Genomic DNA, 50,097 nt, shown 5'->3' with positions numbered 1-50,097 from the left:
CGGTTCGGCCACGCGATGATTCAGTTTGCCGAACGGTTGCGGCGAGCTGCCGGAGCCGCCGGACGCGCGGCACGACGCCGCGAATTCGTCGGCGTGTCGCCGCTGCGGGCGTGTCCGCCCGCGCCCGCGGGCTTGCGGGTCCGCGACTCACCGGCCGGGCGCTCCCGGCGCGGTGCGCCCGCGCCACGGCTGTGGCCCTGGGCGGCCTCGGAAGCAGGTGCGCCACCGGACCTTCCACGCCTCGGGCGGCCGCCGTTCGCCGACTTCGGCGCGTTGACCTGCGCCGGGGCCGGGGCGGCCAGCGCGATCCCACTGGGCTTGCGGGCGCCGGTGATCTCCACCAGCTTCCGGTCGCCGGGGCGGACCTCGACACCGTCGGTCTGCACGCCGGCCTTGCGGGTCATCGCGGCGACGTCCTTGCGCTCCTCGTCAGTGACCAGGGTGACGACGACACCGTCCTCACCGGCGCGCGCGGTGCGGCCCGCGCGGTGCAGGTAGGCCTTGTGCTCGGCGGGCGGGTCGAAGTGCACGACCAGCGAGACACCGTCGATGTGGATACCGCGCGCGGCGACATCGGTGGTGACCAGCACCGGCACCGACCCGTCGGCGAAGGCGGCCAGGGTGCGCACGCGGTTGTTCTGCGCCTTGCCGCCGTGCAGCGAACCGGCGTCGACCCCGGCACCGCGCAGCTGCTTGGCGAGGCGGTCGGCGCCGTGCTTGGTGCGCACGAACATGATGGTCAGGCCGTCGCGGGCGGCGATCTCGGTGGCCACGGTGCGCTTGATGTTCTTGTCGCGCACGTAGAGCAGGTGGTGGGTCATCGTGGTCACCGAGGCCTCGGCGGGCGCCGTCGAGTGGGTGACCGGGTTGTTCAGGTAGCGCTTGACCAGCTTGTCGACGTCACCGTCGAGGGTGGCCGAGAAGAGCAGGCGCTGGCCGTCCTTCGGGGTCCGGTCCAGCAGACGGGTGACCTGGGGCAGGAAGCCCATGTCGGCCATGTGGTCGGCCTCGTCGAGCGCGGTGATCGTCACGTCGGACAGATCGGCGGCCCGCTGCTTGATCAGGTCGTCGAGGCGGCCGGGGGTGGCGATGAGCAGGTCGACGCCGCGCGCGAGCCGGTCGGCCTGGCGCTTGATCGGCGCACCGCCGACGACGGAGGCCACGCGCAGGCCCAGCGAGAGCGCGGCCTCGTCGAGGGCGCGTTCGATCTGGGTCGCGAGTTCACGGGTGGGGACGAGCACCAGGCCACGCGGGCGGCCGGGCTTGGCGGACGCGCCGGTGAGGCGGGCCAGCATCGGCAGGCCGAAGGCCAGGGTCTTACCCGAGCCGGTCGGGCCGCGGCCGAGCACGTCACGCCCGGCGAGCGCGTCGCCGATGGTGGCGGCCTGGATGGGGAAGGGCTTCTCGATGCCGGCGTTGCGCAGGGTCTGCACCAGGGCGACGGGCAGACCGAGTTCTGCGAAGGTGGCGTCGGGACGCGGAGAGGTAGACAAAATGGCCTTTCGTTGGGCTGCGCATCGCGCTGGAAGATGTCCGGCGCCGATGACCCGGATACGCGCGGGGCGTGCACGGGGTGCGGCCCAGCAGGAAGGACCGAGCTCCCAGGATAGGCGGGATTGCGGTCGCGTGGGTAAACACGCTGGTCAGACGACCGTTTGTAGCGGTGATTGTTCGGCGGGCGAACTCGGGCGCGTCCGTGCTGCCGGAGACGGCATACTCGGCGGGAAAAGAGGAGGCGAATCGCCAGGTCAGCCGCGGAAGAGCCGGTTCAGCTCCTGCAGCCACGGCACCGCGACGGCCAGTGTCGGCACGACCAGGATCGCGGCCGAGCCGAGGTAGGCGGCGGTGGCGACTCTCACGTCGCCGGAGTGCCCCGCGAGCCGCTGGATGCGGATCAGCGTGCTCGGTCCGCCCGCGGCGAGCGCGCCCTGCGGCGCGGTCGACTTCGCGCAGGCGACCAAGGCGCGGGCCAGCGGCTTGGGGCCGGTGACCTTCACCGCGGAGTCGTCGGCGAGCAGTTCGATGAGCAGCTTCACCGACCCGAGCGCGGCCTTGCTGCGGACCACCCGGGGGAACGCCTCGTGCACGGCGGTGAACGCCTCGAGCACCAGGTCGTGGCGGGCCCGCAGATGCGACCGCTCGTGGCTGACGATCGCGGTGACCTCGGCATCGTCGAGGCTGGTCAGCGTGCCTTCGCTGAGGACGACCCGCTGGCGTAGCCCGGGTAGGCAGTAGGCGATGGGCTCGGTCGAGGCGAGCACGCGGATGTCGGCGGCGCGGCGGACCGGGCCGCTCTGATCGAGCAGATCGACCAGCATGCGATGCCGGGACCTGCGGCGGCGGGTGTGCACGCCGACGCGCACGATGGAGAACATGAGCCGCGCGCCGATCATCAGGGTCAGCGCGAACACGGTGACATACACCGTCCACAGCGGCAGACCGAGCGCGTCGATCTCCTTGGTGGGGGAGGTGGTCGGCCTACCGTCGGGGCCGGGGACGAGCAGCAGGCTGGCGATGGCCAGCCCGGATCCGAAGGCGCTGAGCACGGCGGCCAGCGCGATCGCCTGCCACAGCACGAGTGCCGCGCGCGGGGACCGATGCACCCAGGTCGCGCGACTGAGCAACGCTGGTACCGGCCCTGCGAGAAGCAAGGCGAGACCGGCGAAGACTGCCGCGGTTGCGTTCATCGACTCTGCTCACTGCGTTGTGGGACCAGGGGCGCTCACGTCGTTGTGAGAGCCGCCAGGGAGTCTAGCTGCTCTTCTCGTCGGATTCGAGCTTGGCGAGTGCCTCCCGCAGCGCATCGGCCTCGTCCTTGCCCACCTGTTCGACGAAGTGCACCAGGGCGGCGGCGCGGCTGCCCGCCGCGTCGGCCTGCTGCAATGCGTCGAACATCAGGCTCGCGACCAGTTCGTCGCGGCTGTGCACCGGTGCGTATCGGTGCGCGCGATCGTCGCGCCGCTGCACCACCAGATCCTTCTTCGCCAGCCGCTGCAGCACCGTCATCACTGTCGTGTACGCGAGCTCACGCCGCGCGGCCAGTGCTTCGTGGACCTGCCGCACCGTCTGCGGTTCGTCGGCCGACCACAACTGGTCCATGACCGCTTTTTCGAGTTCGCCGAGTCCTGCCATCCCACAATTTTACGGACTCAACGACAAAGATGCGTACTACAGATTGTCGTAACGGGGGGTTTGCTGGTGTGTTATTCGTCATACCCGTCGGCGCCGCGCACGTGCCTGGTGCCGATCGGGACGATCATCGGGCGTCCCGAGACCGGATCGGTGAGCACGGTGGCCTCGAGCCCGAACACCTCGGCGAGCAGCTCGGCGGTGACGATCTCGGCCGGCTTGCCCTGCGCCACGATCCGGCCCGCGGACATCACGACGAGCTCGTCGCTGTAGCGGATGGCGAGGTTGAGATCGTGCAGGACCATCACCACGGTGCGCCCGTATTCGGCGTGCAGGCGGTCGACGAGATCGAGGACCTCGAGCGAGTGCGCGAGGTCGAGGTAGGTGGTCGGCTCGTCGAGCAGCAGGATGTCGGTGCCCTGGGCCAGGGCCATGGAGATCCAGGCGCGCTGGCGCTGGCCGCCGGAGAGTTCGTCGAGGGTGCGCTCGGCCAGGTCGGCGATGCCGGTCTGGGCCAGGGCGGCGGCGACCTCGGTCTCGTCGTCGGCCGACCACTGCCGCAGCCAGGACTGGTGTGGGTGCCGTCCGCGGGCGACGAGGTCGGCGACGGTGAGGCCCTCGGGCGCGACCGGGGTCTGCGGCAGCATGCCGATCACCCTGGCGACGTCCTTGGTCTTCATCGACGAGATCGCCTTGCCGTCGAGTACCACCTGCCCGTCGCGCGGGCGCAGCAGCCTGCCCAGCGATTTGAGCAGCGTCGACTTGCCGCACCCGTTGGGCCCGATGACGGTGGTGACAACGCCGGGGGCGATGTCGAGGCTCAGCCCGTCGACGATCACCCGTTCGCCGTAGCCGAGGGAGACGCCGTCGGCGGCGAGGCGATGGGCGGGGCTGGTCATGAGAGCGTGGCCTTCCGATTCATGCGGACGAGCAGGTAGAGCAGGAACGGTCCGCCGAGCGCGGCGGTCACGATGCCGACGGGCAGTTCGACGGGAAGCAGTGTGCGCGAGATGATATCGGCTCCGGCGACCAGCCCGGCGCCGGTGAGTGCGGAGGCGATGAGCGGTTCACCGGGTGTGCGCAGCGCCATCCTGGCGATCTGCGGCGCCGCGAGCGCGACGAAGCCGACCGGTCCGACGGCCGCGGTCGCCACCGACGCCGCTACCACCGAAGCCCCGATGAGCAGCGCCTGCTGCGCCTGGATGCGCACGCCGAGCACCCGCGTCGACTCCTCGCCCAGCCGTAGTGCGGCCAGCGTGCGCGCCGAGACCAGCGATACCACCGTCACCACGGCCAGCGCGATCGCGGCGGAGGCGACCCTGGCCATGTCGGCGCCGTTGAGTGATCCGGTCAGCCAGATCTGGGCCCTGGCGGCGTCGGTCAGGCTGGCACGGGTGAGCAGCCAGCTGATCACCGACATCAGCACCGCGTTGACGCCGATGCCGATGAGTACGAGCCGGAACCCGGTGACCCCGCGTTCTCCGGCCCTGCCGCGTCCCCAGGCGAGCAGATAGATGACGACAGCGGTGAGCAGGCCGCCCGTGAGCGCGGCCAGTGGCGCACCGATCGTGGCGATCAGGCCGGTGGTCGCGCCACCGCTGCCGACCAGCACCGCGACCGCGCCGACACTGGCACCCGTGGTGATGCCGAGCACATCCGGCCCGGCCAGTGGATTGTGCAGAATCGACTGCATCAGGGCACCGGAGAGCCCGAGCGCGCCGCCGACCACCACGGCCGTGAGTGCCCGCGGAAGGCGCGATTCGATGATGATGAATCGCTGCGACCTGGTGCCGCCGCCACCGAGAACGTCGAGCACCCGGCCCAGCGGGATGGTGGTGTCGCCGACCGCGATGTCGAGGCAGAAGAGCCCGAACACCAGCACACCGAGCGCGATGACGACGCCGAGCATCACCGGTCGCAGCACCAGCGACACCGGCCCGACGCGCAGCGCGGGACGAACCTTCCGCAGCTCGGCGCCCGCCTGCTCGTCCTGCTTGTCGGTCTCGATCGTGCTCACAGCGTCACCAGCTTCTTACGGCGCACCAGCGCGATGAAGAACGGGGCGCCGATCGCCGCCAGCATCACCCCGACCTGGAGTTCTCCCGGCCGGGCGACCACCCTTCCGGCGATGTCGGCGACGAGAAGCAGCAGGCCGCCGAGCAGTCCGGAGTAGGGGATCAGCCAGCGGTTGTCCGGTCCGGTGATGGTGCGCGCGATGTGCGGCACCACCAGCCCGAGGAACGCGATCGGCCCGACCGCCGCGGTGGCCGCGCCGCTGAGCAGCACCACCGCGAACAACCCGAACGCCCGCGCCCGGCCGACATCGACGCCGAGTCCGCGGGCGACGTCGTCGCCGAGGCTCAGCAGATTCAGCCCGGGCGCCGCCGCGACCGCCATCGCCATGCCGACGACAAGGAACGGCAGCACCTGCCAGAACACCCCGGCCTCGCGCCCGGTCACGCTGCCGACCACCCAGAACCGGTAGGTGTCGAGCGCCGCGTTGTCCACCACGATGACCGCATTGGTCATCGCCTGCAGGAACGCGGTGACGGCCGCACCGGCGAGGACCAGGCTCAACGGACTCGCCTTGCCACCGCCGATCGAGGACACCCCGAACACGACCACGCCCGCGATCGCCGAGCCGGCGAACGCGAACCAGATGTACTGACTCGGCGCGGTGAAGCCGAACAGGAAGATACTCAGCGCGGACAGAAACCCCGCTCCCGCATTGAGTCCCAACAAACCGGCATCAGCGAGCGGATTCCGGGTATACCCCTGGATGAGCGCGCCCGCGATCCCCAGCGCCATCCCGGCGATCAGGGCCAACGCGGTGCGCGGCAGACGCAGCTCACGCACGATTTCCTCGGCGGTGGAGCGGGCCGGGCATCGGAACGGGCCGCCGTCGCAGCCGAGAGCGTGTGTGACGGCGTCGAACACCGTGGCCGGTGCGAGCGAGCGGGTGCCGATGGCAATGCTCGCCACCACCGCGACGGTGAGCAGCAAGACGAGCAGCAGAAGCCCGGTCAGACGACGACGTCTGACGGTGCCAGGGTGGATCACGGCGACGAACTTCTCCTGCCTCGAAACCGGACACAACTTGTGAAGTCTGGTAAGCCTAACCTATGTTCCGAGACATCATCGTCACGGGAACCAACGTTCGAGGAGGTTCGATGCCCGAGCCCGTCACCACCGCCCTGTCCCGCACCACCGCCGCGTTCGACCGCGCGTGCGCCCGGTTGCAATCGCTGCAACCCGAACATTCGCGGGTCTACGCCGTGGCGGCGATGGCCGGTCAGGGCAAACGGCGATGGTGGCACGTGCCGAACGGGCTGTCCGAGGGTCGCGTCGAGCTGATGTACCGCCGCCACGCGGCCGAGATGATCAACGACGACATCGCCGCCGAGGTGGTGGCGACCGCCCTCATCCACGCCGTGGTCGGCCGGGTCACGGCGCTGTTCGTGATGTCGGCCCAGGCCTGGGACCCGGGCCGGGACAACCTGTGGATCCATCATGACAACGATGGTGGCATCGACTGGGCAGGCTTGTCCGACACCACGATTCGCGTCGTCGACGGTGATCCCGAGGCCGACGAGCGCGACGCGGTCGCGCTACCGTGTGAGGCCGCGATGGCGGTCTGGCTGGCCCAGCGCTGCGCGTCCTCGCTGATTCCGCTGCAGTCGGTCCTCATCCGCTGCTCCGGCCTGCCCGCACGCCGATTCTGGTCCCTGGTCGGCGAATCCGTCGTCGGCGCCGCCACCTACGTGCCCGATCTGGCCCGCGCCGACAGCACCGCGGGTGCGCGCCGTGGTCAGCTGCTGCTCGGTGCGCTCGAGGATCGTGGCCTGCCGGTGCGGCGCACCAGCTGCCTGCAGCGTTAGTGTTCAGCCGGAACATCCTGGGCGAGTAGCGCGGTGGCGAGTTCGCGGAACGAGCGCAGCAGCAGCTCGCCGTAGCGCTCGGGGTCCGGCATCATCGCGGCGTTCGTCGTGACCGCGATGACGATCTCGTCACCCTGCGAGGTGATCAGATGGCGCAGACCGTCGCCGTCGAGGATCGGCAGCGAGCCGACGGCGCGGCGAATCGGCCTGCCGCAGAAGGCGAGTGAGTCGGAGACCGGCGGCACGTTGCTGATCGTGGTGTTGCACAACGGCACCGTCGCCGAGTCGTCGAAACGTCGTTGCGCGCGTGCCCATCCCGCCGCGCGCAACAGCAGCGCGGGCGCGGTCTCCACTCTGCGGTCGCTGCGTAGCACCGCCGGGTCGGCGGTGTGCTGTTTGGCGCGGCTCGCCGAGAGCTTGACCGCGGCCAGCCGGTCGAGCGGATCGGCGATGTCGGTGTGCAGGTCGACGATCATCTGGGTGAGCTGGTTCGCCGAATTCCATTCGGCGACACCGCGCATCGACATCGGCACCATCGCGGCGAGTGCTCCCGCCGGCACCTCGTCGTGCTCGGCGAGGTAGGCGGCCAGCGCACCGGAAATCGTGGTCAGCATCAGATCGTTGATCGTGACCCGCTGTGGCGCGGCGGCTTTGGCCGCGAGGACCTCCGGCAGCGGAATCGGCAGCAGGTGAAAGGTCAGCTCCGCGTGGATGTCCCGATTGAATCGGGTCGCCGGGCGCAGTGCGACAGGTTCGTGCACCGTGCCCGCGTCGACGAGGGCACGCAGCTCCTCCTGCGCCGCGCGGGACCGCAGCAGTCCGGTGGCGAAGCGCACGGGCTGGGCGACCAGCGCGGCCGCGGTGCGTACCGCGGCCGGAAGCGTCCGAGGCTCGTCGAGCCGGACGGCCGGCGCGGGTGCGTCGCCGAACAGCCGGTGCTCCAGCGCACGAGTCGCGACGCCGTCGCCGACGCTGTGGTGGAACTTCAGCACCACGATCGTGGTTTCGCCGTCCATCGCGGGAACGCCCGCGACGCGATCCAGCACGTGGATCTCCCACGGCGGCCGGGTCAGATCCATCCGGGTGGAGGTGATCTCGGCGATGCGCGCGCGGGCGTCGTTCCACGTCCCCGCGCGGTCCAGCACCACGTGCTCACGCACCGACAGTGCCGGATCGGGCACCCAGTACGGCAGGTCGAGGTCCATCGGCACGCGCTGCAGCCGCCGGTGGAACAGCGCCGCGTGCCCGATGCCCGCCCGCACCCAGTTCAGCACCTCCTCGAAGGTGAGCGGCGGGTGCCCCGACGCGTCGGCGAAATACACCGCGACGATGTTCGACAGGTGCCGGTCGGTCTCGTCGTAGACGAAGACCGCGTCGCGCGGGCTCAGCTGTTCGGTGCCCACCCGGAGTTCGGCGCTCACAGGCCGAGCGCCGTCGCCATCATCGGCCAGGACGCGTGCAGGTCGTCTTCCCAGTAGCCCCAGGAGTGGGTGCCGGTCGGCCGGACGTTGACGGTGACATTCGTGCGGCCCAGTTCGCGTGCGCGCTGTCCCATGCGCACCGTGCAGTACGCGGCCGCGGCTTCGATGCCGCCACCGATGAGCATCTGATTCACCAGGATCGACTGGGGGTTCTTGCCGTTGATGTGCACCCGCGGATTGGTGAGAGTGTCGTGCGCGCCGGGCAATCCGGTTCCGCTGGAGATGTAGATGGGGATGTCGGGCAGCCGGTGCGCCTGCACATACGGGTCGTGCTCGCGCCAGGCCGCGTCGGTGGCCGGGCCCCACATGTTCTCGACGTCGCCGCCGCCCATCCGCACGACGAGCGAGACGAACGCGCGCCCGATCGGGTCGCTGGTCATCGCGCAGCCGCTGTAGGAGGCGACGCTGCGGTACAGCTGCGGTGCCTGGATGGCCAGATCGAGCACCGAGGTCCCCGCCATCGAGATGCCGGCCAGCGCGTTGACCCCGGTCGTGGCGAACGCCGTGTCGATCACCGGCGGGAGCTCCTCGGTGAGGAATGTCGTCCACATGTTGTGGCCGTTGTTCTCGAGATTCTCGGCCAGGCCCGCGTCCGGCCGCTGCCAGTCGGTGTAATAGCTGAACGCGCCCTCCATGGGGATCACTACGTTGACGTGCTTGCCCGCGAAGAATCCGGCCGCGTCGGTCTGCCCCGGCCAGTTCGCCGAATCCTCGCCGCCGCCTGCGCCGTTCAGCAGGTACAGCGTCGGCGCGGGAACGGTCGTATCCGCGGGGCGCAGCACCCGCAGCGCGATCGTGCGGTCCATCGACGGCGAGTAGACGCTGATCTCGGCGACCTGCCCCGACCGGCTCTGGCTCACCAGTCGCGCACCGGTTTCGGCTCCCGCGTGCGCACCGTCGACGAAGACGGGCGTCGTTGCCACTGCCGCGGCGCAGACGGCCACCATGATTGCGCGGAGGAGGTGATTGTTCATCGTGATACGAGCCTGCTGACTTCTCTCGGGGACGAAATGGGAAGGGGGGCGGGCCGTCGAACGGCCCGCCCCTTCATCGTCGGTGACGAATCTACTTACCCGGTGTGGGAGTTCCGCCGCTCACCGTGATCAGTGCCTGAATGAAAGGCAGGGCGGCTTCGCTGAGGCTACCGGCGCCGGTCTGCATCAATTCGTAGAGAGAACCCATTGTTTACTCCTGGATATGCTGGTGAATCAGCCCGAAGAATCGGGTGTTGCGGGCGAGTGTGCGATTTACGGGAAGAATGCTTCCACCGAGCCGAGGAAGACGGCGAGGAGGCCGTCGCCCTCGACCGCGGAACCGAGGCCCGCGATCGCCGCCTGCATAATCTCGGTCAGTGAACCCATGGTCGATCTCCTTGCGTGGTCGTGAATCGCAGTCTGTGATGCCGGTAACGTAGCGCCACTTCCATTGTGTGGCAAGGCGGTGTTTCGCACACTGTGATTCGTTCATATTTTTCTTTCCCGATGGAAACTGCTCGCCGATTGCCATGACGCGCAACCGCACTGCATGTGACCTGCGTATACCGCGACTTTCTGGGGCGACAAGGCGGTGAGTGGCAGTGAACCTGCGCGTTGCTGGCTGGTGAGACAGACCCCATTTTTGGGGGATCGAGACGACTCGACCGTCCACTTTTTCGGCCTGGCAGAACTCCGGCATCATGCTGTACGGCTATCAATATGGCGCGATGACGGCTCGGCGAGCTCGTGGAAATGGTCCGGGTGCGGACCGTTAGCGCATCTTCTCCTTTACGGGAAGAATGCCTCGACCGAGCCCAGGAATACGGCGAGTAGTCCATCGCCCTCGGCTGCGGAACCTATTCCCGCAATGGCGGCCATCATCAACTCGGTCAATGAACCCATGGTGAATCTCCTTGCATGATTGGTAAGCATCCCGCCGGAAAAGAGGGGAACCCACGGCCGGGATGTGGGTAACGTAGCTCCGCTCATTTCCTCCGGCAAGGAAATCGCCCGATTCGGCGAATTCGGCACCACATCCTTCCTGGTGGAAATACTGGCCGGTGTTGGTACCCGTCACAGCGGATCGCGCCGTGACCTGTACGGACGTCCAGTCCTGTCAGCTCCACCGGCGAACGACTGCGTTCGCCGTAGGGACTGTCAATCCCCCTGGAGCGGGTCGCGCCAGATGCGCGCCGGAATCCCACTGACCAGATCGCGGCGCCGCAGGACCTGGATGCGCCACGGAGACAGGCGAAGGACCTGGAAGGCGGGATCGTCCGGGCCCTGCCAGAACTGGCCGGGGTCGTAGCCCGCGCCGGGCGGGCTGCCGTGGCGGTACAGGTTCCACACGTGCGCGCGTTCATCCGGATCGTCGGTCCACTCGGCCACGGTGTCGACGGCGACGGTGTTCTGCGCCGGACTCCAATAGGAGAACGTCACGTGCGGATTTCCCGCGATATGGGCGGCTTTCACCGGGGTGCGGTAGGTCCCGAGCCAGCCGATCGGCTGCTCGGTGCCGGTCTCCCAGACCGGGATCAGCACGCGCGATCTCGGCCGTCCCTTGGCGTCGACGGTGGTCATGGTGGCGTAGTTGATCGAGCCGACGATCGCGTCGAAGTCGGGCTTGATATCGGTGAAGGTGTGGACCTGGGCGCGGGTTCGGTTGCTCACTGCTGCTCCTCGATGCGGTCGGGCATGACGAGGTAGCGGCGGACATGGTCGGTCACCGAGAGGTCGGGACTGTCGGTCACGGTGTGGTTCATGGGTCCACCGTGACCGGGCCGGCTTCGGATGGACTCAGGGTGGACTCGAGGCCGCCGGTCGGCTCGGCGCCTGCGCCGATGTGGGCCGCACGCTTCGCTGGGTTCAGGGTCGAGTCGAAGCCTCGGCGTCGTGCAGCGTGTGGGGGTCGGCACGGCAACCGTCGGCGAAATCGGCCGCGAACGGTCCGGCGCCGATGTCGCCGACGATGCGCGCCTCGATGCGGGCGACATCCCCGCGTTCGGCGTCGGGCAGCGGTGCGCCCGCCGACCGGCGCAGTGTGTCGGCAGCCCCGAGTAACCGGGCGGCGGACGCGGAATCCCCGGCGAGCGAACGCGATCCGGCGAGACCTTCGAGCGCGAGTGCGTGGGCGCGTGGATCGCCGGTGCGCAGCGCGGAGTCCAGTCCACGGAGCTGTAGCCGTTCGGCTTCGCCTGCGTCACCGGCCAGCTCAGCGGTGAAGCCCAGTTCGGCGAGGATCAGCGCGGCGCCGAAATGCGACCCGGTGCGCAGGTGCCAGTCCAGCCACGCGCCGAGGTGTTCGCGGGCCGCGTCCAGATCGCCGCGGCGCCGGGCGACGAGCCCGAGCCCGAGTACGGCGGATTCCTCCCCGACGAGGTGACCCTGCTCGACCGCGACCTGTCTGGCGCGTTCGTGCAGTTCGGCGCTGTGCTCGAATTCGCCGCGCAGCAACGCGATCCGGCCCAGCGAGGTGAGCCGCTCACCGACCTCGGTCCACAGCCCGAGCTCCTCGGCGGTCGTCAGTGCCGTCCGATGGTGTTCGCGGGCGGTGGTGTGATCCCCGGTGACTTCGGCGTGGCTGCCGAGCAGGTAGCCGGCGATGCCCTGCCCCCAGCGATCGCCGATCCTGGCGAACAGCGCGCGGCTGTGCTCGGCGTGCTCGCGCAGGCCGGTCAGATCGCCGCGCCCGAAGGCGTCACGGGCCAGCGAGGCCGAGGCCGCGGCGACACCCCACTCGTCGCCCGCGTCGGCGAAGGCGGTGCGCAGGTCGGCGGCGCTGTCCATGCGCTGTTGCGCGGAGAAACCGGTGTGCGCGTGCGCGAGATACCAGCGGGCGCGCAGTTCGTCCGGCGTCGGCCTGGCGCTGACGGCGGGCAGCGTCTCGACGGTCTGGCCGCGGCCCAGTTCCAGCGCGTTGCGCCAGAGCAGGGCGATCCGGCGCGCGATCGAGCCGGTCTCGCCGGGCAGTGCCAGCGCGATACCGATCGACCGGATGCCCTCGGCCAGCCGTCCGCGCATCACCCAGTACCAGGCCAGCGCGTTGACCAGGCGCAGCGCGTCGGCGGATCGGCCTGCGGCCCTTGCTGTTTCGAGTGCCCGGCGCAGATCGGGCGACTCGGCGTCGAGCCTGGCCAGCCATCGCCGCTGATCGGCGGTGCGTAGCTGCTGGTCTGCGCGTTCGGCCAGGTCGAGGGAGAACGCGAGATGGCGCAGCCGGGTATCGAATTCCTCGCCGCTGTCGCGCAATCGGTCGACCCCGTACGCCGCGACCGATTTCAGGAGCCGGTAGCGCGGCCGCGCCTCGGCGGCGGGCGTGATGATCAGGGAACGGTCGACCAGGCGAGCGAGCAGATCCGCGACATCCGACGCGTCCACGTCACCACCCGCGCACACCGCCTCGGCCGACTCCAGCGTGCCGCCGTCCGCGTGCGCCGAAAGCCGCCGCAGCACAGCGCGTTCGGGCTCGTCGAGCAGTTCCCAGCTCCAGTCGATCACCGCGCGGAGCGTGCGCTGCCGGTCCGGTGCGTCCCGGTAACCGGCCGAGAGCAGCGTGAACCGGTCCTCGATCCGCTCGGCCAGGGTGTGCACGCCCAGCGCGCGAACCCGGGTCGCCGCCAGTTCCAGCGCCAGCGGCACACCGTCGAGGTGGGCGACGATGGCGGCGACCGCGGCGGCATTGTCGTCGGTGACGGCGAAATCCGGTGCGGCGGAGCGGGCGCGATCGGCGAAAAGCCGTGCGGCGGGCGATGTCTCCACCTCGGCCGCGGTGGCATCGGCGGTGGGCACCGCCAGCGGTGCCACCGGCCAGAGGTGCTCGCCCGCGATGGCCAGCGGCACCTGGCTGGTGACCAGCACCCGCAGCTCGGGTGCGGCCCCGAGCAGCCGCGAGACCAGCGCGGCGGCGGCATCGGCGACGTGCTCGCCGTTGTCCAGCACGAGCAGCACCTGCTTGGCGCGCACCGCATCGGCGAGCCTGTTCAGCTGAGTTCCGTTGTCGGGCACCGGGAACGGACTCGACCCGGCGGAATCGTCGCGGACCTCGAATGCCGCGGCCACCACCTCGGTGAGGGCAGTGAGAGCACTGTCCTGCTCGGCGCCAAGGCACAGACCGGCGAGCTCGACGAACAGGACACCGTCGCGCGCCGGATGGGTGGCCGCGGCGGCCAGCGCCAGCCGGGTCTTCCCGACCCCGCCGGGCCCGGTGAGCGTCACCAGCCGTTCGGCGCGGAGCAGCGCATCGATCCCGGCGAGGTCGGCTTCGCGGCCGACCAGTGTCGTCGGTGGAACCGGCACGGTCGGGCGCGGCGTCACCGGCACGACGGGCGCGGGGCGTACCGGGGCGCCGAGAGCCGGATCCTGTTCCAGCACAGCGCGATGCAGGGCGGCCAGCTCGGGACTCGGATCGAGACCGAGTTCCTCGGCCAGATGCTCACGGAGCCGTCGGTAGGAGTCGAGGGCCTCGCCGTGGCGGCCCGACCGGTACAGCGCGAGCATGTGCGCCGCGCGCAACCGTTCCCGCAGGGGATGCCGTTCGGTGAGCGCGCCGAGTTCGTCGGCGACCTGATCGTGTTCGCCGAGCGCGATCCTGGCCTGCGCGAGTTCCTCGACGGCGGTCAGCCGCTGTTCCTCGAGCCGCACCACCGGAATTCGGGCGAAGTCGTGATCGGCCAGGTCGGCCAGCGCGGGCCCGCGCCACAGCGCCAGCGCTTCGGTGAGCAGTGGTTCGCGGGTGGTGGCGTCCTCGGTGGCGCGCGCCTGGCGCAGCAGTTCCTGGAAGACCTGCGAATCGACCGCGTCGGCGGCGACGTCGAGCAGATAGCCGGGGGAGCGTGACACCAGCAGATCGCGACCGCCCGATTCGGCGTCACCGAGGACGCGCCGCAACTGGGAGGCGCGGGTCTGCAAGGAGCCCGCCGGGTTGGCCGGCATCGCCGCCCCGCCCCACATGTCCTCGACGAGCCGGTCGGCCGGCACGATCCGGCCCGGTTCGGCCAGCAGCGCACCGAGCAGCACCCGGACCTTGAGCTCGGGTACCCGGACGGGTTGCCCATCGTCGGTCCACACCGCCAATGGTCCAAGCACCCCGAAACGCATGTCACCCACCCTAAACGGGGGCGGGGACACGGTGCGCTCGAGGCGATCCTGAGTCGATCCGAAGGGTTCCCGAAGGGCGGGTCGGCACGGTGGGTCTCGTTCGAATCCTCCTCGAAGGGAAACCTCCTGATGTCCGCGTTCACCGATGTCCCCGAGCGGGCCGGAGCCCGCCAATGGCTGGGGCTGGCGGTCCTGCTCCTGCCGACGGTGCTGCTGTTCCTCAGCATGACCGTCCTGTTCCTGGCCACCCCCTATATCGCCGCCGACCTGTCGCCGAGCAGCGGCCAGCTGTTGTGGATCAACGACATCTACGGGTTCGTGATGGCGGGCTTCCTCGTCACCATGGGCACACTGGGTGACCGGCTCGGCCGCCGCAGACTGCTGCTGGCCGGTGCGGCACTGTTCGGCGTCGCCTCGGTCGTGGCCGCGTTCGCGCCGAGCCCGGACCTGCTCATCGCCTCGCGGGCGCTGATGGGTCTCGGCGCGTCCGCCGTCATGCCCGCCACCTTGTCGCTGATCACGACGATGTTCCGCGACGACCGGCAGCGTGCCACCGCCATCGGGCTGTGGGCGGCGTCGGTGTCGGCGGGTGTGGCACTGGGTCCGCTGCTCGGCGGGCTGATGCTGGCCTCGCTGTGGTGGGGCGCGTCCATGCTGATCGGCGTGCCGGTGATGCTGCTCGTCGTGCTCGCGGTGCCGGTCCTGGTGCCCGAATACCGTGCGCCGGAGGCCGGTCGCCTCGATCCGGTCAGCGTCGCGCTGTCGCTGGCCGCGCTGCTGCCGTTCGTGTACGGCGTGAAGAAGCTCGCCGAGACCGGACTCGCCGCCGAATCGGTGCTCACCCTGCCGGCCGGTGTGCTGTTCGCCGTGATCTTCGTCCGCAGGCAGCTGCGCCTGGCCGACCCGCTGCTCGACGTGCGGCTGTTCGCGAACCGGACCTTCAGCGGGTCGCTCGGCGTCTACATGCTCGCCGCCATCGCCCTCGGCGGGGTGTACCTGCTGTTCACGCAGTATCTGCAGCTGGTCGCCGCCCAGTCGCCGCTGCGGGCGGGCCTGTGGATCCTGCCCGCCGCGATCGGCCTGGTCATCGTCTCCACCGTCACCCCGGCCATCGCCCGCCGGGTGCGTCCCGCCTACCTGATCGCCGCGGGGCTCGCGGTCTCGACCGTCGGCTACCTGGTGCTCACCCAGGTCGACAGCGTCGCGGGCCTGCCGCTGCTCATCGTCGGGTTCTACGTCCTGTACCCGGGCATCGCGCCCGCCATGGCGCTGATCCCCGGCCTGGTCATCGGCGCGGCCCCGGCGGAGAAGGCGGGCGCGGCGTCGGCGGTGAACAGCACCGCCAGCGACCTCGGTGTGGCACTGGGTGTCGCGCTGCTCGGCAGCGTGGGTGCGGCGGTGTACCGCGGCGGCATGTCGGATGCCGAGGGCGCGGCCGCGGAAACCCTGCCAGGGGCGCTGAGTTCGGCCGAGTCGCTGCCCGCCGAGGTCGCCGAATCCGTCGTGGCGGCGGCGCGTGAGGCCTTCACCAACGGGCTCAATGCCGCGGCCTGGACCGCCGCCGTGCTGTCGGCCGCGGGTGCGGTACTGGCGGTCGCGCTGCTGCGCCGGATCCCGGCCGGTGCGACATCGGTGCCGGATTCCGATGCGGCAGTGGATATCCCGGGTGACGGTGTCGCCGAGCGCGCCACCGTCGCGCTCTGATCACCATCGTCTGTCGCCAGAACCCGCCGACCACGCGATCCGCGGCGCCGATCTTTCGGCGCCGCGGAGGCGATTCTCAGTGGAACGCCGCTGTCAGGACGATGCCGAGACCCAGCCCGATCAGCGCTACGCCGGATGCGCGTTCGAGAACCGGGAGCGCGCGAGCGAATCTGGTCAGGACGACGCGGTTGCCGATGAGGACAGAGACAAGCACGTCCCAGCCGAGTACGACAGCGAACATCCACATGCCGTAGGCGACAAGGTGTCCTGAGCTCGCGCCGACCGCGAGAATGGTGGCGAGGCCCGCGTAGAAGAGTGCGTTCTTGGGGTTGAGGGCGGCCGAGGCGAACCCCATCGCGGCAAGTTTCCACCGGCTTCCGGCGGTGCGCGCGGTACCGCCGGCCGGTGCCGACTCGATCGAGGCGGCACCGGCCGAGCGCAGCAGGCCCACTCCGAGATGTAGGAGGAAGGCGGCGCCCGCGATCTGGACCATGGTGAAGGCGATACCGCCCGGCCGCAGTATCGACAGGCCCGCGAACGCGGTCGCGATGAAGACGGCGTTCGCGGCCGCGATGCCCGCGCACGCGGCGATCGCGCGACGCCATCCTTGGGTCATCGAAGTATGCGCGATGAGGAAGAAATCGGGGCCAGGGGACAACAGGGCGAGGAAGTGGGCACCGGCCACGGCAGCGAATTGGTTCATTCTTCCTCTGTTGTGCTCGGATGCGGAGGGGACCGAGCCACTGTGCCGGAGTCGCCGCGGCGGTGTCTTGAACGAAATTGCGGGACCGGTTCGCCGTTTCAGTGGGTGGCGCCGGTGCGGTACTCGCCGGGCGTGACCCCGGTGCGGAGTTTGAAGGTCCGGTGAAAGTGGCTCTGGTCGGCGAAACCGAGGTCGCAGGCGACTTCGGCCGGGCCACAGCCCTCGCGGAGGCGGGAGCGCGCTCTGATGATGCGTTCGTTGATCTGCCAGGCGAGGGGAGGCAGCCCGGTGACGGCGCGGAACCGCCGAACCAGCTGGAACCGGCTCAGGCCCGTGTCCACGACCAGGTCGCCGAGAGAGACCTGCATATCCGAGGTGCGGAGGTACTCGAGAATCGGCGCGACGACGGCCACGTCGGACGCACGGGCCTTGGCGCCGGCGACGAAATCAGCGGGTGCGGTCAGGATCTCGTCGAGGACGGTGACGAGCAGTTCTTCCTTGTCGCGCGGGGCGGCGCCGGAGAACAGCACCTCGTTGAGGCGGCAGAACGCAGCGTATCCGCCGGGCTCGGGGACGATGCGCACCGCCCGCGGGCTCCGATCGACCCCCGTATCGAGTTCGGGTAGGGATTCGCCGAGCCAGGTCTCGTCCACGTGGAGCATCTGGTAGCTCCACCGGCCTTCGACGGGGTTGCAGGCGTGGACTCGGTGGGCGGGGATCACCACGACGCTCCTCGCCGTCAGCTGCAGGGGACCGCCGGGTGCGCCGGTGAACACACTGCGTCCTTCGTCGACCACACCGATGGACATCGAATCGTGGGTGTGCGGTTTGTAGCAGGAGACCGTGCGGCAGGCCCGCCTGCTCTCGAGAAAGGGCAGCGCAGCGTCCCGCCAGAACTCCGCCTCCACCACGGTGCAAGCCTAGCGGCCCGGGGCGGTGCGTCCGGTGACGACCATCAGCAGTTCCGCCGCCGTACCGGACAGCGGAGTGCCGGAGCCTGCGGTCCAGCCGGTGTCGGTCGCGGTGAGGGCGTATCCGGCGAGTCGCTTACGGGCGTGGAACGGAGTACCCATCGTCCACACTCGTTCCAGCGACCACTGCGCGGCCTGCGCCGGCATGACCCGGTCGATGCCGAGCGGGATCGCGATGTCCTGACCGTGCACCAGCAGGTCCATCAGCCGGTCGATCGGTGTCGTCCCGATCGGCGTGATCCGGGAGTCGACGGTGGCGCGCAGGTCGTCCAGCAGCTCGGCGGTCGAGGTCCGGTCGGCCAGCCGGACAGCGGTGTCGTGGATGAGGCGATCGAGATTCCCGCGGGCCCGGATCAGATTCACGACGAGCGAACCGATCGTGACCCGCGTGGCCAGCACCAGATGCGCGACCACATCCCGTACTCGCCAGCCGTCGCACAGCGATGCGGTGTCCCAGGCCGATTCGGGCAGGTCACGCAGCATATCGACGAGGCTCGCGCGTTCCGCGGCCACCGCCTGCCAGATCGTCTCGGCGGTGGTGTGCTGTTCAGTCATGTGGGTACCGTAGGAACTCCACCGAGGTGGAGGTGCCAGCGACTGTGACCGACAGCACACGTCTGACGATCGGTGAACTCGCCACGCGCACGGGCGTCGCGGTCCGCACGATTCGGTTCTATTGCGACGAGGGACTTCTCGATGTGCGGCGCACCTCGGCCGGTCATCGCGTGTTCGACCCGTCGGCCGCCGAACGCCTGATGCTGCTGCGCCGCCTGCGTTCGTTCGGCATCGGCCTGGCCGCGATCGGTGACGTGCTGGCCGGCGTGCGGTCGATCGACGAGGTGATCGCGGCCGAACGCGCCGCCCTCGACCACGAGCTGGACGCGCTGAGCCGCCGCCGCTCGCTGCTCCGCGCGGTCGAACACTGCGCGCCCGAGAGCATGAATCTGCTTGCCGCCGTGACAGATCCGCAGGCGGCCCGCGACGCGCTCGGCCGTTTCTGGCGCCGTCAGCTCACGCCGCTGCCCGCCGCGGTGATCGACGACTTCATCGACATGAATGTCCCCGAACCCGCCGCCGACGCGCGCCCGGAACATCTCGTCGCCTACGCGGAACTCGTTGCCACCGTGACGAATCCGGTGCTCAGTACGGCCATGTTCGACACCATCCGGCACCGCGCCACCCCCGGCGTCCGCGACGAACGCCGTCTGCTGTTCGAGGTGGCCGATGCCTGCCTGTCGGCGGCGCCGCTGGTCGCCGCGGGCCACGCGCCCACACCCGGCGCCGAACTCGACCACTACGTCGACGCCCACGCCACCGCACGCGGTCTCGCCGACACTCCCGCCTTCCGGCGGCAGCTCCTGGCGGATGCCGAAGGCGCCGACCAGTTCCGGCGCTATTGGCAGCTCACCGCGATCCTCACCGGCGAGGCGGTGACCTCCGGCGCCGCACACCTGTGGCTGTTCGACGCGCTCGCCGCCTCGGCCCCATGAAAAGGGGAGGCCGGCGATCCGGCCTCCCCTCACTCACCGCGACGAACTCACGGCACGACTTCGACGATGTCGCCCGGCTCCAGCCACTCGTAGTGCGCCTTGGCGCCTTCGGGTGTCAGCCGGATGCAGCCGTGGGACTGCTCCTCGGTGGGTCCGATGTGGTAGGCGATGTCACCGTTGAAGAACACCGCGTACTCCATGGGCGCGTTGTGCAGGGTGCTCCAGTGGAACGGCTTCTTGAACGCGACCTTGAAGACACCAGGCGGGGTCTCGTACCCGGGCCTGCCATGCGACATCGGGCTCGGCCCGAAGGTCACCTTGCCGTTGTCCATCAGCCAGGCATTGTTGGTGGACAACTGCAGACAGGCCCGCGCCTTCTCACTGCACGGCGCGACGACCGGTTCCGGCGGGGGAGCCGGAATGATGGCCGGAACACCGGGAACATCGGGCCCGCCGGGCCACAACGGTTCGGCCTGCACCGGCGCCGCGACGGCCGCGCCGACCACCGCCGCGCACATCGCCGCCTGCACAGCCCAGCGGGGGATACGACTAGTACTCACGAAATCTTGCCTCTCTCGCCGCGCCCACCCCTGGCCGTCGTGCGCCCAGAACATGAGCTTTCAACATCGACACAAGCCTCGGAAACATAGAGGTATCAGAGATAATGAAGTATTGCGATCGTGTTGAGCAAGCCCGCGGCGACGCATTCGGCGTGGCACTTGACCACTTAGGTAAGCCTGACCTATGCTCATCTCGGCGTATGGATGAGCCGGTGGTCCCGAGGGCTGCGGTCGACCCCCTCATTCCTGCCGCGGCGGGCTCCGTCCCAGTGACGGGGTCCGCCGCTTCGTCTCCCGGGGTGCAGGGCGCCCGATGCGATGGTGTAGACCGGAACGCATGACCGACAACACCCTGTCCCTGGCCGAGATCACCCCGGAGCTGATGACCAAGGCCAGCGAAGGCACCTTCACCGATCTCATCGGACTGCGCTACACAGAGGTGAGCCCCGACCGGGTGCGCGGCGAATGGGAGGTGCGCCCGCAGCTGCACCAGCCCGCGGGCATCCAGAACGGCGGGGTCTACTGCACGGTCATCGAAACCCTGGCCAGCGTCGGCGCCGGTGTCTGGTTCGGCGAGCGTGGCTCCGTCGTCGGCGTCAACAACAACACCGACTTCCTGCGCGCGGTCCGTGAGGGCATCCTCACCGGCGAAGCCACCCCCATCCACCGCGGCCGCAGCCAGCAGCTATGGGTCGTGGTGATCACCGACGCCGAGGGCCGCACCGTCGCCCGCGGCCAGGTCCGTCTGCAGAACCTCGCCGCCTGACTCAGTCTTCGGTGGTGATCCGCCAGGCGTCGCGGCCGAGGACGTCGACGACCAGCGCGCCGATATTCCAGGCATCGTCCTCGCCGCGATGATGGCGACCTTCCAGCGGCAGGCCCGCGATATGCAGCGCACCGGCCATCCCTGGCCGCTTGCGCAACCCGTACGACTCGGCGAACACCTGCTTGGCATTGGTGTGCAGCCGCCCGAACGGATACCGCACCCCCGTCGCCGCACACTGGGCCCGGAACTGCTTGCGGTCGTAGTCACCCCAGCTCGCCCACGCCCGCGACCCCGCCGCGAACTCGGTAGCCAGCAGCCGGCAGGCCTGGTCGAACTCCACCCCACCGTCGACCTGCTCCTGCGTCAGCCCGGTCAGTTCGGTACAGAACTCGCTCACCGCGGACCGGGCAGGCCGCACCAGAATCCCGTGCCTGCTCACCCGCGTCCGCGTCGCGAGATCGACCACAGTCAGCCCGATCTCGATGATTTCACTGCTCTGCCCCGCGGGCGCCGCCCCCGCCCAGCACGTCGCCTCCACATCGACCACATTGAGCAGCCCGCTCCATTCCTCCATGAACGGCGACGCTAGAGCGCCGTTCCCCGCCCATGCCACCGAATTTCGTGATCCCCCGCTGCTCGCGGCCTCGCCGGACAGGCGGGCGGTCCGCGGGCATGCCAGAATGTCGGACACCTGTCCACGATCGGTGAGGAGACCCGATGCGCCTGTCGCCGCACGAGCAGGAACGGTTGCTGCTGAGTTATGCGGCCGAGCTGGCCCGCCGCAGGCAGGCGCGGGGACTCAAGCTCAACCATCCCGAGGCGGTCGCGCTGATCACCGATCATGTGCTCGAGGGTGCGCGGGACGGGCGGACCGTGGCCGAGTTGATGTCGTCGGGGCGGTCGGTGCTGAGCCGGGACGACGTGATGGCGGGCGTGCCGGAGATGATCCACGACGTGCAGGTCGAGGCGACCTTTCCCGACGGGACCAAGCTGGTCACCGTGCACCACCCGATCGGTTAGGCGAGGCCATGATTCCCGGTGAATACCTCTGTGCCGAGGGCACGATCGAGCTCAACGCGGGCGCGACCCGCATCGAACTGGAGGTCGTCAACACCGGCGACCGTCCGGTGCAGGTGGGCAGCCACGTGCATTTCCCGCAGGCCAACGCCGTCCTCGACTTCGACCGCGCGGCCGCGCGCGGCCACCGGCTCGACATCCCCGCCGGCACCGCCGTCCGATTCGAACCCGGTCTGCCGCAGCGTGTTTCGCTCGTCCCGCTCGGCGGCACCCGCGAGGTGTACGGGATCAGCGCCAACCCGCCGGGGCGCCTCGATGCGTGACCACACGAACCCTTCGGGAGAGATCCGATGACCGAACTGAGCCGCGCCCGCTACGCCGAACTGTTCGGGCCGACCACCGGCGACCGCATCCGGCTCGCCGACACGGACCTGATCATCGAGATCACCGAAGACCGTAGCGGCGGACCGGGTCTCGCCGGTGAGGAAGCCGTGTTCGGCGGCGGCAAGGTGCTGCGCGAATCGATGGGTCAGTCGCGGGCAACGCGTGCCGAGGGCGCACCCGACACCGTCATCACCGGCGTGGTGATCATCGATTACTGGGGGATCATCAAGGCCGACGTCGGCATCCGCGACGGCCGCGTCTGCGGCATCGGCAAAGCCGGTAATCCCGACACGATGCCGGGCGTGCACCCTGACCTCGTCGTCGGCCCGTCGACGGAGATCATCGCGGGCAACGGGCGCATTCTCACCGCGGGCGCCATCGACTGTCATGTGCACTTCATCTGCCCGCAGTTGATGGACGAGGCGCTCGGCGGCGGCATCACCACGCTCATCGGCGGCGGCACCGGCCCCGCCGAGGGCTCCAAGGCCACGACCGTCACCCCCGGTTCCTGGCATCTGGCGCGGATGCTGGAATCCCTCGATCACTGGCCGATGAACATCGTGCTGCTCGGCAAGGGCAACACGGTCAGCCAGGAATCCATGTGGGAGCAGTTGCGCGCGGGCGCTTCGGGTTTCAAGCTGCACGAGGACTGGGGGTCGACCCCCGCCGCGATCGATGCGTGCCTCACCGTGGCCGACGCGGCGGGCGTGCAGGTGGCACTGCACTCGGACACGTTGAACGAGGCCGGTTTCGTCGAGGACACCGTCGCCGCCATCGCCGGACGCGGCATCCACGCCTATCACACCGAGGGCGCGGGCGGCGGGCACGCGCCCGACATCATCACCGTCGCTTCGCATCTCAACGTGCTGCCCAGCTCGACCAACCCCACCCGGCCGCACACGATCAACACCCTCGACGAGCATCTCGACATGCTCATGGTGTGTCACCATCTGAGCCCGTCGATCCCCGAGGACCTCGCCTTCGCCGAATCGCGGATCCGCCCGTCCACCATCGCCGCCGAGGACCTGCTGCACGACCTGGGCGCCATCTCCATGATCGGCTCCGACTCCCAGGCCATGGGCCGCATCGGCGAAGTGGTGCTGCGCACCTGGCAGACCGCGCACGTGATGAAGCGCCGCCGCGGCGCCCTGCCCGGCGACGGGGCGGCCGACAACGCCCGCGTGCGGCGCTATATCGCCAAATACACCATCTGCCCGGCGATCTCGCACGGTCTGGACGCCGAGATCGGCTCGGTGGAGGTCGGCAAACTGGCCGACCTGGTGCTGTGGGAGCCCGCGTTCTTCGGGGTCCGCCCGCACGCGGTCCTCAAGGGCGGCATGATCGCCTGGGCCGCGATGGGTGACGCCAACGCGTCCATCCCCACCCCGCAGCCGGTCCTGCCGCGCCCGATGTTCGGCGCCGCGGCCCCCGCCGCCGCGGCCACGTCACTGCACTTCGTCTCCGAGCAGGCCATCGACGACGGCCTGGCGAACCGGCTGAACGTGCGCCGAAAGCTGGTGCCGGTCAAGAACGTTCGCCGGGTCACCAAGGCCGATATGCCGCACAACGACGCCATGCCGCACATCGAGGTCGACCCCGACACCTTCACCGTCCGCGTCGACGGCGAGGTGTGGGCCGAGCAACCGGCGACCGAACTGCCGATGGCCCAGCGCTACTTCCTGTTCTGACGACGAAACCCCGCCGACCACGGTGTCGGCGGGGTTTCGGGTGCGGCGCTCAGTCGAACGAGCAGCCGCCGACCGGCTTGTCCGCAAGCCGGTCGAGCAGGTAGGTCACCGCGTTGTCGGGACCGAAGCCGTCGATCAGTTCCGGGCCGAAGTGGTTCGGAATGGTCGTGCCGGGCAGGATCGGCGGCAGCTCGTTGGTGCGGAAGGTGACCGTGGCGCCCTGACCGCACCAGTCCTCGGCCAGGCGACGGGCCTGCCCGTAGGGGACGGTGTCGTCGTTGCGGCCGCTGGTGATCAGGACCGGGGTGGCCGGCTTCGAGCTGCCGATGCGCAGTTCCGCGAGCACCGGCGCCGCTTCGGGGATCTCGGCGAGATGCTCGGTGAGCGAGCGGCCGTCGATGGTCAGCGAATTCGTCTTCAGGAACGGGTGGTAGGTGATCAGGTCGGCGACGCACGATTCGCTCAGCGTCGCGAGCATGGCGCGGCCTTCGGGGCTGATCACCCGGTCCACCGCCTGATGGAGCTCGGGGTAGCGGGCGAGCATGCCGTTGACCGCGAACCCGATGGCACCGCCGATCAGCGCACCGTCGATGCGTTCCAGGATCGCCGAGAGGTCGGCGACCGGACCACCGGCCCAGGTGCCCTTCAGGTTCAGTTCCGGCGCGTACTCGGGCTGCATCTCCGCGGCCGCCGCCGTGGCACCGCCGCCCTGCGAATAGCCCCACAGGACCAGGGGAGTCTCGGGTCCGACACCGCCGAGGGCATTGGCGGCGCGCGCGCCGTCGAGGATCGCGTGACCACTCTCGAACCGGTTGGCGTAGGTGTGGATTCCCGGCGTGCCGAGACCGATGTAATCGGTGATCAGCACCCGCGCGCCCAGCGCGGTCCACACGGCCGAGGACGGCAGCTCCTGATTCGCCGACAAGCCGAGCGGATCGGCGGTCACCGAGACGCCGGTGGAGAACGCCACCGACATCGCGCACCGGTCCGCCTGACCCGAGGTGCCGGGCCCGATGACCACGGTCGGCCGCGGCCCGGCACCCTGCCAGGGATTCTTCGGTTCGATGTAGGTGCCGCTCACCGCGACGGGGGAGCCGTCCTGCAACCGCGAGGTGTACATGACGTGCTCGGCCTGCGTCGGCCAGCCCGCCGCGGTCGGCGGCGTCGCGAGAATCGTCATCGGCTGCGTCTTCACGATCGCACCCGGCGTCTCCGGAATCGCCGCGGGCGGCGTGTAGAAGGCGCTCATCGGCTCCGCCGCCACCGGCAGGGCTCCTGCTCCATGACCCGCCACCGCCGCCAGACATGCCACCGCCGTCAGCGCCGCCCGGCGCGCCAGCGATCGTGATTGCCCCATACCACTCCCATCGATGCCACCTCCGCGCCGTCGCGGATGTGTGCTGAGCCGCAGCGGAGGTAGATCATGACCCAGGTCACGGCGCAGCGGCGTACCGAACGGTAACACGGTTACCACACGCCGAAAAGTTCGGGCCCGGCTGTCGGGCGCAACCGGGCGAGCCGACGCGCGAAGATCAAGAGTTCGCCGAGGTAGGCACCGCGAAACGGCGGCCGATGGTGGCACACTGGCGCCTATGACTGACAACGACTGGGCCAGTGTCGATCGCTACATCGTGGACTCGCTCATCGGGGACGACGGCGCTCCCGCGCTCGCCGCGAACGCCGATGCCGGACTGCCCGCGATCGATGTCTCCCCGCCGCAGGGCAAGTTCCTGCACCTGCTCGCCCGCAGCGCAGGCGCGCGGCGCGTGCTGGAGATCGGCACCCTCGGCGGATACAGCACCGAGTGGCTGGCGCGCGCAGTCGGGGACGAGGGCACCGTGGTGACCTTGGAATTCGAGCCGCGGCACGCGAAGGTCGCGCGGGAGAATCTGGATCGGGCGGGAGTCGGTGCCAGGGTGGACATTCGGGTCGGGGCGGCGCTGGACACCCTGCCTGAGGTCGCCGAGGACATGGCCGAACCGTTCGACCTGGTGTTCATCGACGCCGACAAGGTCAACAACCCCAACTATGTGCAGTGGGCGCTGCGGCTGACCCGTCCGGGGTCGGTCATCATCGTCGACAATGTCGTCCGCCAAGGCGGACTGGCCGACGAGCACTCCGAGGATCCGAACGTCCGCGCGAGCCGCGAACTCGTCGAATTGCTCGCCGCCGAGCCGAGTCTGGACGCGACGGTCGTCCAGACGGTCGGTGCCAAAGGCTGGGACGGATTCGCCTACGCGGTCGTCAACGGGCCTCGCTCCTGAAGTCGGCGGGGCGGCGGCGGGCGCGGTAGAGTGGGAGGCTCCCCGAGCAGGCGTATCGACGGCGCGCCGCCGCGGCCACGCCGCGCCCGGGACGGGTTCACCCACCGGCAATGCGCGCGGCGACTACTGGGCGATCGGTATTCATCACCGGTTATCCGCCCTCGATAGCGTGGTGGTACTCGGAAGGAGCCCGGCGTCATGGAATTCCGACACCTGATTTCGTTCATCACCATCGCCGAAGAGTTGCATTTCGGTCGCGCAGCGCAGCGCCTTCATCTGACCCAGCCAAGTCTCAGTGCCCAGCTCCAGAAGCTGGAGAAGTCGCTCGGCGTCCAACTGGTCGCCCGTAACTCCCATGAGGTGCGGCTGACCCCGGCGGGGCGGGAGTTCGAACTCCAGGCCCGCCAGATCGTCGCCCAGCTCGACCGTGCCGCCCAGGCGGCCAAGGCGACCGCCGAAGGTCGCGCGGGCAGCCTGAACATCGGATACAACCTGCCGGCCAGCAGGCACGTGCTGCCGGAGGCGCTCACCAGGATGACCGAGCGACATCCCGACATCGTCGTCTCGTTATGGGAGAAGCGGACCGGGCCACAGCTGGCCGGCCTCGCCGACGGCTCACTCGATCTGGCCCTGGTCTACGGTCACCCGAGCACCGCGGACTTCCGGTATCGCCGTCTGCTGCACCGGGTTCCGCTGGTGGCCGTCGTCGGGAGACGACATCGGTGGGCGGACCGGCCGGGTGTGCCGTTCGCCGAACTACAGAACCAGGACTGTGTGTTGTTCGCGCGGGAGCAATGTCCCGCGATGTACGACACGATTCTGCGCTCGGCGGCCGAGACCAGGATCTCGCTCAACGTCACGCATTCGGCCGACGACCCCGGCGCCACCGCGCACATGGTGTCGGTCCGCCCGCTCGTCGGGTTCGCCTCGCTCCCGCGGGCGATTTCGATGGGAATGGGCGTGCCGGGCAGTAGTTCGGTGGCGGTGAAATTGTTCGATCCGGTGCCGACACTGGATTTGCACGCGGTGTGGCGTGCCGACGAACCGAATCCCGCTGTGTCGCTGTTCCTGGAATGCATCGAATCGGCACAGGTAGATGATGTCCGGGTATTGTCGGCCTGAAGCCGTCGATAGGACATGACTGTCGCGCGGTAGGAACAGCGATGGCGGCGGCGACGGGAATGGTTGCCGCCGTGAAGAATTCAATTCGTGAACACAGTGTCTGTCACCGCGAACGGATTCGTTCCATCCGATACCTCCAGCCTGTATGCGATTGTTTCCGACGCGGCACGGCGTGACCCTGCGCGCCATTCCCTCTGCGCCGCCGACGGAACCCAGCTGACCACCGGCGAACTCGACACCCGGGTCCGCGCGCTCGCCTCGGCACTGCTCGACCGATCGGTCGCCGCGGGTGATCGCGTGGCCGTGCTCGGCCGCACGAGCCTGGAGTGGGCACTGCTCGACTGTGCGGCTCTGGCCGTCGGCGCGGTGATCGTGCCGGTGTACCCGACCTCCTCGCCCGCGCAGATCGAACACATCCTGCGCGACAGCGGCAGCCGCTTCTTCGCGGCCGAAACCGCCGACGACGCAGCCCGTTTGGTCGCCGCGGGCGCCGCCGAGGGCGCGGTGTGGTCCTTCGACGACCTCGCCGCGTGGTCGACCGGCAAGGAGCATCCGGAGCTCGACGCGCGGATCGCCGCGGTGCGGGCCGGTGACCTGGCGATGATCGTCTACACCAGCGGCACCACCGGCCTGGCCAAGGGCTGCATGATCAGCCACCGCAACATGTACGTCACGGCCGCGAACACCTCCCGGCAGACCGGCGAGCTGTTCGACGGCACGACGGTGCTGGCGCTGCCGCTCTCGCACGTGTTCGGCCAGACGATCCTGTTCGCCTGCCTCTACGGCGGCAGCCGCACCCATCTGCTGCCCGGGGTTCCGGACCTGGTGCCCGCGCTCGCCCGGTTGCGGCCGACCTTCCTTGCCCTGATTCCCTACGCGCTGGAGAAGATTCGCAAGCACACGCGCGCACTGCTCACCGAGGAGCAGGAAGCGGAGGCGGTCGAACGCGGCCTCGCGGTGCTGGCCGAGGGTTCGGCGCCGGTCGCAGGCAACGACGCCGTGTCCGCCGCGTTCGGCGGCCGGCTGCGCTACGTGATCTCCGGCGGCGCGTCCCTCGACGACACCACGGCAAGTTTCTACGCGGGCTTCGGCGTGGTGATCCTGAATTGCTACGGCCTCACCGAGGCGGCCACCGCGGTCACCGTGAGCGCGCCGGCCACCAACCGGCTCGGCACCGTCGGCCGCCCGATCCCCGGCACCGAGGTCGGCATCGGCGCCGACGGTGAGGTGCTGGTCCGCGGCCCGCACGTCTCGCCAGGCTACTGGGGCGCGGCCGCCGACCAGCGGCCCGTCGACGACGAGGGCTGGCTGCACACCGGTGACATCGGCGAACTCGACGACGGCCACCTGCGGATCACCGGGCGCAAGAAGGAGATCCTGGTGACCTCCGGTGGCAAGAACGTCGCACCGACGCCGCTCGAGGACCGGGTCCGGCTGCATCCACTGGTCAGCAACTGCATGGTGGTCGGTGACGGGCGCCCGTTCGTGACCGCGCTGATCACCCTCGACGCCGACCGCGCGGCGAAGTGGCGCATCGACCATCCCGACGACGATCCGGCCACCGAGATCCAGGCCGCCGTCGACGACGCCAATTCGCTGGTGTCGCGGCCGGAATCCATTCGCGCATTCCGTGTCGTCGACGGCGATTTCACCGTCGACGCGGGTCTGCTCACGTCGTCGCTGAAATTGCGCAGGGCCGTGATCGCCGAAACCTATTCCGCGGAAATAGATCAGCTGTACGTGTCGCGCGGGTAACGCGACGCGAAATTCCTCCCATGGTCTCGCCGACGATAGCCGGGACCGATCGGCCGATGAATTGCGATGGCCCGCCGTGGTTTCCGCAATGCACCGGCGACAGACTCGAAATCGGAATTCGACCAGCGAAAGTGATCACATCATGTATGACGTCATCGTCGTCGGAACCCGGGTCGCGGGCGCGCCCCTGGCCATGCTGCTGGCCCGTCAGGGCTACCGGGTGCTCGCCGTGGACCGCGCGACCTTTCCCAGCGACACCCCGTCCACGCACTACATCCACCAGGCAGGCCTCGGCTTTCTGAAGTCCTGGGGCCTGCTCGACGCCGTGGTGGCCACCGGCTGCCCGCCGATCCGCCACCTGAACTTCACCTACACCGACATCGAGATCCCCGGCATGGCCGATCCGGCGGCCGACGGCATCGACGCCGTCTACTGCCCGCGCCGCACCGTGCTCGACAAGATCCTGGTCGACGCGGCGGGGGAGTCGGGCGCCGAGGTCATCGAGGGCTTCACCGTCACCGGGCTGCTGCGCGACGGCGACCGGGTCGCCGGTATCCGCGGCCGCGCCGGTGACGGCCCCGAGCAGGAGTTCCGCGCGAAACTGGTTGTCGGCGCCGACGGTTCGAACTCGATCGTCGCCAAGGAGGTCGGCGCGGCCACCTACGAGGGTTCGCCCGCGGCCTGCTTCATCTACTACTCGTACTACGAGGGCGTCGACTGGGGCATGCACCACCGCACCGGTTTCGGTGAGCAGCAGTTCGCCTCCTGGCCGACCAACGACGGCCTGGCTCTGGTCGCGGTCATGCGCAAGCGCGACCGGTTCCGTGACTTCCGCACCGATCCCGATGCGGGCGTGCAGGAGATCGTCGACCAGATCGACCCGGAAATCGGTGCGCGCCTGCGGGATACCGGCAAGCGCGTCGAGCCGTTCCGCCCGATGCTGTACCCGGACAACTACCGTCGCCAGTCCTTCGGTCCCGGCTGGGCGCTGGTCGGCGACGCCGGCTACCACAAGGACCCGTTCACCGGCTGGGGCATCACCGACGCCTTCAAGTACAGCCAGCTGCTCGCCGACCTGGTGCACGAAAGCCTCTCGGGCGCGCGCCCGTTCGAGGAGACCATGCCGGAATACCAGCGGGAGCGCGACGCGCAGAGCGCCAGCACCTACGAGCTGACCCAGTCCATCTCCGACCTCACGCTGACCCCGTACTACGACTCGGTGTTCCGCGCGGCGAGCCTGAGCCCGCACTACTCCAAGAAGTTCTTCGGACTGATCGCCGGCCTGTACCCGCCGGACAAGTTCTTCGGTGAGGCCGAGCTGAGCGCGCTCTACGAAGAGGTGAACTTCCCCGTCGCCGACCGGCACGTGGTGAATACGGCGGTCACCGCATGATTGCGGCCGGCCTGACGGCGCTCGGAGACAGCTTCGTGGAGGGCCGTGGCGACCCCGCCGCGGCGGGTGGTTACCGGGGCTGGGTCTCGCGCCTCGGCGGTCAGCTCGGGCTGCGGCCCACCACGATTCGCAACTTCGGTACCCACGGCGCCACGACCGGCGATGTCGTCGCGAGCCAGCTCGCGGACGCGACGTCGTCGGCCCGGGCCGGCCTCTACGGTGTGGTTGTCGGCGTGAACGACCTGGTCAGCGCCTACGACGCGGATCGTTTCGCCGACAACCTGCACACCATCTTCTCGACCCTGCGGGCCAGGGAAGCCACCGTGTTCACCGCGAGCTACCCCGACATCCCCGCCCGCCTGCCCGTGCCGGACGGTTTCCGCGCCCTGCTGCGTGAGCGCTTCGCCACCGCCAACGACGTCCTTGCCCGGGTCACCGACGACACCGGCACCCTGCTGCTAGATATCGCCGCCCGGCCCGAATGGGCCAGGCCGGAGGTGTGGACCGCGGACGGTCTGCACCCGAGTCCGGTGGGCCACCGCCTGTTCGCCGCCACCGCGGCCGAACTGATCGCGTCGGCCACCGCCACCACCGTCGCCGCCTGAGAGGAACCTTCCGTGACAGACGAACGACGCCTGGCACGCGACCCGATCGCCATCGTCGGGATGTCGGGTCTGCTGCCCAAGGCACACACCCACCGCGAGTACTGGCAGAACATCATCGACGGCGTCGACTGCACCTCCGAGGTGCCCGCGTCGCGCTGGAGCCTGGACGACTACTACGACGCCGATCGCTCGGCGCCGGACAAGACCTATTCGCGCCGTGGGGCTTTCCTGCCCGATGTCGAGTTCGATCCGCTGGAGTTCGGCATGCCGCCGAACCAGCTCGAGGTCACCAGCACCATGCAGACCCTGAGCCTCGGGGTCGCCCGTGATCTGCTCGCCGATGCCGGCGCGACCGGCTCGGAATGGTACGACCCAGCGCGGACCGGCGTGGTGCTCGGCACCACCGGACCGGTGCCGCTGATGCATCCGCTGGCCGCGCGCCTGTCCACCCCGGTGCTCGAGGAGGCGGCCCGCTCGGTCGGCCTGTCCGACGGTGACGTCGCGGAGATCTCGCGTCGCTTCGTCGCCGCGTTCGCGCCGTGGGAGGAGAATTCGTTCCCCGGTCTGCTCGCCAATGTGGTGTCGGGCCGCGTGGCGAACCGGCTCGGGCTCGGCGGCATCAACTGCACCGTCGACGCGGCGTGCGCGGCATCGCTGGCCGCCATCCGCACCGCGATCGCCGAACTGCAGGACGGCCGCGCCGACATGATGATCACCGGTGGCGTCGACACCGAGAACTCGATCTTCATCTACCTGTGCTTCAGCAAGGTCGGCGCGCTGTCGCCGACCGGCCGGATCAGCCCGTTCTCGGCCGAGGCCGACGGCACCCTGCTCGGTGAGGGCATCACGATGCTGGCGCTGCGCAGGCTGGCCGACGCCCGCCGCGACGGCAACCGCATCTACGCGGTGATCCGCGGTCTCGGCTCCTCCAGCGACGGTCGCGCCAAGAGCATCTACGCGCCGGTCGCCGCGGGCCAGCGGGTGGCGCTGGAGCGCGCCTACACCGACGCCGAGTGCTCGCCCGCCGACGTGGAGCTGATCGAGGCGCACGCCACCGGCACCGCGGTGGGCGACAAGACCGAGCTGACCGCGCTGAAAGGGCTGCTCGCCGACGCGAGTTCGGAGACGGGATTCGCCGCTCTTGGCAGTGTGAAGTCGCAGATCGGGCACACCAAGGGAGCCGCGGGCACCGCGGGCGTGATGAAACTCGCGCTCGCCCTGCACCAGAAGATCCTGCCGTCGACGATCAATGTCGACGCGCCCAACAGCGAGATCGACGCCGCGCACACCCCGCTCTACGTCAACACGAAGACCCGGCCGTGGGTGCGCGACCCGCAGCGCCCCGTGCGCCGCGCGGCCGCTTCGGCAATGGGCTTCGGCGGCACCAACTTCCACCTTGTGCTCGAAGAAGCCGACGGCGAACGCGGACAGGTGCTGCATCGCGTGCCCCGTGCGCACCTGTGGCACGCGCCGGATGTGTCGGGCCTGATCGACGTCGTCCGCAGCACCCCGGGCACCGGCGGCGGCGACATCCCCGCCGACCACGCCCGCATCGGTTTCGTGTCCGTCGACGAGGACACCGCCGCCGATCTGCGCGCGCTGGCCGTCGACGAGATGGTGCGCAATCCCGAGGCGGCACAGTGGGATCACCCCGAGGGTGTCTACTTCCGCGCCACGGCGCTGCCGGAGGCGAAAGTCGGCGTGCTGTTCGCAGGCCAGGGCAGCCAGTACGTGGACATGGGTCTGGACGCGGCGCTGAACAATCCGCCGGTCGGCGCGGCCTTCGACGCCGCCAATGCCGCGTTCGTCGGCGCCGGGCAGCGGCTGGGCGCGGTGGTCTTCCCGCCGCCCGCGTTCACCGAGCAGGCCCGCGCCGAGCAGGAATCCGCCCTGCGCCGTACCGAATTCGCGCAGCCCGCGATCGGCGCGCTCGCGGCCGGTCAGTTCCGGGTGCTCACCGAGTTCGGTCTGCGGGCGCACGGCTACCTCGGCCACAGCTTCGGCGAGCTGACGGCCCTGTGGGCCTCGGGCGCGCTGAGTACCGAGGACTTCTTCACCCTCGCCCGGGCTCGTGGTGCGGCGATGACGGTGGCCGACGATGCCGAGGCGGGCACCATGGTGGCCGTCAACGCACTGCGCGAGGACGTCGCCGAGGCGCTGGCCGATCTCGACGACGTGTGGATCTGCAATCACAACGCCCCCGACCAGATCGTCGTCGGCGGCGGGCCGGAGGGCATCGCCGCCTTCATCGCGCGCAGCGCCGAAAGAGGCTGGGCCACCAGGGATCTGCCCGTGGCAGCGGCCTTCCACACCCCGTATGTCGCGCACGCGGTGACCGAATTCGGCGCCGCCGTCGACGAGGTCGACATCACCGAGCCCGACGCACCGGTCTACGCCGACACCGCGGGAGCGTCCTACGGTGCCGATGTCGCGGCCAACCGGGCGACGCTCACGGCCCAGCTGAGCCAGCCGGTCGAATTCGTCGACGCGCTGCGGGCCATGCACGCCGACGGATGCACCGTTTTCGTCGAATGTGGTCCCAAGCAGGTGCTCACCTCGCTGGTGCGGCGCACCCTCGGCGACGACGTGATCGCCTTCGCCACCGACTCCGGTCCCATCGGCAACGGTGACGTGGCGCTCAAGCGCGCCGCGGTGCGCCTGGCCGTCCTCGGTGTCGAGATCACAGACATCAACCGCTACGCCGCCGCCGAAACGCAGCCCCCCGCCCCGGCTGCCAACAGGATGACGGTGACCCTGTCGGCGCCGGAATACGTGCCGGACAGTCGCCGTGCCGCCTACGCCGAAGCGCTGTCCGGGGACTACTCGGTCCAGCTCGCCGCGCCGCAGGCCGCAGCGGTTACCGAATCTCTGGCCGCCGTCGCCTCGATCCCCGCATCCGCATCCGCACCGCAGCCGTTCGCGGTGCACCAACCGGTGGTAGCCCCGACCGTGGAGGAACAGCTCGTGACCATCCCCGCCCCCGGCTCGTCCGAGTACCGGACGAGCGACTTGCTCGACACCGCCCTGGTGCAGCACCTGGACACCCACCGGCAGTACCTGGACGGCCAGCTCGACCTGGCCCGTGGTCTGGCCGGCGCGCTGAGCAACGGCACGCTCGACGAGAACACCCTGCGCGCCATCGAAGCGGTGAAAGATCACGGCATCGCGATCAGTGAAAGTCATTCGCGGGCAAGCGATGTGCTTGCTCAGCTTGCGGAGCTCGAGTCCGGCGCACCGGTGACCGGCACGCGCACCGTGACCGCTACCCGGCAGGCCCCGCGGGCGATCACCGCCGCGCCCACTGTGCCCGCGATCGCCGCGCCGGCGCCCGCGCCCACCAACGGGCACGCTGCCCCGGTCGCTCCCGCGGCGAATGGTGCTGCCCCCGTCGCAGTTCCGGCAACGGCTCAGCACGCTGTCGCCGCCTCGCAGGCCGCTCCGGCGGAGCAGGCTGCCACCGCACCGCAGGCAGGCACTCCCGGCGCGGCCGCCGACAGCGCGATCACCGGCGATGCGGTCCGCGCCGCGCTGCGGGAGGTCGTCGCCGACAAGACCGGCTACCCGGTCGAGATGGTCGACCCCACCATGGACCTGGAAGCCGACCTCGGCGTCGACTCGATCAAGCGCGTGCAGGTCATCGGCGCACTGCAGGAACGCTTCCCCTCGCTACCCAGCCTGGGCCCCGAGCAGCTGGGCACCCTGCGCACCCTGGACCAGATCGCGGACCTGCTCGCCGAGGCCGGCAGCGCCACCGCCGCACCTGCCACCGTGGCGGCCGCATCCACCACCGTGGCGGCCGCCCCGGCCGACGGCGCCGCGACCGCCGACACCCTGCGGCAGGCGCTGCGGGAAGTAGTCGCCGACAAAACCGGATACCCGGTCGAGATGGTCGATCCGACAATGGATCTGGAAGCGGATCTCGGCGTGGACTCGATCAAGCGGGTCCAGGTGATCGGCGCGCTGCAGGAACGGTTCCCGAACCTGCCCAGTCTCGGACCCGAGCAGCTCGGCACCCTGCGATCACTGGATCAGATCGTGGCCGAGCTGGCCGGGGGTGATGTCCACCCAAAAGCTGAGGCCGCGGCCGAAACGCCGCGGCACGTCGTCGAACTCGTCGAGCTCGCGCCGGTCGACCTGGCGGTCGATCCGTATCGCCTCGCTGGTCGTGCGCTGGTGGTCTGCCTTGATCCCTCGGCCGAGACCGACGCCGAGGCGATCGAGGAGACCCTGCGCGAACGCAGCTGGACGGTGCAGCGGGTAGGCCCCGCCGACACCGTGTCCGGCTCCGCGGACATGTGTGTGATCGTGGCGGGCGTCGCGTCGGACTGGGACCAGGCCGAGCGCATCCTGACCGAGGCGATCCTGCTCACCGGCCGGGTGGTGCCCGCCCTGCGCGGCGCGACCGACCGCGCCGGCTTCGTCACCGTCACCCGGCTCGACGGGCACCTGGGTCTGCTCGGTGACGCCGATCCGGTGCCTGCCCTGCTCGGCGGTCTCGGCGGACTGGTGAAGACCCTGGCCGCCGAGGAACCGGCACTGTTCTGCCGTGCCCTCGACATCGCCCCGGCGGCGACGCCGGGGCGGGTGGCGCAGATCGTGCTCGAGGAGCTGTGTGATGCGGCCGTCGACACCGTCGAGGTCGGCGTCGACGGATCGGGACAGCGGCGCACCCCGGTGCCGAGCAGGCACGGCGATGCGATCACCACCGAGGTCGTCAGCGCGGCAACGACACTCGCGCCGACGGTGCTGACCGAGAACGACGTGCTGCTGGTGACCGGCGGCGCCAGGGGCGTCACCGCCACCTGCGTGCTCGCCCTCGCCGAACACAGCCCGGCGCGATTCGTCCTGCTCGGACGAACCCAGCTCACCGACGAACCGGCCTGGGCCATCGGGATCGCCGACGGCGACCTCAAGCCGGCGGCGGTGCGCGCACTGGCCGGGACAGGGGTGACACCGAAGGACATCGATCGGGCGTGCGGCGAGATCCGCGCGGTCCGCGAAATTCGTTCCACCCTGGCCACTCTCGGCGATCGTGCCGACTACCTCGCCGTCGATGCCACCGACGCGGCCGCGCTCGCCGAGGCGATCGCACCGTGGCGCGAGACCATCACCGGCGTCGTCCACGGCGCGGGTGTGCTGGCAGATTCCCTGATCCCGGACAAGACCGCGGACTCGATCGGGCGGGTCCTTCGCCCCAAGCTCGGTGGTCTCGCCGCCGTCCTGGCCGCGGTGGGGGAGCCAAGGGACCTGGTGCTGTTCACCTCGGTGGCCGGGTTGTTCGGCAATACCGGGCAGGCCGACTACGCCGCCGCGAACGAGGCACTGTGCCGGTTCGCGGTGAGCTGGCGGCGCAGACATCCCGGCCACCGGGTCACCGCACTGGACTGGGGTGCCTGGGACGGCGGCATGGTGACCGCCGAACTGCGCGAGCACTTCCGGGATCGCGGCATCCCGCTGCTGGCCCCCGCCGCAGGCGCCGCCGCGTTCACGACGCAGTTCACCGAGGACCGCCGACCGGAGCCGGTGCTGCTGGTGGGTGCCGCGACCGCACTGTCGACGGGCGAACGTCCCGCCGCACGGGTGCGCGCCCGCCGCGATGTCACCGATCTGGTCGACGAACCCGTGATCGCCGCGCACCAGATCGGCGAGCACATCGTGTTGCCCGCCACCTTCGGTCTCGGCGCGATGATCAATCTCGCGGAGCGAACCCATCCGGGCCGCACCGTGATCGGGGTCAGGGACTACCAGGTCCTCAAGGGGCTGGTGTTCGACCATCCGGTCACCGCACTGGAGATCGAACTCGAACCCGTCACCGCCGTCGACGGCCGAACCGCGGTGCGGGCCACCGTCTTCGGCGACAAGGCGGCCCACTTCCGGGCGACCCTGCTGCTCGCGACGGCGCCCGAGGACGCGGGCAGCCAGTCGATCGTGGCCGGTCCGGGAACCGGCGCCGAGCGGATCTACACCGACGCCATCCAGTTCCACGCGCCGGCGTTGCAGGGCCTGCGCACCATCCGGTCCGACAGCGACAGCGCGATCGTCCTGGAGTGCTTCCTGCCCACCGGCCCGGTCGCCGACGGCGCCTACGCGGGCAGGCTGCACGATCCGGTCGCCGCCGACCTGATCCTGCAGGGCCCGCCGGTCCTCGGCCACCGCCTGCTCGGCGCGGCCTGCCTGCCCCTCGGCGTCGGCCGGATCGACTACCACCACCCGCTGCCGACCACCGAACCGTTCGTCCTGGTGGTCGACAACCCGCGCGCCGGGCGGCTCGAAGCCCGCATCGACGCGACCGCACTGGCCACCGACGGCACAGTGCTGCAGCGCTTCTCGGACGTCACCGTCCTCACGACGCCCGATCTGACGGAGAAGTTCCAGACCTCGGTGAGGGAGTGGACCCGATGACCATCCTCGAATTCGACGGCATCGCCTTCGACCCGGTCGGCGCGGCCCCCGCGCACGCCGTGGCACAGCCGGCGCCGACCCCGTCCATCGCGCAGGCACCGGAGCCCGCGCCCACTACCGAGGTCGCCGTGTATGCCTCTGCGCCGGTGCGAGATTCGGAGCGCGGCCCGATCGCCGAGCTGCGCGTCGGAGTGGTCACGGCCCACCGCTCTGCCCTCGCCGCACAGGTCGCCGTGCAGCGTGCGCTGTGGTCCCGCGCGACCTCTCTCCAGGACCCGGCGACGCACAGCGTCGGCACCACGACGAATGCCGGTCACGGGTCGATTCCGGCCTTCGCGGGGGTCGTCGCCAGGGAAGGTGCGTTCAAGCCTCTGGCGCGCACCGACCGCATCCGGCTCGACCGCGCGGCACTCGAACAGCTGGCCGCGGGCGCGGTCGCCGAAGTCTTCGGACTCGGTCACCGGCGCGACGGTGTCGCAGTGGCGGCGCGACTCGCCGCCGGAGAACCCCTGGTACTCACCGAGATCGAGTCGATCGAGCTCTACGGCGGGACCGGCGACGGTCGGGTCGTCGCCCGCTACGACGGTGCCCCCGGCGTGGCCGCCCGGCAGGCGGCCGAGGTGTTCGCCCTGTTCACCGGCATGCACCTGTGCCTGTCGGGCAGCACGCTGACTGGGGCTACCCCGGCCGTGTCCGGCGCGACCCGGGGCACGGTGGAACTCGTCGTCACCGGCCTGGATCTCGTTCCCCGCCCGCACGTCGCCGCCACCGCGAGCTTCGCGGGCGGCGAGCCGAGCGTGGCGGTGCAGGTCACCGTCGCCGAGTCCGTGGGTACGGGCGTCGGCCCCGGGCAGGCGGTACCGAGCCTGCTGCTCAACGAGTTCCACATGACGCACCTGGCGCGCGGCGATCAGGCGATCGCGATGGGGCCGGAGTTCGCGGAGTACACCGGTGTGCGCGCGACCCGGCTGCCCACCGGCGGCCTGCTCCTGGTCGACCGGGTCCGCGATTTCGACGGTGCCCGTGGCACTCTCGACGCCGCGTCCTACACCACCGAGTACGACTCGCCCGCCGACTCCTGGTACTACGCCGATACGGCCAACGACTCCATGCCGCACTTCGTGTACATGGAGACCTCGCTCCAGGCCGCGCTGCTCATGGGTTACTACGCCGGGCCGACCCTGACCCAGCCGGGCGTCACCCTGAGCCTGCGCAACCTGGGCGGCACCGCCACGGTGCTGCGTCAGGTCGACCTGCGTGACCGCACGATCGAGCAGTCCTCGCGCATGCTGTCGACGACGATCCTGCCCGGATCCTCGCTGCAGACCTTCGATTACACGCTCAGCGTCGACGGCGAGCCGTTCTACACCGGCGAGACCATGTTCGGCTACTTCAGCGACGAGGCACTGGCCAACCAGACCGGCCTCGACGCAGGTCGCCCCGCCCCGTCCTGGCTGGCCGAGAACCCGCAGGCACCGGTCCGCGCGATCGACGTGGCAGCCCGCCGCGCCGACCCGGCCGCACCACTGTGCTCGCGCGGCACCCTCACCCTCATCGATCGGGTCGATGTGGTCGACGGGGGCGGGAAATACGGTGCGGGATACCTGCATTCGCTGCGCGCCATCGACCCCGACGACTGGTTCTTCACCCGGCACTTTCACCTCGACCCGGTCATCCCCGGCTCGCTCGGCGTCGAATCGGTGATCCACGCCGTGCAGGAATGGCTCGTCGACGCGGGTCACACCGCCGACATGACCGATCCGGTGTTCCGCATTCCGGCGGATATCCCGTTCGGCTGGCGTTACCGCGGCCAGTTCCTGCCCACCGACGGCACCGTCGAACTCGAAGCGCACATCAAGGCGCTGCACCGCGGCCCGCACGGCGTGACCGCGGTGGTCGACGGCTCACTGTGGAAGCCGGGCCTGCGGATCTACGAAGTGACCGACCTGGCTGTCGAACTCGTCGATCGGGCGGCGCGATGACCACGATGCGCACCGCCGCGGTGGCGAGCACCGCCGAGGAGATCGCCGCACTGCTGCTCGACCTGGACGCCCCTGTCTGGATCGTCCGCGCGGACGGTCGCGTCGGCGCCACCGCCGACGAGACGGTCGCGGCGGGCACCCAGGTGCTGGCGGCCGTCGCGCCGCTGCCGCCGGAACGCCTCGGCGACAGCGCTTTCCGCGCCGCACACGGTGTCAGAGCCGCCTACGCCGCCGGCGCGATGGCCAACGGCATCGCCTCGCCCGCCCTGGTGAAAGCCATGGCGCGCAACGGCTATCTGGCCGCGTACGGGGCCGCGGGGGTCGCGCCGGCCGCGGTCGACGCGGCACTGGGCGAGCTGGCCGGGGAACTGGGCGCACAGCCGTTCGCCTGCAACCTCATCCACAGCCCCAGCGAACCCGCGCTGGAACGCGCCATCATCGACGCCTGCCTGCGCCACGACGTGCGCTGCGTGGAGGCCTCGGCCTTCATGGATCTCACCGCCGAGGTGGTCCGCTACCGCGCCGCCGGGCTCGCGGTCGACCGGCAGGGCGGCATCGAGCGGCGGCACCGGGTGATCGCCAAGGTCTCCCGCGTCGAGGTGGCCGACCTGTTCCTGCGCCCCGCTCCGGTCCGGCTGCTACGCGACCTCGTCGGGGCGGGCCGGATCACCGAGGAGCAGGCCCGCCTCGCCGAGCAGGTGCCGATGGCCGACGACATCACCGCCGAAGCCGACTCGGGCGGCCACACCGACCGCAGGCCCCTGACTGTCCTGCTGCCCGAGCTGATCGCGGCCCGCGACCGCCTGGCCACCTCGGTCACCGGAGCGGGCCAGGTCCGCATCGGCGCCGCGGGCGGCCTCGGCACTCCCGATGCCGTCGCGGCGGCCTTCGGGCTCGGCGCCGCGTACGTGGTGACCGGGTCGGTCAACCAGTCGGCCACGGAGGCCGCGCAGTGCGCGGCAACCAAGAACCTGCTGGCCCACGCCGAATTCGCCGACTGCGCAATGTCGCCGTCCTCGGACATGTTCGAACTCGGTGTGCAGGTGCAGGTCCTGCGCCGGGGCACGATGTTCGCCGCGCGCGCCCAGCGCCTCTACGACACCTACCGCGCCTACGACGGACTCGACACTCTGCCCGCGACGCTGCGCGCCGAGCTCGAGTCCACGCTGTTCCGCAGGCCACTCGACGAGGTATGGCAGGAGTGCGTCCGGTACTTCACCGAACGCGACCCGGCCCAGCTCGCCGGCGCCGAACAGGACCCGAAGGCCAAGATGGCGTTGGTGTTCCGCTGGTACCTCGGCCTGTCCTCGGGCTGGAGCATCCGCGGCGAAGCCGACCGGGTCGCCGACTACCAGATCTGGTGCGGCCCCGCGATGGGCGCCTTCAACACCTGGACGGCGGGCACCTATCTGGCCGCGCCGGAGAACCGTGCCGTCGCCGACATCGCGGGGCAGCTGATGTTCGGCGCCGCCTACCTCACCCGCGTCGCCCAGTTGCGGACCGCAGGCGTCCGGCTGCCCGCGGCATGCGCCCGCTACGTCCCACGTCCGCTGGAGGACCGATGACCATCGTCGAGACCGGAACCGCCACCATCGGCACCGCCTGGATGCTGTGCCCGGCGTGCCAGACCGTGATCTATCTCAAACGCTACGAACGCGCCGACCGGGTCTGCCCGGAATGCGACGACCACGGCATGCTCACCGCCGATCAGCGCATCGACCAGCTCCTCGACGAGGATTCGGCCAAGCCGATCGCCACCGCCGCGACGGTGACCGACCCGCTCGGATTCACCGACACCCGCGCCTACACCGAACGCGCCGCGCAGGCACGCGAGGCGACCGGCATGCCCGAGGCGATCCGCTGCGTGCGCGGCACCGTCGACGGCACCCCGATCGTGCTGGCGGTCATGGACTTCCGCTTCCTCGGCGGCAGCCTCGGCAGCGCCGTCGGCGAGGCGGTCACCGCCGCGGCCGAAGCGGCGCTGGCCGATCGCGCGCCGCTGGTGCTCGTCACGGCCTCCGGTGGCGCACGGATGCAGGAAGGCATCCTCGCGCTGATGCAGATGGCCAAGACCAGCCGCGCCCTCCGGCGTCTCGACGACGCGGGCGTGCTGACCATCTCGATCATCACCGACCCGACCTACGGTGGCGTGGCGGCCTCCTTCGCCACCTCCACCGACATCATCGTCGCCGAACCCGGTGCGCGCCTCGGCTTCGCGGGGCCGCGGGTCATCCAGCAGACCATCGGGCAGACCCTGCCCGCCGGCTTCCAGACCGCCGAGTTCCTCCTGGAACACGGCATCGTCGACATGATCTGCCACCGCTCGGCGCTGCGGGCCCGGCTGTCGCGACTCGTGGCGATGACGACCCGCCCGCTGCGCCGCACCGAGCCCGGTGACGCGGATGCGGTCATCACCGACCCCGCCGCGCTCATCGTCGGTGAATCGTGGGATCGCGTGCGCGCCGCCCGCAGACTCGGCAGACCGACCACCCTGGACTACCTGGCCGCCGCGTTCGACGATTTCGTCGAACTGCACGGCGACCGCATGTCGGCGGACTGCCCCGCCATGATCGCAGGCCTGGCCCGGCTCGACGGACTGCCGGTCGTCGTGATCGGCACCCAGAAGGGCCACACCGGCGCCGAACTGACCCAGCGCAACTACGGCATGCCGACGCCCGCCGGCTACCGCAAGGCGGTGCGGGTGCTGCGGTTGGCCGCCAAACTCGGCCGCCCGGTCGTCGCGCTGGTCGACACGGCGGGCGCCTACCCCGGCATCGAAGCCGAGGAACAGGGCCAGGCGGTCGCCATCGCCGAATCGCTGAAACTGCTGGCCGGACTGCCTGTTCCGGTGGTCACCGTGATCACCGGTGAGGGCGGCAGCGGGGGAGCGCTCGCGCTCGCGCTGGCCGACCGGGTCCTGGTGTGCGAGAACGCCGTCTACTCGGTGATCAGCCCGGAGGGCTGCGCCGCCATCCTGTGGAAGGACCCGGCCGCCGCGCCGCGCGCCGCCGCCGCCCTGCGGGTCGACGCGGCCGCGCTGCTCGAACTCGGCATCGCCGACGCGGTGATCCCCGAACCGGACGGCGGCGCCGACCGTGACCCCGTCGGCGCGGCCGCCCTGCTGCGGCGGGCCGTGCGCCAGGCCGTGCACGAACTGCGCGCCTGGCCGACCGCCGACCTGCTCGCCCAGCGCCACAGCCGATTTCGTGCCTACGGGCTGACTCGGCCGGAGAGCTCGGCAGCGCGATGACCGACTTCCTGATCCGCAACCCGTGGACGGTGCTGCGGCAGGGCCTGCGGCTCACGGCACGTACCGACCCCGACCCTTCGAGCCGTCCGCACCCAGAGCCAGGAGACCCGATGACCGAGTCAGCGACCAGCGAATCCACCCAGCGGGCGGTGAGTGCCACCGACGCCGATCACAGCCTCGCGGTGCTCACCCGGCATGCGATGTCCGTGCGCGCCACCGCGTCCGCCCCGACGTCGGTGACCGTCGCCAACGGCCCCGTGCTGCTCCGCATCACCTGGGACGACCGTCCCGCTTCGGCGCCCGCCGTCGGCCACGAACCAGCCGGGGCCGAGGCCGGGCGGCTCTCGCTGGTCACCCCGGCCGCGGCCCCGGCGCCCGCGGGCCGCACCGACGGCGCGCCCGCCGCGAACACCTTCACCCTGACCGCCGAGACCGTCGGCGTGTTCTACCGGTCGCCGGAACCCGGTGCCGCGCCGTTCGTTTCGGCCGGTGACCCGGTGCGCGCGGGCCAGCAGGTTGGCATCATCGAGGCGATGAAGCTGATGATCCCGGTGACCGCGACCAAGGAGGGCGTCGTCGCCGAACTGCTGGTCGACAACGGTGACGCGGTGGAGCACGGCCAGCCGCTGATCGTGTTCGAGGCATTGCGGTGACCCGCCCCCTGCGCAAGGTCTTGGTCGCCAATCGCGGCGAGATCGCGGTGCGGGTCATCCGCACGTGCCGCGAACTCGGCATCGCGACCGTGGCCGTGCACTCCGCCGCCGACCGCGAGTCGGCGGCGGTGCGGCTGGCCGACGAACGGGTGCAGATCGGTCCGGCCCCGGCCAAGCGCAGCTACCTGTCGATCCCCGCGATCATCGAGGCCGCCCGTGCCACCGGCGCCGACGCCATCCACCCCGGCTACGGATTCCTGTCCGAGGACCCGGATTTCGCCGAGGTGTGCGAGGCGGAGGGGTTCGTCTTCGTCGGTGCGCCCGCTGCCGTCATGGCCCGGCTGGGTGACAAGTCCACGGCCAGAGCGCTGATGGCCGACGCGGGCCTGCCGCTGCTGCCGGGCAGCCGCGATCCCATCGACGACGCCGACGCCGCACGAGCGCTGGCCGAGGAGATCGGCTACCCCGTGATCATCAAGGCCGTCGCCGGTGGTGGCGGACGTGGCATGCGGGTAGTCCGCGACGGCGACGATTTCGGCGCCGCCTGGCAGCACACCAGAGCAACCGCCGCCGCCGTCTTCGGCGACGGCAGGCTCTACCTCGAGCGCTACCTGGAATCGGCCAGGCACGTCGAGGTCCAGATCCTGGCCGACACCCACGGCACGGTCATTCATCTTGGCCTGCGCGACTGCTCACTGCAGCGCAGGCACCAGAAGCTGGTCGAGGAGTCGCCTGCCCCTGGCCTGTCCAGCGAACTGGCCGAACGGATCGGCGCCGCCGCCGTCCGTGGCTGCGAGGCGGCGGGCTATGTCGGCGCGGGCACCGTGGAGTTCCTGCTCGCCCCCGACGGCCAGTTCTACTTCATGGAGGTCAACTGCCGTCTCCAGGTCGAACACCCGGTCACCGAGATGGTCACCGGCGTCGACCTGGTCGCCGAGCAGCTGCGCATCGCGGCGGGCGAACCGCTGCGCCTTGGCACCGACATCCGGCCCGACGGCGTGGCGATCGAATGCCGCATCAATGCCGAAGACCCCGAACGCGAATTCGCTCCCGCCCCAGGCACACTCGCCGACTGCGTTTTACCGGCAGGCCCGTTCGTCCGTGTCGACACCCATATCGCGGCGGGTTACGCCGTTCCCCCGCACTATGATTCGCTGCTGGCCAAGGTCATCGTCTGGGCCCCCGACCGAACGGCCGCCATCGCCCGCATGCGCCGCGCCCTGGCCGAGACCACGATCACCGGCACCGGCGTCGCCACCACCACCGACTTCCTGCACGACATCCTCGACCACCCCCGCTTCCGCGCCGCCACCCACGACACCGCCCTCATCGGCACCCACACGGCCCCGGCCACCGCCGCCGCTCGCTGACGCGCCCGGAACAGTCCCGGTGCCGCCGGGCTGTTCCGGACGTTTCGCTGCCCGCGCCGTTAACAGTTTCCGGCATTCCTGCGCCCGGATAATGGGTGATGAATTCCGCACCCCAGGGTTTCTATTCGGGCGAGCCGTAGTTCCCGACACTTTATGTACCGACGCACACGGCGACGGAAACGAAGAAAGGGAACAACCCACATGCACACCATCGACATCCTCGACACCGATATCGCTCTCGAGCTGGACGCGCTCGAGGAACTCTTCGCCCTTCCCGCGGACGATGCCGATCGGTCCGGCCACATCTACGCCTACCGGTACTGATCACCCGTTCGGTCGTCGCCGGGGGCGAAGCAGCCGGCTTCGCCCCCCGACCGTGAAGGTGGGAATTCCTATGAGCGTCAGGCATATCGAATCGGTTCACGAGCTGGCGGACAACCGATATCTCGTCACCGGATACGAGGCGGCGATACAGCTCCTCGCGGACCGCCGGATGTCGAATGATCCGGCCAACGGCACGGACCTGCATTCGGATATCGCCGCGCGATCGGCGGTGAATCAGCGCCACAGTACGAGCATGCAGATGTGCGACGGGGCGCGGCACACCCGGCTCCGGCGGGCGGTGGCGCCCACGCTCACGCCCCGCCGCTACGACGCCCCCGTGGAGCGCATGCGGGCGCGGGCCACGGACCTGCTCGACGCGCTGTTCGGCCGCGGCGGCGGCGACCTGGTCGGCGAGTTCGTGCTTCCGCTGGTGTTCTCCGTGATCTGCGAACTGCTCGGGGTGCCGGAAGCCGACCGTGACCGCGTGCTCGCCTGGGCCGAGGACTCGACCATGCCGGATCCCGAGGTCAGCTCGGCCGGCGCCGCCGCGCTGGACACCTACCTGGCCGCACTGCTGGCCGCCAGGGCGGAGCAGCACGGCGATGATCTGTGCGGCGAGCTCGCCGCGGCCACCGCGGCAGGCCGTCTCTCGGCCGCCGAAGCCGTCGGCACCGCCGCGCTGATGATCGTCGCTGGCTACGAGACGACGGTCAGCTTCGTCAGCACGGCCACCCTCACCCTCCTGATGGCGCCCCGGCTCCAGTGCGCGCTGGCCCGGCGACCGGAATCGCTGCCCTCGGTCGTCGAGGAGCTGTTCCGCTACCTCACCCCCACCGCTGGCACGTGGACCCGGTTCGCCATGGACGACGTGTCGGTCGGTGACGTCGTCATCCCGGCGGGCAGTGCCGTCGTGGTGGACCTCGTCGCCGCCAATCGCGACCCCGACCGCTTCGACCACCCGGATCGCCTCGACCCGTCCCGCACCGACACCAAGCATCTGTCCTTCGGACACGGTCCCCACTACTGCCCCGGCGCCACCTTGGCCCGTAAGCAGGCGCAGGTCATCCTCGGGGTGCTGCTCCCGCGCCTGTCCGAGCTCCGGCTCACCGTCCCCGTCACCGAATTGCGCTGGCATCGGAATCGCTTCAGCAAGCGACCGCGCGCGCTACGGACAACCGTCATCGACTCCCGCCCGGAGGTCATCGCGTGAACGCGACCGTCACCACGCTCACCCGTCGCTACGTCGCGCTCAACGTCCTCGGCTGGCTGCCGACCGGGCTCTGCGCACCGGTCCTGATCCTGCTGCTGGCCGCGCGCGGGATCGACATGGCGACCATGGGCGCCCTGCTCGCGGCCTACGGCCTGACCGCCGCCGCCCTGGAACTGCCGACCGGCGGGCTCGCCGATGTCGTCGGCAGGCGGCCGGTGCTGATCGCCGCCTCCCTGCTGTTCCTGGTGTCCGCGGTGTCGCTCGGGATCGGCACGAGCGTGCTCGTCATCGCCACCGGAATCCTGCTCGAGGCCGCGGGCCGGGCGCTGGACTCCGGGCCATTGCAAGCCTGGTACGTCGACGCCGTGCACGCGGTGGACGAGGACGTGGACCTGACGTCGGGATTCGCGCACGGCCGCACCGCCGGATCGATCGCCCTCGCCGTCGGCGCGCTGGTGGGCGGTGCGCTGGCGGGGTGGGCGCCGGTGCCATCGACCGGTGCCGGGCCGATCCTCGCGCTCTCGCTGCCCTACCTCGCGGCCGCGGGCGTCATCGTGATCCGGATCCTGGTCCAGCTGGCCTGGGTCGGCGAGACGGTCCGACGTCCGCGCGCCGATATCCGTGCCGTGCTCGCCGATATCCCGCGGACGGTGCGGGTCGGCATCGGCACCTGCGCCCGCAACAGCGTGCTGCGCCGCATCACGGTGCTGTGCGGTGTCATCGGGGTCGTGCTCGCCGCGGTCGAATTGCTCGCGCCGTTGCAGATCGCCGCGAGTCTCGGCGGGGACAGCAGGGCCGTCGGCGCCTTCGCCGTCTTCACCGCGCTCGGCGGCTTCGCGATGGCGGCCGGTTCGGCGGCATCGCCCACGCTGTCGCGGCTGCTCGGGTCTGTCCGGCGCACGGTCGTTGTCGCGCTGGTTCTGACCGCCGTCGCCGTCGCCGCGCTGGGGACACCGATCCTGCTCCTGGTGGCCGCCGGATACGTGGGCGTCTACCTCGCACTCGGAGCGCCGGAACCGTTGCTGGACACACTGACTCACCGCGCCGCGACCGCCGGGGAACGCGCCACGGTGCTGTCGGTCCAGTCGCTCGCCCTGCGGATCTGCGGCAGCGTCGGTGCGCTGGCGGCGGGCCTGCTCGCGGCGAACGCCTCGTCCACCGCCGTGTGGGTCCTGGTCGTCGCGGTGCTCGGGCTCGGAGCCATCGCCGCCGCCGGGCTCCCCGGCCGCGAACGGTCGGGGGACGCCGACCCGACAGCCACCGGCCGGGTACTCGAGCTCGCGTGATGCCCCGCGGGGCGCGGCCCAGGCGCCCCGAGCGAGCAGAGCCCGCCGGATCCGGTACCCGGGCCGATCCTGCCGGTGGCCGCGGGCTTTCGATGCCGTCACCGGAATTGTCCGGGGCGTCACCGGCGGTTCGTGTGGTGCGGTCGCGGAATTCCCGCTGATCCGGTAAGCCGTACCTGTGAGGATCCAGCGTCGTCCGCGGCCGGACCGTGGCGTCAGCGGACAGGGTGGTGCGCCATGATCTGTCCGCATTGCAGCAAGGAGGTGCTGCGCCGCGAACGCGGAAACCGCACGTGCGCGAAATGCAGGCGGGTGTTCGCGCTCGAACCGAAGGAGAGCCCGTTCCGGCTCCACGACATCCGGATGCGCAAGCTGATCGACCGGCTCGGGGACGGGCGGAATCTGCGCTACACGCTGCCGCAACTCTGGTACGCGGCGGCGCGGGGACGGGTGCCCGACCCGCGCGAGACGTTCTTCGGCCTCCGGATGGCGGTCTCGATGCTGATCGTCATCGCGACGATCATCGGGACCGTTGTCGTCGCCGTCAGCGGCCTGGTCTTCTGGGCCGTCGGCATCGGGGCGGGGGTGATCGTCCTGGTGGCGGCGAATCTGGTGCTGAACGCGGTGCGGCCCCGGTACCTGGCGACGACCTCGGTCAGGATGCCCGCCGGCTTCGACCGCTTCCAGCAGGAGGTGATCGCCCGGTGGACACAGGTCTATGGCGCGCCGCCCCCGGGTTCGATAGATGGCCGAACCCCACTGCCGCCCTTGCCCGCGCGGCCGCGGTTCGCGGTGCTCTGTCCGGAAAGCAGTGTGCTGACCTGTCTTTCGGCGAACAATGTCGCGGGGCTCTGGGGCATGGCGCCCGTGGGGCGGATCGAACAGCTGCCGCCGGGTGTCCCCGTGCTGGTGCTGCACGACGCCAGCGTCCGCGGCATCACCTTCGTCGCCGATGCGCGCGCCGCCCTCGGCGCCAGGGTGGTCCCGGTCGGGCTCGCGCCGCGCGCGGTGCTCGGCAAGGAGAAGGCGGTGCGGTTGCGCGAGGGCAGGCCCACCGCCGATGAGCTGGCCCGGATCAGCGGCGAGCGACTGACGGCGGAGGAACGTGCCTGGCTGGCCGACGGCTGGCAGACGCCCCTGGCGTCGGTGCCGCCCGCCAAACTCCTCGCGGCGCTGGGCAGCGCGGTGGAGCGGGTCGAGCGGGCGCTGGATCCGGATCGGCAGCGCGCCGAAGCGGTGGGGTTCCTGACGTGGCCGACGCGGTGACATCGGCGGTACTGAGCCGGGCAGTGCGGATCGCGGCGCGGCGGGCCGGTGCGCCCGGCGATCTGCGATTCACCGAACGCCAGCTCTACTTCGAGGTCTGCCGCGTCCTGCTGCCCCTGCCGCGCGGACTCCGCCGTCCCACCTTCACCGTCCCGGCTTCCGTGCGCTACCCGGATTTTCGCGCGGCGCTGGCCGCGCACGGTCCGGTACCCGGCCTGCTCACACCCGAACCGCCCCGGGCCCGGCCCGCTGGTCGGCACACCACCGAACCGGATCTGTTCGACTACGGCCTGCCACGACTGCTGGTGTGCGAATCCACCGAGATCGCGCAGATGTTGCGCGCCAACGGCATTCCGATGGAATCGGCGTGCCCGGTGGTCGGCGCCGACGAACTGCCGCTGGACCCGCGTGTGGCGGGCATGCTGGAGCTGGTCGAGCGATCGGCGGTGTTCCTGCTCCACGACGCGAGCCCGCACGGCCTGACCTTCCCCGACCGCGTGCGCGAGCTGACGCCGATTCCCGACGGCGTCCGCGTGATCCCACTGGGGTTGCGTCCCCGGCAGGCGAGCACCCTGCACGCCACCCACCTCCCGGTGGCCGCGCCCCACACCGTCGACTCCGCGCTCGACCCGTGGGAACGGGACTGGCTGCGTCGCGGCCGCTGCGTCGAGATCGCGGCGGTGCGCCCGGCCGCCCTGCTGCGCACTGTGCACCGCCTGGTCCGCGAGGTGCGGATCCGCGAGACGTCCACGCAGTGGAATCGCCTGCGCACCACCGGTTTCCTCACCTGGCCCACCGCATGAAAGGACCTGCCCATGTCGGTGCGACAGCAAGTCACCTACAACGATGAACTGCTCGCCGACGGCACCGTGCACCGGCACTACTCCGACGGCCGCCGGGAATGGCGCACGCGCGGATCGGGTTTCGTGTCCTGGCGCGACGACCGGGGCGCCTCCGGCCGCGACGAACCACTGGGCCGCGCCCTGGTGAAACGGACCTTCGCCGACGGCCGGGTGCTGTACGGCCGGGAATCCGGCTACGGCCGCACCCTGTGGGGCGACGGCATCCTCACCGTCAACCGGTCCTCCTTCGGCGGCCGGGCCGGCACCATCCTCGCCGCGGTCGCCGGTGGCGCGCTGCTCGGCGCCCTCGTGATGCCCCCGGAATTCCTCTCCCCGATCGAGGAGGAGGAACTGCGCAGGCAGGCGGCGTCCCAGTCGACCGATTCCGGTGGCGGCGGTTCCGGCGACTACGGCACCTGGAGCGACGACTCCGGCGACGACGGCGGCGATTTCGGGTGAGGGCGCACTGATGTCGCGCTGGTGCGCCTTCCTGACCCCCGCCGACCCGGCCGGGGCCGTCCGTGCCGTCGG

General features: G+C 70.4%; 41 protein-coding genes (1 of these 41 only partly in view). 25 read left to right on the top strand and 16 right to left on the bottom strand.

Features of this window, described 5'->3' with window-relative positions; translation table 11 throughout:
• Positions 1 to 20: 20 nt before the first annotated feature.
• From ACWF9G_RS14925 to ACWF9G_RS14900, 6 genes are all read right to left on the bottom strand, one after another.
• Complete coding sequence (locus ACWF9G_RS14925) at positions 21 to 1,493, bottom strand: DEAD/DEAH box helicase (protein WP_379309397.1); 1,473 nt, start codon at positions 1,491 to 1,493, stop codon at positions 21 to 23.
• A gap of 255 nt (positions 1,494 to 1,748) precedes the next feature.
• The gene (locus ACWF9G_RS14920; protein ID WP_379088597.1) at positions 1,749 to 2,687 is read right to left on the bottom strand and encodes a M56 family metallopeptidase; all 939 of its coding nucleotides are present in this window, start codon (positions 2,685 to 2,687) and stop codon (positions 1,749 to 1,751) included.
• Between the two features lie 64 nt (positions 2,688 to 2,751).
• On the bottom strand, positions 2,752 to 3,132 hold the full coding sequence (locus ACWF9G_RS14915) for a BlaI/MecI/CopY family transcriptional regulator (protein ID WP_379088594.1): 381 nt from the start codon (positions 3,130 to 3,132) through the stop codon (positions 2,752 to 2,754).
• A 71-nt stretch (positions 3,133 to 3,203) separates the two neighbouring features.
• Positions 3,204 to 4,028 (bottom strand): ABC transporter ATP-binding protein, encoded by an 825-nt coding sequence (locus ACWF9G_RS14910; protein WP_379309396.1) that lies wholly within the window; start codon positions 4,026 to 4,028, stop codon positions 3,204 to 3,206.
• The gene (locus ACWF9G_RS14905) at positions 4,025 to 5,146 is read right to left on the bottom strand and encodes a FecCD family ABC transporter permease (RefSeq protein WP_452515790.1); all 1,122 of its coding nucleotides are present in this window, start codon (positions 5,144 to 5,146) and stop codon (positions 4,025 to 4,027) included. Before ACWF9G_RS14905 ends, ACWF9G_RS14910 begins: the two co-directional genes overlap by 4 nt.
• Entirely contained in the window at positions 5,143 to 6,225 is a 1,083-nt protein-coding gene (locus ACWF9G_RS14900) for a FecCD family ABC transporter permease (protein WP_452515789.1), read from the bottom strand. The genes ACWF9G_RS14905 and ACWF9G_RS14900 overlap by 4 nt, the downstream gene beginning before the upstream one ends.
• A gap of 74 nt (positions 6,226 to 6,299) precedes the next feature.
• Between ACWF9G_RS14900 and ACWF9G_RS14895 the strand changes: the two genes are divergently transcribed.
• Positions 6,300 to 7,007 carry a hypothetical protein gene (locus tag ACWF9G_RS14895; RefSeq protein WP_452515788.1) on the top strand — a complete coding sequence of 236 codons (708 nt, stop codon included), beginning with the start codon at positions 6,300 to 6,302 and terminating at the stop codon, positions 7,005 to 7,007.
• Here the strand turns inward: ACWF9G_RS14895 and ACWF9G_RS14890 are convergent.
• The 4 genes from ACWF9G_RS14890 to ACWF9G_RS14875 all read right to left on the bottom strand — a co-directional run bounded on the left by ACWF9G_RS14890 (position 7,004) and on the right by ACWF9G_RS14875 (position 14,559).
• Complete coding sequence (locus tag ACWF9G_RS14890; RefSeq protein WP_452515787.1) at positions 7,004 to 8,428, bottom strand: wax ester/triacylglycerol synthase family O-acyltransferase; 1,425 nt, start codon at positions 8,426 to 8,428, stop codon at positions 7,004 to 7,006. The genes ACWF9G_RS14895 and ACWF9G_RS14890 overlap by 4 nt on opposite strands.
• On the bottom strand, positions 8,425 to 9,462 hold the full coding sequence (locus ACWF9G_RS14885) for an alpha/beta hydrolase (RefSeq protein WP_452515786.1): 1,038 nt from the start codon (positions 9,460 to 9,462) through the stop codon (positions 8,425 to 8,427). The genes ACWF9G_RS14890 and ACWF9G_RS14885 overlap by 4 nt, the downstream gene beginning before the upstream one ends.
• A 1,158-nt stretch (positions 9,463 to 10,620) precedes the next feature.
• Positions 10,621 to 11,133 (bottom strand): pyridoxamine 5'-phosphate oxidase family protein, encoded by a 513-nt coding sequence (locus ACWF9G_RS14880; protein WP_452515784.1) that lies wholly within the window; start codon positions 11,131 to 11,133, stop codon positions 10,621 to 10,623.
• Between the two features lie 195 nt (positions 11,134 to 11,328).
• Complete coding sequence (locus tag ACWF9G_RS14875) at positions 11,329 to 14,559, bottom strand: BTAD domain-containing putative transcriptional regulator (protein ID WP_452515782.1); 3,231 nt, start codon at positions 14,557 to 14,559, stop codon at positions 11,329 to 11,331.
• 129 nt (positions 14,560 to 14,688) lie between these two features.
• Between ACWF9G_RS14875 and ACWF9G_RS14870 the strand changes: the two genes are divergently transcribed.
• On the top strand, positions 14,689 to 16,263 hold the full coding sequence (locus ACWF9G_RS14870; RefSeq protein WP_379308549.1) for an MFS transporter: 1,575 nt from the start codon (positions 14,689 to 14,691) through the stop codon (positions 16,261 to 16,263).
• A 76-nt stretch (positions 16,264 to 16,339) separates the two neighbouring features.
• Here ACWF9G_RS14870 and ACWF9G_RS14865 read toward each other — a convergent pair whose 3' ends face one another.
• The 3 genes from ACWF9G_RS14865 to ACWF9G_RS14855 form a co-directional block, all read right to left on the bottom strand.
• On the bottom strand, positions 16,340 to 16,966 hold the full coding sequence (locus ACWF9G_RS14865) for a LysE family translocator (protein ID WP_379308550.1): 627 nt from the start codon (positions 16,964 to 16,966) through the stop codon (positions 16,340 to 16,342).
• A gap of 98 nt (positions 16,967 to 17,064) precedes the next feature.
• The gene (locus tag ACWF9G_RS14860; protein ID WP_452515780.1) at positions 17,065 to 17,877 is read right to left on the bottom strand and encodes a helix-turn-helix domain-containing protein; all 813 of its coding nucleotides are present in this window, start codon (positions 17,875 to 17,877) and stop codon (positions 17,065 to 17,067) included.
• Between the two features lie 9 nt (positions 17,878 to 17,886).
• Positions 17,887 to 18,492, bottom strand: a complete 606-nt coding sequence (locus ACWF9G_RS14855; RefSeq protein WP_452515778.1) for a maleylpyruvate isomerase family mycothiol-dependent enzyme — start codon at positions 18,490 to 18,492, stop codon at positions 17,887 to 17,889.
• Between the two features lie 44 nt (positions 18,493 to 18,536).
• Between ACWF9G_RS14855 and ACWF9G_RS14850 the strand changes: the two genes are divergently transcribed.
• Complete coding sequence (locus tag ACWF9G_RS14850; protein WP_452515777.1) at positions 18,537 to 19,427, top strand: MerR family transcriptional regulator; 891 nt, start codon at positions 18,537 to 18,539, stop codon at positions 19,425 to 19,427.
• A gap of 47 nt (positions 19,428 to 19,474) precedes the next feature.
• Here ACWF9G_RS14850 and ACWF9G_RS14845 read toward each other — a convergent pair whose 3' ends face one another.
• Entirely contained in the window at positions 19,475 to 19,987 is a 513-nt protein-coding gene (locus ACWF9G_RS14845; RefSeq protein ID WP_379308554.1) for a L,D-transpeptidase, read from the bottom strand.
• A 382-nt stretch (positions 19,988 to 20,369) separates the two neighbouring features.
• Here ACWF9G_RS14845 and ACWF9G_RS14840 point away from each other — a divergent pair, with 382 nt between their 5' ends.
• On the top strand, positions 20,370 to 20,753 hold the full coding sequence (locus ACWF9G_RS14840) for a PaaI family thioesterase (protein WP_379308585.1): 384 nt from the start codon (positions 20,370 to 20,372) through the stop codon (positions 20,751 to 20,753).
• Position 20,754: 1 nt separating this feature from the next.
• Here ACWF9G_RS14840 and ACWF9G_RS14835 read toward each other — a convergent pair whose 3' ends face one another.
• Entirely contained in the window at positions 20,755 to 21,327 is a 573-nt protein-coding gene (locus ACWF9G_RS14835; RefSeq protein WP_452515775.1) for an exonuclease domain-containing protein, read from the bottom strand.
• Positions 21,328 to 21,470: 143 nt separating this feature from the next.
• On the opposite strand from ACWF9G_RS14835, the gene ACWF9G_RS14830 reads away from it, so the two are divergent.
• From ACWF9G_RS14830 to ACWF9G_RS14820, 3 genes are read left to right on the top strand one after another with little or no spacing between them, the layout of a single operon-like run.
• A complete protein-coding gene (locus ACWF9G_RS14830; RefSeq protein WP_379308557.1) occupies positions 21,471 to 21,773 on the top strand; it encodes an urease subunit gamma in 303 nt (100 codons plus the stop codon).
• An 8-nt stretch (positions 21,774 to 21,781) separates the two neighbouring features.
• Positions 21,782 to 22,093: an urease subunit beta gene (locus ACWF9G_RS14825; protein ID WP_452515773.1), complete on the top strand. Its 312-nt coding sequence runs from the start codon at positions 21,782 to 21,784 to the stop codon at positions 22,091 to 22,093.
• Positions 22,094 to 22,120: 27 nt separating this feature from the next.
• A complete protein-coding gene (locus ACWF9G_RS14820) occupies positions 22,121 to 23,842 on the top strand; it encodes an urease subunit alpha (RefSeq protein ID WP_379308559.1) in 1,722 nt (573 codons plus the stop codon).
• A 49-nt stretch (positions 23,843 to 23,891) separates the two neighbouring features.
• On the opposite strand, the gene ACWF9G_RS14815 is transcribed toward ACWF9G_RS14820, so the two are convergent.
• Positions 23,892 to 25,199, bottom strand: coding sequence for a lipase family protein (locus tag ACWF9G_RS14815; RefSeq protein WP_452515770.1), 1,308 nt, complete (start codon positions 25,197 to 25,199; stop codon positions 23,892 to 23,894).
• Between the two features lie 235 nt (positions 25,200 to 25,434).
• Between ACWF9G_RS14815 and ACWF9G_RS14810 the strand changes: the two genes are divergently transcribed.
• From ACWF9G_RS14810 to ACWF9G_RS14725, 18 genes are all read left to right on the top strand, one after another.
• A complete protein-coding gene (locus tag ACWF9G_RS14810) occupies positions 25,435 to 26,106 on the top strand; it encodes an O-methyltransferase (RefSeq protein WP_379308561.1) in 672 nt (223 codons plus the stop codon).
• 198 nt (positions 26,107 to 26,304) lie between these two features.
• The gene (locus tag ACWF9G_RS14805) at positions 26,305 to 27,228 is read left to right on the top strand and encodes a LysR family transcriptional regulator (RefSeq protein ID WP_379308562.1); all 924 of its coding nucleotides are present in this window, start codon (positions 26,305 to 26,307) and stop codon (positions 27,226 to 27,228) included.
• 87 nt (positions 27,229 to 27,315) lie between these two features.
• Positions 27,316 to 28,983, top strand: a complete 1,668-nt coding sequence (locus ACWF9G_RS14800) for an AMP-dependent synthetase/ligase (RefSeq protein ID WP_379308563.1) — start codon at positions 27,316 to 27,318, stop codon at positions 28,981 to 28,983.
• Positions 28,984 to 29,125: 142 nt separating this feature from the next.
• The gene (locus tag ACWF9G_RS14795) at positions 29,126 to 30,376 is read left to right on the top strand and encodes an NAD(P)/FAD-dependent oxidoreductase (protein WP_452515768.1); all 1,251 of its coding nucleotides are present in this window, start codon (positions 29,126 to 29,128) and stop codon (positions 30,374 to 30,376) included.
• Entirely contained in the window at positions 30,373 to 30,981 is a 609-nt protein-coding gene (locus ACWF9G_RS14790; RefSeq protein WP_189023284.1) for an SGNH/GDSL hydrolase family protein, read from the top strand. The genes ACWF9G_RS14795 and ACWF9G_RS14790 overlap by 4 nt, the downstream gene beginning before the upstream one ends.
• A 12-nt stretch (positions 30,982 to 30,993) precedes the next feature.
• Positions 30,994 to 37,383: a beta-ketoacyl synthase N-terminal-like domain-containing protein gene (locus ACWF9G_RS14785; protein ID WP_452515766.1), complete on the top strand. Its 6,390-nt coding sequence runs from the start codon at positions 30,994 to 30,996 to the stop codon at positions 37,381 to 37,383.
• Positions 37,380 to 39,365, top strand: a complete 1,986-nt coding sequence (locus ACWF9G_RS14780) for a beta-ketoacyl synthase (protein WP_452515765.1) — start codon at positions 37,380 to 37,382, stop codon at positions 39,363 to 39,365. Before ACWF9G_RS14785 ends, ACWF9G_RS14780 begins: the two co-directional genes overlap by 4 nt.
• Entirely contained in the window at positions 39,362 to 40,930 is a 1,569-nt protein-coding gene (locus tag ACWF9G_RS14775) for a PfaD family polyunsaturated fatty acid/polyketide biosynthesis protein (RefSeq protein ID WP_452515763.1), read from the top strand. Before ACWF9G_RS14780 ends, ACWF9G_RS14775 begins: the two co-directional genes overlap by 4 nt.
• On the top strand, positions 40,927 to 42,615 hold the full coding sequence (gene accD, locus ACWF9G_RS14770; protein WP_379308569.1) for an acetyl-CoA carboxylase, carboxyltransferase subunit beta: 1,689 nt from the start codon (positions 40,927 to 40,929) through the stop codon (positions 42,613 to 42,615). The genes ACWF9G_RS14775 and accD overlap by 4 nt, the downstream gene beginning before the upstream one ends.
• A 110-nt stretch (positions 42,616 to 42,725) precedes the next feature.
• Positions 42,726 to 43,268 (top strand): acetyl-CoA carboxylase biotin carboxyl carrier protein, encoded by a 543-nt coding sequence (locus ACWF9G_RS14765; RefSeq protein ID WP_452515762.1) that lies wholly within the window; start codon positions 42,726 to 42,728, stop codon positions 43,266 to 43,268.
• Positions 43,265 to 44,638, top strand: a complete 1,374-nt coding sequence (gene accC, locus ACWF9G_RS14760; RefSeq protein ID WP_452515761.1) for an acetyl-CoA carboxylase biotin carboxylase subunit — start codon at positions 43,265 to 43,267, stop codon at positions 44,636 to 44,638. Before ACWF9G_RS14765 ends, accC begins: the two co-directional genes overlap by 4 nt.
• Positions 44,639 to 44,839: 201 nt before the next feature.
• Entirely contained in the window at positions 44,840 to 44,962 is a 123-nt protein-coding gene (locus ACWF9G_RS14755) for a hypothetical protein (protein ID WP_379308572.1), read from the top strand.
• 70 nt (positions 44,963 to 45,032) lie between these two features.
• Entirely contained in the window at positions 45,033 to 46,172 is a 1,140-nt protein-coding gene (locus ACWF9G_RS14750) for a cytochrome P450 (RefSeq protein ID WP_452515759.1), read from the top strand.
• Positions 46,169 to 47,458 carry an MFS transporter gene (locus tag ACWF9G_RS14745; RefSeq protein ID WP_452515757.1) on the top strand — a complete coding sequence of 430 codons (1,290 nt, stop codon included), beginning with the start codon at positions 46,169 to 46,171 and terminating at the stop codon, positions 47,456 to 47,458. Before ACWF9G_RS14750 ends, ACWF9G_RS14745 begins: the two co-directional genes overlap by 4 nt.
• A gap of 237 nt (positions 47,459 to 47,695) precedes the next feature.
• The gene (locus ACWF9G_RS14740) at positions 47,696 to 48,724 is read left to right on the top strand and encodes a hypothetical protein (protein WP_452515755.1); all 1,029 of its coding nucleotides are present in this window, start codon (positions 47,696 to 47,698) and stop codon (positions 48,722 to 48,724) included.
• Positions 48,709 to 49,527 (top strand): hypothetical protein, encoded by an 819-nt coding sequence (locus tag ACWF9G_RS14735; protein ID WP_452515754.1) that lies wholly within the window; start codon positions 48,709 to 48,711, stop codon positions 49,525 to 49,527. Before ACWF9G_RS14740 ends, ACWF9G_RS14735 begins: the two co-directional genes overlap by 16 nt.
• Positions 49,528 to 49,539: 12 nt before the next feature.
• The gene (locus ACWF9G_RS14730; protein ID WP_452515752.1) at positions 49,540 to 50,025 is read left to right on the top strand and encodes a hypothetical protein; all 486 of its coding nucleotides are present in this window, start codon (positions 49,540 to 49,542) and stop codon (positions 50,023 to 50,025) included.
• Positions 50,026 to 50,035: 10 nt separating this feature from the next.
• Positions 50,036 to 50,097 carry the start of an asparagine synthetase B family protein gene (locus tag ACWF9G_RS14725; protein WP_452515750.1) on the top strand. The gene runs 1,657 nt beyond the window's last position, so 62 of the gene's 1,719 nt are visible here — the first part of the coding sequence; the start codon lies at positions 50,036 to 50,038; its stop codon lies off the right edge, out of view.

The sequence above is a fragment of the Nocardia sp. NPDC055029 genome (genome assembly GCF_053608525.1).
The sequence above is the reverse complement of the archived record's forward strand: the minus strand, read 5'-3'. Positions and strand labels throughout refer to the sequence as shown.

Bases quoted from the DNA above. Each gene is read 5' to 3' on its own strand.
- ACWF9G_RS14920 (WP_379088597.1), bottom strand. From the start codon at position 2,687: ATGAACGCAACCGCGGCAGTCTTCGCCGGTCTCGCCTTGCTTCTCGCA.
- ACWF9G_RS14820 (WP_379308559.1), top strand. From the start codon at position 22,121: ATGACCGAACTGAGCCGCGCCCGCTACGCCGAACTGTTCGGGCCGACC.
- ACWF9G_RS14750 (WP_452515759.1), top strand. From the start codon at position 45,033: ATGAGCGTCAGGCATATCGAATCGGTTCACGAGCTGGCGGACAACCGA.
- ACWF9G_RS14765 (WP_452515762.1), top strand. From the start codon at position 42,726: ATGACCGAGTCAGCGACCAGCGAATCCACCCAGCGGGCGGTGAGTGCC.
- ACWF9G_RS14865 (WP_379308550.1), bottom strand. From the start codon at position 16,966: ATGAACCAATTCGCTGCCGTGGCCGGTGCCCACTTCCTCGCCCTGTTG.
- ACWF9G_RS14755 (WP_379308572.1), top strand. From the start codon at position 44,840: ATGCACACCATCGACATCCTCGACACCGATATCGCTCTCGAGCTGGAC.
- ACWF9G_RS14775 (WP_452515763.1), top strand. From the start codon at position 39,362: ATGACCACGATGCGCACCGCCGCGGTGGCGAGCACCGCCGAGGAGATC.
- ACWF9G_RS14740 (WP_452515755.1), top strand. From the start codon at position 47,696: ATGATCTGTCCGCATTGCAGCAAGGAGGTGCTGCGCCGCGAACGCGGA.
- ACWF9G_RS14825 (WP_452515773.1), top strand. From the start codon at position 21,782: ATGATTCCCGGTGAATACCTCTGTGCCGAGGGCACGATCGAGCTCAAC.
- ACWF9G_RS14795 (WP_452515768.1), top strand. From the start codon at position 29,126: ATGTATGACGTCATCGTCGTCGGAACCCGGGTCGCGGGCGCGCCCCTG.
- accD (WP_379308569.1), top strand. From the start codon at position 40,927: ATGACCATCGTCGAGACCGGAACCGCCACCATCGGCACCGCCTGGATG.
- ACWF9G_RS14805 (WP_379308562.1), top strand. From the start codon at position 26,305: ATGGAATTCCGACACCTGATTTCGTTCATCACCATCGCCGAAGAGTTG.
- ACWF9G_RS14855 (WP_452515778.1), bottom strand. From the start codon at position 18,492: ATGACTGAACAGCACACCACCGCCGAGACGATCTGGCAGGCGGTGGCC.
- ACWF9G_RS14840 (WP_379308585.1), top strand. From the start codon at position 20,370: ATGACCAAGGCCAGCGAAGGCACCTTCACCGATCTCATCGGACTGCGC.
- ACWF9G_RS14790 (WP_189023284.1), top strand. From the start codon at position 30,373: ATGATTGCGGCCGGCCTGACGGCGCTCGGAGACAGCTTCGTGGAGGGC.
- ACWF9G_RS14730 (WP_452515752.1), top strand. From the start codon at position 49,540: ATGTCGGTGCGACAGCAAGTCACCTACAACGATGAACTGCTCGCCGAC.
- ACWF9G_RS14870 (WP_379308549.1), top strand. From the start codon at position 14,689: ATGTCCGCGTTCACCGATGTCCCCGAGCGGGCCGGAGCCCGCCAATGG.
- ACWF9G_RS14885 (WP_452515786.1), bottom strand. From the start codon at position 9,462: ATGAACAATCACCTCCTCCGCGCAATCATGGTGGCCGTCTGCGCCGCG.
- ACWF9G_RS14830 (WP_379308557.1), top strand. From the start codon at position 21,471: ATGCGCCTGTCGCCGCACGAGCAGGAACGGTTGCTGCTGAGTTATGCG.
- ACWF9G_RS14910 (WP_379309396.1), bottom strand. From the start codon at position 4,028: ATGACCAGCCCCGCCCATCGCCTCGCCGCCGACGGCGTCTCCCTCGGC.
- ACWF9G_RS14915 (WP_379088594.1), bottom strand. From the start codon at position 3,132: ATGGCAGGACTCGGCGAACTCGAAAAAGCGGTCATGGACCAGTTGTGG.
- ACWF9G_RS14895 (WP_452515788.1), top strand. From the start codon at position 6,300: ATGCCCGAGCCCGTCACCACCGCCCTGTCCCGCACCACCGCCGCGTTC.
- ACWF9G_RS14780 (WP_452515765.1), top strand. From the start codon at position 37,380: ATGACCATCCTCGAATTCGACGGCATCGCCTTCGACCCGGTCGGCGCG.
- ACWF9G_RS14815 (WP_452515770.1), bottom strand. From the start codon at position 25,199: ATGGGGCAATCACGATCGCTGGCGCGCCGGGCGGCGCTGACGGCGGTG.
- ACWF9G_RS14835 (WP_452515775.1), bottom strand. From the start codon at position 21,327: ATGGAGGAATGGAGCGGGCTGCTCAATGTGGTCGATGTGGAGGCGACG.
- ACWF9G_RS14810 (WP_379308561.1), top strand. From the start codon at position 25,435: ATGACTGACAACGACTGGGCCAGTGTCGATCGCTACATCGTGGACTCG.
- ACWF9G_RS14875 (WP_452515782.1), bottom strand. From the start codon at position 14,559: ATGCGTTTCGGGGTGCTTGGACCATTGGCGGTGTGGACCGACGATGGG.